This is a genomic window from Sphingomonas sp. PvP056 (assembly GCF_040549155.1).
Lineage (GTDB): Bacteria > Pseudomonadota > Alphaproteobacteria > Sphingomonadales > Sphingomonadaceae > Sphingomonas.
In genome coordinates this window covers 170,402-228,072 of the sequence record NZ_JBEPST010000007.1, presented here as the reverse complement: position 1 = coordinate 228,072, position 57,671 = coordinate 170,402, and the positions used below count along the sequence as shown (strand labels likewise).

The window sequence follows — 57,671 nt, the reverse complement described above, 5'->3', positions numbered from 1 at the left end:
AAGGCCGAGCCGGGCAATTGGCGGAAATACTATCACGAGACCGGCGGAGCGCTCGATCTCCAGCTGCAATACAGCCTGAGCGACCGCATCCGCTATTACTGGCCCGACCCCGCAATCGTCGAAGCGCAGACCAAACTGTTCGACAATCTGCGCGCGCACGCGCCGCCTTTGCCGCTGCTCAGCCAATATCTCCCTGTCGCTTATGCCGCTGTTCGCGCGGGTACAGCCACGTTGGACCCAGTGGATCTCATTGTCGCGCACATCGCCGCGACGCTCGACGCCTATTATGGAGCGTGTAACCCCAATGCCTGAAACCCTTGTTGCGTCTGACCGACCGGCCACCAGCGACGATAGCTGGACGCGGCGCGAAATCCTGCAGCAACCCGCCACACTGCGCGCTACGCAGGCCGTGCTAATCGCGACGCGCGACGCGATCGACGCGTTCCTTGCGCCGCTCCTTGCTAAGGTGGACTTGCGTATCATGCTGTGTGGTGCCGGCACGTCGGCGTTTATCGGCGAGTGTCTCGCGCCGTGGCTGACCGCAACGCTTGGCCGTCCGGTTGAGGCGGTGGCGACCACCGACATCGTTGGTGCGCCACACCTCTATCTGGACCCGAAGCGACCGACGCTGATGGTGTCGTTCGGTCGATCGGGGAACAGCCCGGAGAGCATCGCCGCGGTCGATCTGGCCGACGCGCGCCTGTCGGTCCATCATCTTGTCATCACCTGCAATGCCGAGGGTGCGCTGGCGCAGCGCTCCGGCCCGCACGGCCATGTCGTCCTTTTGCCGGAAGAAACACACGACCGCGCTTTCGCGATGACTTCGAGCTTCAGCGCGATGATGCTGGCGGCGCTGTCGATCTTCACGGGCGTGGATACGATGGATGCGCGAGTAGAGGCGATCGCGACCGCCGTCGCTAACACTTTGACGCAAGCCGATGGCATCGCCGTGGATCTCGCCGCACAGGATTTCGAGCGGGTCGTCTATCTGGGCAGTGGTGTGTTCCAGGGCCTCGCACGCGAAGCCGCGCTCAAACTACTCGAACTGACTGATGGCGCCATTCCGACGGCGTTCGATTCCGCGCTAGGTTTCCGTCATGGTCCGAAGACGATCGTTACTGCTCGAACGCTGGTGGTGGTGTTCGTTTCGAACGATCCGCTGACCCGGCTCTACGATCTCGATATCCTCGCGGAACTGCGCGCGGACGGACGTTGCGGTGCCATCTTCGCGATCTCCGCGCAGGATGGCGGCGGTGACACGCTGCTGGTGGAGGGCGCATCCGCTTTCATCGAACCGGACCTGCTGTTTCCCTACATCATTCCTGCGCAACTGTTCGGTCTGCATTGTTCGCTGCGACAGGGCCGTACGCCCGACCGGCCTAATGCGAGCGGCACGGTCAACCGTGTCGTGCAGGGCGTCCGCATCCATACGCCTGCCGCATGACCTTCTATCTCGGCGTTGATGGCGGCGGCACCAAGACCGAGTTCGTGTGCAGCGATGCGAGCGGTGCGGTCGTAGCGCGGGCTTTGACGGGAACGACCTATCATTTGCAGGTTGGGCTCGACGAGGCAGTCGCCCGGATCGCGCACGGGGTCGACGCAGTATGCGGCCAACTCGCGGTGGCGCCATCGGAACTGCGCTATGCGTTTTTCGGACTGCCGGCTTACGGGGAGGACGCCGCAGTGGATCCGTTGCTGAACGCTGCGTGCGGGCGGATTCTCGGACACGACCGCTACGCCTGCGACAATGACATGGTGTGCGGTTGGGCGGGCTCGCTAGCCTGTGCCGACGGGATCAACCTCGTCGCGGGGACGGGTTCGATCGGCTATGGCGAGCGGCAGGGGCTGTCCGCGCGGGTTGGAGGCTGGGGCGAGATGTTCAGCGATGAGGGCTCGGCCTATTGGATCGCGATCCAAGGTCTCAACGCGTTCACCCGGATGAGCGACGGTCGCCTTGTTGCCGGGCCGCTGCACAGTGCCTTCGTCGCGGCGCTCGATCTCGGCAGCGATCTGGATATTTGCGCACGGGTAATGGGAGAAGGGGGCATGACCCGCGACGCAATCGCTGCGCTTGCGCCGATTGTCGTGCAGGCGGCGGGTGAGGGCGATGGGCACGCCGCCGCCATTCTCAACCGCGCAGGCGAGGAACTGGCACAAATGGCACAGGCGCTACGCTATCGGTTGAAATTCTCGGAAAGCGAAACGGTGTTGCTCTCCTGGTCCGGCGGCGTCTTGACCAAGCAGGATACGGTGCGAAAGTCCTTCCTGCGCGCGCTGGAGCAGCAGTCGCCTTACGAACTGATCGCGCCGCGCCACGAACCGGGCGTAGGAGCAGCACTATACGCAGAGTTGCTCGAGCGATCGCGTGCTACCCGATCGACGCTAAGCACCGAAAACCGCGGTGAACGTCCGGCATTGGGTCTCAATGGCGGCTACCCTACCGAAGCATAGGATCACCAAATCAGGACTAGAGCTGACAACGCAACCAGCCCGAAAATTCCCATGACGATCGTCGGTATCCGCACGTAGCGAGACAGCCATATGATCAGTGCCAACCCACCAATGACGAATACGCCAAAGATGAAAAGAGAGCCTCGAATGCGCTTGCGAGGCCTTGCCCTGCCGCATTGCCGCTACTGTCCCGGCCACCGAAGCTAAATGCTGCCAAGAGGGCAATGCTGCCTATGGCGACTAAGAAAATGATCCGCGTTCGACAATATCGTTTCCACCACGGTCTACGCGGATGCGCCGCCGCAGCATAGAAGCGATTGTCCGTCGGTCGATTGACGGAGAATATGGTACCAAAGTGCGTGTGAAGCGCCTCGGGCTCATAGCTGTTACGGGCTCGGTTACACATCGTAGTAGCCTGCAGCAGTTAGTCTATCGTGTCGATACGAAGTGCGGCGCGGCCTAGGCAGGTGCTGCTCGCGACGCACGGAACCAAGTCGGACCAGTATCGCCGCATTACGGTTCCGGTGTCGCGCAGGCTGTGAAGGTCTCTGGACACAGTCGGATTGTACGCCTTGCATAGCGCGTGCTTGCTAGCGCGCCGACTGGCGCTCTGGTCTTGCACCCTGACTGCCGTGGAAATTGCCAATACCCTCTACCGGTGGCTATCGAAAATGTTAGGCGTCGCTGCGGCTTACAACGGATGCAGCTGTCGTCGTTAGTCTCTCCTCAAATCTCGCATTGGCATGAGACTTGCTCGGGCGGTACCTTCAAGGTGATTAGCGCGTGATGAAAGATGGATACCATCTCGCTGAGCTTGCACCAGTTTTACTGTTGCGGAGACGTATGGAAGACAACCAAACAGGGTGGGGCGTGGTAAGAATTTTACCCTGGCACCTTTTAGGCGTTTATAAAACTTCCGCCGAGGCTCAGGTCCGCTGCCTAGAGGCCGGCAAAGGGTACGAAGTACATTTCGGCGAAGGCAACGTAGCTCGGAACCAGTTTACTTGGTTAGACTCATCGAAAAGATAAACGGTTTCGAGCTGCGGCGGAGCATGCCAGCCATGAAAACGGCAGCTCGATGGTCAGACTTTTAGTCGGTCAGTACGCGTTCTGCCTCGCGCGCAAACCTGCCGAGCTCAGCTACGTTTGGGGCTACAGCTCTGGGTGCTAAATCCACCACGCATAGCGCTCCCAGAGCGTAGCCTGACCGGTTCACAAGAGGGATTCCGGCATAGAAACGAACGTACGGTAAGCCTGCGATCATCGGTAAGGATGACCAGCGTTCGTCTTGCGTCGTATCGAAAATAATAAGAGGTTCTCCAGGACGGAGAATGGCCTGCGCGCAAATTGATGCCGAACGAAGAGTTTCTGTAGCGCCTATGCCAACGCGAGCAGCGATCCACTGACGATCTCGATCGATTATCGAAATTGCTCCGATAGGCGCATCGGCATACGTCGTCGCGCGCTCGACTATGGCTTGTAATGTGCTTTCACGCTCGGCGGTCGTACGTCTGACAGCGTCCACGGCCCGCTGGCGGCGACGTTCAAATTCCGCATCAGGCGAGGAATCTCTAGTATGCTCAAACACGGTCATGATCGTTCGATAGTTGGTTCTCGTACCCTCACGCCGGCACCTCGTTCAATACTTTAACTCTAACAGCCTCGTAGCACTCGATTATGTTGCTTGCGAACCGAAACGGCAAATAGATGCACCCGGTTAAGAGGCGCTGGCACCTACTGCGAATGACCGCCCCTGGGTCTTAGCCGACTCGATTTGCGGGGTGGTTTCGCCCACAACCGGATACTTATGCTAGTCGCCGCACTTCGTAGCTTCGGACATTGGTTCATCCCGGCGTGGACAGTTCCACGGTCTCTCAAGCGAACACGGCTGCGACATCGGGGTCGGCCGGAATAGCGATGTGAGCATCGCAATACCTAGCTATTAGCGATGGGAACGTAATTGGAATACAGGCCGTTAGGGCAGTCGGGGGACCACTTTCATGGACGTCAGCGGACGGCTCACCACACTTACGCGAATAGGGTTCGCTACGCGGGGGATCCTGTACCTCGTAATCGCCTTCCTAATAATCCGGGTCGGTCGCGCGGAGGACCCAACCGGCGCGCTTGAATATGTCGGCGACGGGGCCGGTCACGTGCTGCTGTCGATCATGGCAGTCGGGCTTTGTGGCTACGGCCTCTGGCGGCTAGCCGACGCGGCGTTCGACATCGAAAGGCACGGTACGGATCGCAAAGGAATCGTCGAGCGGATCGGTGCGGGGATCAGCGGGATCGTCCACCTGCTGCTTACCTGGCAGGCCGTAAACCTGATCCGCGGACTAGGCGCAAGGGGTGAAGGCGCGCAGGCGGGCACGCAAGTCGCACTCGATCTGCCCGGCGGCACGCTGCTGGTGATGCTCGGCGCGGTCGCAGTGTTCGGCGTGGGCGTAATTCAACTGGTCAAGGCAATCAAGGGCAGCTTTCTTAAGTATCTCGCCCCGCAAATTGCGTCGCAGTCTTGGGTACAATGGAGCGGTCGGGCCGGTTACGGCGCGCGCGGCATAGTGTTCATGATCTGTAGCTATCTGCTGCTCAAGGCTGGAATGACTGACCAGGCGGGCCAAGCGGGCGGTATGGCACAGGCACTGTCTTGGCTGACCAGTCCAGCGGATATTGTGGTTGGCGTCGGCCTGTTCGGCTTTGGCGTGTTTGGCCTGATCGAGGCGCGCTACCGTCGGTTGCACGACGTAGCGATGGCTGACATGCGTACGATCCTTAAATGAGCTTGGCGGTCGTATCCAGCAAATGAACAGGCGTTTGTTTCTGGGAGGATACGAGGAGCATTGACCGTATTGATGTGGGTCGTCCCCGACGATTGATTGCGGGCGCGTTCGCGAAGGTATTGCTGCGGCAAAAGCGGCAATCGTGCCGGACCGAGGATTAGAATATGCGCGTGCTTCTCATCGGGCTGGGCGACGTCCCTCGCTGATAATCTCAGTGACGTCGAAGCGCTTGTCGCCTTAGCTACGGAACGTGTCGTTCCGCTCATGGTCGGCTTCAACCGACGGTTTGCGCCGGACTATGTCGCCCTGCGAGGCATCGACGCGAACCTCATTATCCTCGAAAAACACCGCTACCGGCAACCCGATGAACCGCAGAATGTCGTCTTTGATGACTTCATCCATGTTGTCGATACGCTGCTGTTCCTGGTCCCAGGGCCGGTCTGCCGACGCAACATCGAAACCCATGTCGTAGACGGCATGCTTCACACGATCATCCTCACGCTGGCAGGCGACGGGTTTACCGCCATAGGCACGATGCATCGTAACAGTGGGCTCGACGAGGAACGCCTGGACCTCATTGGCGGCGGGGCACGTCATACAGTGATGAATCTCGCTGATCGCGTCGACACGGGCGGGACGCAGAGCTTACATCGACGAGGCGACTGGATCTCGGTGGGACAGCAACGCGGCTTTGCGGCGATGTGCGACGACTTCCTGCTTGCGACGCGGGAGGGAAGGCTGGTCGATGCAGATGCCATTCTCTCAACGCATGAAATTTGTGAGGCCATCGTACGTCGTACGGAAACATGAGTTTTCAGACACGTTTTCCGGGATTTGAACGCGTAGGCACATAGCCTGCACCGACAAGGTCGCCCCCCTGCTATGGGCACCAGCGCCCACAACCGGCCCAATGGCGGCATACAAGCCTACCCGAATGAGTGTCCGAAGCTGGGGGGGTGAACGTCTCCTTATAGGTCAGCCCCCCGCAAATGCGGGAAGCGCGGCCGCTAACGTGTCAAGGCGGCTTTAGCCCTCGGTTCGCGCCAAGATACGGATCGCTGCGGGCGGGGTCGGTACCGCGCCGACGTAAAACAGCGCAACCGAAACGAGGCGCCGCACGCTCACGGTGTCCCCGCTAGAGCTTCGCGGATCGGCTCGACCCAAGTGTCGTGATCAATGTCGTAGACGATGAAATCGCCGTCGAATTGCCAATAGGCCCAGGGGAAGGCATGGGCTTCGGCATCGCGCCGGACGATGGCAGTGTAGCGCACGCGGTCCGCCATCGGCGTACCGCTCTTGTCGAAGGCCCCAAATTCGCCGAGCAGTACCGGGCGTTTGTTGGCCTTGCTCCAGGCCGCGACCGTGTCGAGGTCCGCACCAATACGCTGCTCGTCGGCCAAGGTCAGTGGGATGCCGTGGAGATCTTGATTGTCGGTCCACGGCGCACCCTGATGGGTAAAGCGGAACGGCTCGTAATAATGGAAGGTGACCAAAATATTGCGGTCGCTCGCCGGCAGCTTTAGGGAATCCAGCTTGCTTAGGCTGTTCCAGTTGGTCGGCCCGATTACGAGCGTGCGCTGCGGGTTGCTGGCGCGAACGACGGGCAGGATCTGCGCGAGCAAGGCGTTCCAGCGATCCGCGTCGAGCTTGCCGTGCGGCTCGTTCAACAGTTCGAACAAAACGGACCCCGGCGCGGCGCGATAGCGAGCGCCGATCTGTTGCCAGAACGCCGTGAGCTTCGGGGCACAGGCGTCGGGATCGTCCGAGCATTTGTTGAAATCATGTTCGTCGATAATCACCGAAAGGCCGGCGTTGCTCGCCTGCTTGACGACGCGGTCGAGCGTGGCGAGCCATTTGGGGTCGAGCCGATTGGCGGCGTCCATATGGTCGAACGCTTGGAGCACGAGGCGGATGAAGTCGAACCCGCCCTTGCGGATGGTCGCGAAATGGCGCGGCTGGAACCGCGCGCGTGCCGGGTCCTTCCACACGGGATCGTAGCCGAGCACGTTAACGCCGCGGTGCAGGCGCGCGGCAGTGGCGAAGGCGTCACCAGCCGGGGCGGCGCTCCCCGCGACCGGCAACAGTGCGGCGCAACACGCTAAGGCGAGCTTTAGGCTGCGGGAAATCGTCGTCATCTCGTCGCTCCTGGACCGGTATTGCTTCAGGCCGGTGTCACGCGCAAACGGTTGCGGATGGAAGGGGGGCATTGTCGGGAATGGGAAGCCCCTTCGCATGCGCGGTCGCTTCGAGCGTCGCGGTCGGCCCGGGCTGCGACAGATTTCGCGATCCCTCGTAAAAGGGATCGGCCTCCGCCTTGCGCAGGGTGGTGAAGCCGAACCCCATCCGCGCATAGAGGTCGAGCAGCCGCGGCATCATCCGCGCGTCGAACGCGCCGAGATGGAGCAGCAAGACATAGGGAATGTCCCGCCCAAGCGCGGCGCGGGCGAGATCGCGCGAGCGCTGTGCCTGCGCGCGCGCGGCGGCGAGGTAGCTCGTCTCCAGCGCCACAATTGCGGTCGGATCGTGCCGTGCGGTGCAGCGCGCGAAGGCGTCGTTCCAAGCGTAGTCGCCAAAGCTCATCGTGACCGCGGCGATCCGATAGCCGCGCGCGCGCAACCCGGCGCGGACGGTGTCGCGCGCGCGGGGGTGCTGCCCCTCGGCGAGAAAGGGGTAGCGGAACCAGTGCCAGTCACTGCTTCCCGCGACCGCGGCAAGCGGGGGTTCGTTGCGGCGTGCATCGGCGAGGAAGGCGGTCGACCCGACCGTGTCGAGATTGATGTGGCCCGCCGTATGGTTGCCGATCGGGAGCCCGGCCGAACGCCATTCCGCCAGCACTCTGGGGGAGTTCGGGTCACCCGCGCCGAAGCTCGAGTTCATGAAGCCGAACGCGGGCGCATGATGTGCGGCGAGCGCCGCGAGGATCGTTCGGGCGATGACGAGCCGGTCGCCTCCGTTCGGTAACGGGCCGTGCGCGGGCAGGTCATCGAAGGTCAGGGCGATCTGGGAGCGCGCCGGGAACGTCTGCTTCGCAGGAGTTTGGCGTTTCGCTCCTTCCAGCGGCGCGGCGCTGGCCCATTCTGCGACGACCGCCGCCGTCATTCCGGCGGCCAAGACTTTCCACCCGTGCATCATGCGTCCAGCTCCCCGCGGATCTGCCCGGCCACGCTGTTGCGATCGCTGTCGGCATATCGTGTTACCGTTATCCCACCGTACCCTGGGAATCGTGTCAACCCGTGGCGTTATCGATGGAGGCGCTTCCAATTCCTCACGTTTTGTGTTCCCAGGTCGTCAGCGTGCTGTCACGAACCCTTCTGCTTCGCTACTGTTGGAAAGATGTCGGTTCTTCCCCCGCCCGCGACCCAACGCCGCGTTGCCGAACGCGACGCCGTCGATGCCGCGAACTTCGCTCGGGAGGTCGTGACGGCCTATCGACCGGTCGTGCTGCGCGGCCAAATCGCGCACTGGGACTCGGTCGCCGCGGGGGCCGGGGGCGACCGGGCGATGGCGGAATATCTTGCGGGTTTTGCGACTCCGGGGGGGAAGCCGCTCGACGTCATGATTGCCCCGCCAGAGGCGGAGGGGCTCTTCTTTTACGCCGATGATACCTTGACCGGGTTCACCTTCCATCGCCAGCCAGTCCCGATCGGAGCGTTGGTCGCCGAGCTGTTGCGCTTTTCGGAGAGCGCGACCGAACGGCCGCACACGCTCTACGCCAACGCCGCGGCCGCGCCGGAGCATCTGCCGGGCTGGGAGACGGCGAACCCACTTGCGCTCGGGGTCGATGCGCCGGCGCGGTTGTGGATCGGCAATGCTACCCGGATCGCGACGCATTACGACACGTCGATTAACATCGCGTGCGTCGTTACGGGGCGGCGGCGTTTCACGCTGTTTCCGCCCGAGCAACTTGCCAATTTGTATGTCGGGCCGCTCGACCACACGATGGCGGGACCGCCGTCGAGCATGGTCGATCCCGACGCGCCCGACCTGATCCGCTATCCGCGTTTTGCAGACGCGCTCGCGCATGCCGCGGTCGCCGAGCTCGAACCGGGGGATGCGATCTTCATCCCGCCGATCTGGTGGCATCACGTTCGCGCGTTCGACCGGCTCAACGTGCTGGTCAATTACTGGTGGGAGCATCGCTCGAGCGCCGCCTTCCTCGCGTTGGTCCATGCGATCGAGGCGGTGCGCGACTTGCCGGTTGCGGAGAAGACTGCGTGGCGGAGCTGGTACGATCATCTCGTCTTCGCGCCCGATGCGGCGCGGGTGGCGGATCATCTGCCCGAGGCGGCGCGCAGCATCCTTGGGGCCGCAAGCGCGGAGCGGACGGGGAAGATCCGCCAGTTTCTAATCCGGATGTTGCAGCGGTCATAGGACAAACAGCGGAAGACTGCGCTACGAGCGACCAAGGCTCTCCATCAGGGTCACCCGCATCTTTTCAAGCTCGTCGCGGTCGACCTCGCCCAGCGCACCCCGAACGTGCGGTGGCAGATGCGCCGCCGGGTCCCCCCCGGTCTGGAACACGAGATGATCGAACATCGTGCGCCATACCCGGCGCTGGTCTTCCGGCAGTTTGCGCAGCGCAAAGAGCCCGAGCAACAACGCGTCATACGGGTTGGGCATCCCCGGCGGGGCAGGGTCCCACCAGTAATTGCACAGCACGTTGACCGGCGCGAGCGAGGCCACCGCATGCCACCAGTGGAACGGAATGTAGAGTGCGTCGCCCGGGTCGAGCGTCGCTTCGCAAGCATGCGCCATTGCCTCGGCGAAGCGCGGATAAAGGTCGAGATCGGGCACGTCCGGGTCGACCATGCTGACCGGCGTTCCGGCCGGGGTCAGCTCGTATGGGCCCATGTAAAGGTTGGCGACCTGATCGGGCGGAAACAGCGTAAACCGGCGACGCCCTGCAACGACGACCGCAATATTCTCCATCAGGTCATAATGCGTCGCGACGCGGATCGCATTGCCGAGCCACAACCGCGGCACGACCGTGGGATCGACCAGATCGATGCCGTGCGCCGCGGCGAAACCGGGGAGCAGGTCGGGTGCCGGGATCGACTGGACCGCGATCGCATAAGGGCGTTGCACGTCGCGATCGCGGAGCAGCCGGTCGAGCAGCGGATCGAGCGGGGAGCGGCCGCGGGTGAAGTTGAGCGCAGTGAGACCGGGTTCGTAGAAGAAGCGCCCCTCGATCTCGGGCGCTCCGACGATCGCGGCGACCGGCTCGGCATGGCTGAAGGTCTTAAGATAGTCGACCAGCGCCTCGTCCGACTCCCGCGCGGTGCGGACCGCGGGCCAGTCGGCGGCAAGCCCGCGCAGCACCACCGGCTTGGCGGTGGTGCGGATCTCGGCATCGAAGCGCTCCCGGTCGATGCCGTGCAGTTCCGCGATCGGGGCGGGGGTGGCGAGGCTCGTCATGCCTTCGTCACAGCGGCGATCTGCCGCCACCGACATCGAAGGGCGATTCCGCGGTGAAAGAGAAGAAGGGCACGTCGTCCTTCGGCGTGGGCGCTGCGGCAAGCGGCGACGGTGCGGTCCGCCGCAAGAAATCGCCGTGCGTCGGCAGCCGTTGCGCGGTGTCGAGATAGCCGCGCCGCATCTGTTCGAGCGCGACCGCGACCTTCTGCTCGTCGAGCGCATCGGCGGCGGGCTCCCAGCTTTTGGGGACGATCCCCTGGCCGAGGCAGACTGCGACCCAGCTCGGGCTGGTGAACAGGTCGTAGCCCTCGCGGAACAGCCGCCCCTTGCCCGCGAACAGGTCGATCTTGCGTTGCAGGCTGTCGGGAATCTTCATCGTCCTCACCTTGTCCCAGAAAGGCGAATCGTCGCGGCGCGTGGCCTTGTAATGGAGGATGATGAAGTCGCGCACGTCCTCGTACAGATCGTGCATCTGGCGGTTAAATTCGTCGCGCTCGGTCGGGTCGAAGCGCTTGTCGGGGAACAGCGCGAGCAGCCGCTGGATCGCCGCCTGAACGAGATGGATGCTGGTCGATTCAAGTGGTTCGATGAACCCGCTGGACAGGCCCAGTGCAACCACGTTGCGGTTCCAGCACGCGCGGCGTCGCCCTGCGGTGAAGCGCAACCGGCGCGGGTCGGCGAGCGGCTCCGCTTCGAGGCTGGCGAGCAATTGCGCTTCGGCTGCATCGTCGTCGAGATAGTCGCTGCAATAGACGAGGCCGTTCCCCATCCGGTGCTGCAACGGTATCCGCCACTGCCACCCCGCCTGATGCGCGGTCGAGCGGGTGAACGGGTCGGGTTCGCCTGGCCGCGGCAGCGCGCAGGGCACCGCGACCGCGCGGTCGCATGGAAGCCAGTGCGCATAACTTTCGTAGCCGGTGTGAAGCGTCTCCTCGATCAGCAGACCGCGGAAGCCCGAGCAGTCGATAAACAGATCGCCCTCGACCCGCCGCCCGTCTTCGAGCGTCAACGCCTCGACATAGCCGTCGTCCGGACGCTGCGCGACCGTAGCGATCTTGCCCTCAACCCGGACGATCCCCGCCTTTTCGGCATAGTCGCGCAGATGGCGGGCGTAGAGCGAGGCATCGAAATGGAATGCGTAGAACAGCTCGCGCACCGGCGAGCGGGCGTCTTCGTTCGCGCGGCCGAAGGTGCCGTGCTTCGCCGCCATCGCGCTCATCGACCAGGCCGCGATGTCCGCGATCGGGCGTCGCGCCTTCTCGCGCAGCCAGAGCTGGTGGAAATGGATCCCCTGCAAATCGTGCCCATAGGTGCCGAATGGGTGGAAGTACCGCTCGCCGATCGCCCCCCAATTCACGAATTCGATCCCGAGCTTGAACGTCCCCGCAGTCGCGGCGAGGAACGCATTCTCGTCGAGCCCGAGCATCTGGTTGAAATTGATGATCGGCGGGATCGTCGCCTCGCCGACGCCGACCGTGCCGATCTCCTCGGATTCGACCAGTGTCACCTGCGTATAGCCGTTGTTGAGGAAGCGGGCGAAGGCGGAGGCGGCCATCCAGCCGGCGGTGCCCCCGCCGACGATGACGACGCGTCGGATCGAATGCTCGTTCATCGGGTGAGATGTCTCGTCTGGGCCGCACGATAGGCGGCGTGGGTGGGAACATGAGGCAGGGCGGCGGTGATCGCGGCGGTCTGGCGGGCCATCGCCGTGCGTACGGAAGCGGCGGGGATAGTCGACACGAGCGGGTCGACACGGCGCGGCAGGAAGCCCTGGCCGATCAGCACCGCGGCCCAGCTGTCGCGCGCGAACGTCTCTTCCTCATGAAAGGGAAGGCGCCCGCGTTCGGCGAATTGTACGAGTGTATGCGCGAGGCTGGCAGGGGGCGCGGTCGCGGCGAGTGTGCGCCACAGTGGATTGTCGCGCTGTGCGGTGCGGTAATGCATTGCTAGAAAGTCGCGGACGCGTTCGGCTTCGGCGCGCGTCTGGCGATTGAACTCGGCCACCTCGACCGGGGTCGCGATACGGCCCGGAAGTATCGTTATCAGCCGGTCGATCGCGCTTAGCGCGAGGTGGAGGTTACACCATTCGAGCGGCTCGATCTGGGTCGCCGCATCGCCGATCGCGAGGCAATTGCCCAGCCACGGTTGCGGGCGCGTGCCGGAACGAATCCGGATCGGTTCGCCGGGTGTTGCACCCGAGGCGTTGCGCAGGACGCGCGCCGCCTTGCTGTCGCTGATCGCGTTTGCGGCATAAGCAAAGCCTGCCTGTCCGCCGCTTGACCAGTGCCAGCCTGCCTGATGCGCGGTGACGGTGGTGAGTACCGCCGGCTCCGCGTCCGGTTCGGCGAGCAGTACGCGGTCGCAGGGGAGCCACGCGCTCCAGTCGTCGCGCACGGCGTCGATCGAGCCGCGCAGCCTGGCTTCGGGCCCGGTCGCGTCGATGAACAGGTCGGCGGACTGCGCGGAACCGTCGACCAGCCTGATCGCTGCGATGGCTGTGTCGCCATCCAGTGTCACCCCGGCGATCTCGCCCACGATCTCGCGGATGCCGACATGCAGTGCGAATGCACGCAGCATCGCCGCGTGGCGGGGCAGATCGAGCGTCAAGCCGCATTCGTAGTCTGCGAACGGCGAAGTGGCGGTTGGCGGGACGAACCGCCCGGCGCGCGCGAGCGCCGCGGCGGGCGAATGGCTGTCGAACGGTGCCGCGGTGCCGTCCTGTGCCGATCGCACCCAGTGGAGATAAAAGGCGGCCGGTCCGAATGAAGTGCCGTACCGGCCGTAGGCGTGGACATAGTCCGGCAACCCGGCTGCCCAGCCCACAAACAGCGTTCCCAGCCGATAGCCGCTGCCGGTCCTTACGATCCCGTCGGCGACGCCGATCCCTAGATCTTCTTGAAACCCCAGCAGCGAGGGCAGGGTACAGGCGATCCGGTCGGCTAGTGCGTCCGGCGACGGCGTACAGGCGAGAATCGTCACGTCGAGGGACGGCGCGTGGCGTTTCAGCGCGGCGGCGGCGCACCAGGCCGTGATTCCGCCACCCGCCACCACGATCCGTTCGAGCCGCTCGCCGCGCATCAGGCGGCTTGCGGCATCGCGCAATAGCGCTCGATGAAGCTTCGGTGATCCGGGCGGCACGCGACATCGCCCGCAATTTCGGCCCGCAGCGCCTCGACGCTGTCGAGCAACGCGACCGTCGCAACCGTGTCGACGCGCGGATCCCAGCCCTCGGGCACGATCCCCTGGCCGAGATAGACCGCGACCCAGCTCGGGTCGAGAAACACCCCTTCGCGATATTTCACGATCCTCGCGCGCGTGCGCCACAGGTCGAGCTTCTCGGACAGCGTGTCCGGGATCGGCATCGTGCGTACATAGTCCCAGAAGGGGGAATCGCTGCGGGTGGTAGCGTGATAATGGAGGATCAAGAAATCGCGGATCCGGTCATATTCGAGGTCGATCACGCGGTTGAACTCATCGCGATCGGTTGCACTGATGCGGCGTTCCGGAAACAGCTCGATTAGTGCGGTGATCGCCTGCTGGACGAGGTAGATGCTGGTCGATTCAAGCGGCTCTAGGAACCCGCTCGCCAGCCCGATCGCAACGCAATTGCCAACCCAGCTGCGCCGCCGCCGCCCGGCCTTGAACCGCAGCACGCGCGGCGCGGCAAGCGCTTCGCCCTCGACCGCCGTGCCCAGTGCGCGGCGGGCGTCGTCGTCGGACACGAACGCGCTCGCATAGACATAGCCGTTGCCTGTGCGGTGCTGCAGCGGGATGCGCCAGCGCCAGCCCGAGGGCATCGCGATCGCGCTGGTATACGGCGTGACCGCGGTGCGGGTCCGGCACGGCATCGCGACGGCGCGGTCGGTCGGCAGCCAGTGCGACCAGTCGGCGAACGGCTCCTCGAGCGCTGACCCGAGGAGCAGCGAGCGGAACCCCGAGCAATCGACGAACAGGTCACCCTCGATCCGTTCGCCACTGTCGAGGTCGATCGCCTTTATATCCCCGCTCTCGCCATCGCGGTCTACGCTGACGACGGTCCCCTCGGTCCGGCGGGCGCCGGACTCTTGTGCGATCTGGCGCAAATAAGGCGCGAACAGCAGCGCATCGAATTGATAGGCATAGCCATAGGTCCCCGCGAGCGGGCCGCCAGTCGCCGGGTGATCGAACTTGCCGCCGCGCGCCAGCGCACCGGCGTAGGATAGGCTGTCGAGCGCCGGCAACGCTTTCCCCTCGCGCAGCAGCCGTGTCCAATAGTGGTGAAAGTCGACCGTGCCGGTCCCCCGCCCGAAAGTGCCGAACGGATGGATGTAGCTGTCGCCGATCCGGCCCCAGTCGCGAAACTCGATTCCGAGTTTGAAGGTCGCTCGCGTGCGCGCCATGAAGTCGGCTTCGTCGATCCCGAGCCGTTCGTTGAAGGCGCGCATATGCGGGAGCGTCGCTTCGCCGACGCCGACCACGCCGATCGTTTTGGATTCGACCAGGTGAACCGAAGCATGACCGGGCAACAATCGCACAAGGGCCGCCGCGGTCATCCAACCGGCGGTGCCGCCGCCGACCACCACAACCCGTACATCTCCACCCGCCGTCAGCGGCATCGCTACTCTCCATGCGCGCGTCACAAGCGCGCTGCAGCAGGGGTGCTCGTCCATTAACGACGTCGCGTCAACCGCTGCGCGATTGTTTCCACCTCGTGGCAGTTTTGTCACATATTGTGGAACTTACCGTTTGATTCTCACATAATGTTACCGCAAACATAAATCGCGCCAATCGGCAGAATCGATGGCGTTCTCAAGAAAGCAGACGCGAGCACAGCGTCGTTCTAGAAGGGGTCCTGAATGCGCCGATTTGCGCCGAAGACGGATGCTGTCCGTCACCTTGTTCGTTGTCTCCAGAGCGCATCCGCTACGGCTTTATGTGTCGCAATGGCCGGTGCCGCGCAGGCGCAGACTAGCGCTGACGCCGGGCAATCTTTGCCAAGTGGGTCGAACCAGTCTCCGCCGACCGGGGCGGTTGCCGGACAGGGCACGGCTGGCACCGCCGGGACGCCAACTTCGTCTAGTGAAACGTCAAGCGTCGACGGTCAGGCCGCGACTCCTACGAACGCCGCCAAGGACCCTGACGATATCGTCGTGACCGGGATCCGCCAGAGCCTCGCGAACGCGCAGAACATCAAGCGCAACTCCGACACGGTGGTCGACGCGATCACCGCGCAGGACATTGGCGCCTTGCCCGATCGCTCGGTCACCGAAGCACTTCAACGCGTACCCGGCGTGTCGATCAGCCGCTTCGCCGCATCCAACGATCCCGACCATTTCTCGGTCGAAGGGTCGGGCGTGGTCATCCGCGGTCTCAATTTCGTCCGCTCCGAATTCAACGGTCGCGACGCCTTCTCCGCCGGGATCGGCGGCCAGTCGCTCAATTTCTCGGACGTGCCCGCCGAACTGCTCGGCTCGGTCGAGGTGTACAAGAACGTCACCGCCGCCTCGATCGAGGGCGGCCTCGCCGGCACTGTCAACCTCAACACGCGCAAGCCGTTCGACAACAAGGGCTTCCATATCGGCGTCGATAGCCAGGCGAGCTATGGCGATCTGCGCAAGAAATGGACCCCGACCGGGTCGATCCTGATCAGCAACACTTGGGACACCGCGGTGGGCCGGTTCGGACTGCTCGGCGACGTCTCCTATTCGCGCGTCCGCAGCCGCGCCGACGGGTTGCAGATCACCAATTTCCAGGCGCGCGACAATACGCTCGTCACCTATCAGAGCCAGGGCGGCACGACGATCTGTCGCAACCCGCTGCCGGGCAACGCCGACACGACGACCCTGCCCGCCGCGAACGCACCGTGCGGCGCGACATCGGGCGCAGGCGCGGACGGGTTCGCCGATCCGCAGTCGGGCCTGTATGCGCCGCTTGGTGGGCAGTATCGCAGCCAGGAATATGATCGCAAGCGCGACGGCATCGCCATCGCCGCGCAGTTCGAATCGAAGGACCGCCGCTTCCTGCTGACCGGCCAGTACATACGCTCTCACACCACCAACCGGTCGGACGAGCATACGTTCGAGGCCGCGCCCGATCTTTCGGAATACAGCACCTATCCGATCGGCTGCCAGCAGAACAACGCCGGCCCGCTGACCAATCCCGCCGACGCTAATTCGGGCACGGTGCGCGCGCAATGCCCCGTCGGCCAGTTCACCAATTACAAATACGACGCCAACGGCCTGTTCCAGAGCGGCTATATCACCACGCCGGGGACCGGCTATCGCAGCAGCCTCAGCGGCACGCCGCTCGACACGTTCATCCCGACCGGCGGCGCACCGATCTCGCTGGCGCGCGGGCAGTCCTATGAGCAGAGTACGGTCAACGATTACGGCCTCAACGCGCTGCTTCACCCGACCGACCGGCTGCACATCGCGCTCGACGCCGATTACACGGAATCGCGCCATCAGGTCCGCCAGCTCAACATCTTCGGCGAGACCTATGCCGATCAGGAGCTCGACCTCACCGGCAATTTGCCGAGCGTCGTCTCGCACAAGCCGGCGACGCTCGCGGCGTCGTGGGCGGGCCCGGCCAACCCGGCGCTGGCCAATGCGACCGACGCGCAATATTTCGGCGATCCCAACGTCGAATTCTGGCGTGCGGCAATGGACCATTTCGAGGATAGCCGCGGCAAGGAGTTCCAGTTCAAGGGCGACGTCACCTATGACGTCGAGGGGAGCTTCATCGACAAGATCCGGTTCGGCGCGCGCTATGCCGATCGCGACCAGACGGTGAAATATTCGGCGTATAACTGGGGCATGCTCAGCGAGGTGTGGGCCGGTAGCCCGGTCTCGATCAATCAGGTCAACGGCGGCAACGCGAGCTTCCACAGCTTCGACAACTTCTTCCGCGGCGCGACCCCGGGGCCGGCCGGTGCCTATTATTACAACGGCAACATGATCGAGGGGTACGACCAGACCGTCGGATTCATCAACCAGGTCGAGGCCGCCGGTGCGGCCAGTCAGTGTCCGCCCACTGCGGCACCGACAAATCCGCCATGCACGCCGTCGACGCGCTGGTCGCCCGCCGCGCTGCGTGCCGGGGTCGGCGCGGATTCACCGTACCTCCCGAATGAAGTCACGCGCGTGCATCAGCGCGACAGCGCGGCCTATGCAATGGTCTCGTTCAATACCAAGACGCTGGTCCAGGGGCTCGACATCGCGGGCAACGTCGGGGTGCGCTACGTCCATACGGGGATGGACAATTTCGGCGGCAGCATCATCCCGAGCCAGGCAACCCTTGGCATCGCGGACTCCTACCAGAGCCGGTGCGTTCCCGCGGCACCCACGAACCTGCCCGCCGGCTATACGCCCGCGGCACCTGGTGGCGTGTGTCTGCTCGGTGCGGCTGGCTATGGGCGCTTACAGCAATTCGCCGCGCCGAACCCGACGATCGTGCTGGGGCAGGCGTCGAACGACTACACTTACTGGTTGCCGAGTGTGAACCTGAAGGTGGGGCTAACCCCGCAGCTGCTGCTGCGCTTCGCCGGTTCGAAGGTGCTGACGCGGCCCGACACCAATCTGGTCCGCAATTTCCAGCAGATCTCGATCGACGGGAACGGCAACTTCCAGAGCCAGGTCGGCAACCCGTATCTCAAGCCCGCGACAGCATGGCAGTTCGACATCACCGCGGAATGGTATTTCTCGCGCGTCGGGTCGCTGACCGCAGACGTGTTCTACAAGGATATCAGCGGTTTCTTCTATCAGTCGCTGGTCAGCCTGCCGCTCACCAACAACGGCCAGACGTTCGATCTGCTGACGCGCGGCCCGGCCAATTACTCCGGGCACGGCAAGGTCAAGGGCGCGGAAGTCGCCTATCAGCAGACCTTTAACTTCCTGCCCGGTCTGCTCAGCGGGTTTGGCTTCACCGGCAACTATACCTTCATCGAAAGCAACGGGTTGCCCAACTCGTTCTTGAATGGCGGATCGCCGGTCACCAACGTCGCGGCGCAGACCAAGACCGGCAGCTTGCCGCTCGAAGGCCTGTCGAAGCACAACGTCAACGCGACCTTGTTCTACGAAAAGGGCCCGGTCTCGGTTCGCGCGGCGTATAACTGGCGGTCGAAATATCTGCTGACCGCAGCCGACGTGATCTTCCCCTATACGTCAATCTTCCAGGATGCGGCGGGCCAGCTCGATGCTTCGGCGTTCCTCAACCTCAACAAATATGTGAAGATCGGGGTGCAGGGCGTCAATCTCACCAACTCGGTGACCAAGACGCTTCAGGCCTATAGCGGTGATCCGAACACGCTCGCGCCGCGGTCCTATTTCGTCAACGACCGTCGCTTCTCGTTCATCCTGCGCGGCAACTTCTGATTGGCGCGGTCGGGGGGCGACAGGCCCCCTGGCCCACCGTCAGCGGGACGGCGCCCTCGCGAAACGCACCGGCCACCGCCTCGCGCCTGAGTTTGGCCGGGAACTGCGTATCGTACAGCATCGGACGACGCTGCGCGCTGTCCTTGGGCGGCTCGAATTCATCGATCCAGATTCGATGGTTGCACAGCGATCGAATTGCTGAAATACTCGCCAAAGCTCGTCACACGCATATTGATGGGCGCTCCCCAAATGCGGATTGGACTGCCGCGTTCGCAATATGCAGCGGCAGGCCGTCGGCTGATCTCCTCGCGGTCAGCATTGACGCATACGCAGCAGCGCAGTTGATGACGCGGCACACTTGTCCCTCGGGCATCGCCGAATCGTGTTCGTCGTCGGTATTTGGAGACATAGCAAAAGTATGTGACGGCTCGATGGCTATCGCGCAGCGCCTAAGACGAGGAGGCGGCTGGGATAACGATGGTAATATCGAAACTCACCACCCCCAGCGCATAGAGTTGTCGCGGATAGTATTTCGTCTCTTCCCGCGGTGGGCGAACGGTTTGCTATTACGTCGTATGCAGTTTTACCTCACCACATGCGAACGCAGTGCGGTGTAACCGGTGCCTTATGTGGAGGTAAGTAGACCGCGGGCTGCTTTTAGGGAGGGGAAGGGCCATCCACACCGATCCGGTTTGTGACAAGGATGTCATAAAAAAGCATTGTATTAGAGCAAGTTAGTCCTTTAAATCCGACATATTGGCTCTATGTAAGGTTGTCGTCCCTCCAAGACGGCTACTCCAGAAACTTTTGCCCGCGATGATTCATCATCGCGGGCATTTTTGTCGTGCGTTCAGCAGGAACCGATCGTTGCGAAGGCGGAGCAAGGTGTGCCTTTTCGTTCATTTCGCAATGAGCGATGACACTCGTGGGAAGAGATTCATCTGCGCCGCCGGTTGTCATTGAAACGCGGGTAAACTTGTTGCCAACCGGCAGGCTGGGACAAAGTAGCCAGTTTACCCGAACTGTGATCCGCGGAGGTTGATGGCGTCATACTGATCAAGCAACGCGCTTACTTCAGCAACGATCACTTCTTGTTCCGCGCGCACCCGCGCTGACGCTTCCACGGTTGCTACGCCATTCCTGCCATCATGGACTGTGAAGCCGTTGTCGAGAAGCCAGATAGTATCTGCCGCTCGCGACCTCTCACGGCGCAGATGCACAGCCCATTGCTCTATCAGTCCCGCGGGAACCTGTCGTTCAATCTCACCCATGGCACGTGGCTAGCACGTTGATGATTAACGCTCAGCTTAGTTCTTGTGCCACTGCGTTTTTTCGCCGCTTTCAACGTTCCTATTTGTGCTCGCTTAGCAATGTAGCTTGCTCTGCGTTTTGCGGCACGAGTATGTGTATTCCACCCTCGTTCGCGTATCCGGGCACGGGCGATCTCCAGATGTACCGCGATGGGCTGCCGATGGCGGCAAGATTATAGGACCGCGTTGACATGCCCAGAACTATAACCGTCAATACCCTTGTACGTAGAGCTACCGGAGGGTCAGTGATGCTGGGTTTTGACAGTTGCCGAGCTTACTGGCGATGTAGCGTCATTGGCGATCTGTGCATGGCCCCACACCCAGCGGATCGTACACGCCGCGATCTCGGTCGATCTGCTGGTAACGGTTCGATAAGGATAGGTGGTTTTGATGCTGCTTCCGGGGCGGGGGGTTGTAGCCTGTCCCAAAAAGACACGGTTCGTTCGCAACAACAACAGTTGGTTAGTTTTGTTTGATTACGCGTCCGGAGATGGTGCTACTGTCATAGCAATAGCGCAGCCATAGCGCGGGGTTTTCATTCGGAACCTAATGATCCGCCCGCAGCCATTGACCGAGGCGGGTGGATCACATTTCCTTTTTTTCGTTAGATGAAGAATCATAGTACCGCTTGGTAAACCGTCGTGGCAGCGTAGTTCTTTTAAATTAGTTCCAACGTGTCGGACCGATCACGAGAGTTCGTCCTAAATTGTGGGCACGCACCACGGGGTCAGCTTGGGTAGCATGGCAGCCAGCGCGGATCGTCCAGCAACGCATGCGGGTCGTTGAGCAACTCGAACAATCCCGTGTCGGGCGCCTGCCGGTAGGCGAGTAACAAGCGCTCAACGTAAGACTTGCTGTCTAGTGGCGATCCTTGTCCGACGTCTCTCTTAATCAGGTTGTTCGAAAAATCACCAGTGTCACTTTACCGTTCGGGTAAAGTGACACTGGTGATTTTTGTTGGGCCCGATGATTTAGGGGGATTCACAGCGGAATCGACTGTGTTAGATTCCTGCTATGTTCCATCAAGCCGATCTCTTTGACCATATAGTGCAAACGCCGTTCGCTATGCCGCCTCCAGCCGTAGCGCTGCCAGATCTTGTCGAGCGTGTTTCGCAGGTATCGAGGCGTCCCCGATATGCGCTGCTGATCCTTAATCTGATTGCGAAGGGCGCAAGGGAGGATGGCAGTCTCGGACCTTATGTCCAAAGCGAAGCCGACCATGTTCCGGTGCGCGACTGGCTCTGCCGAGCACTGGCGCCGCTGGCCAACCGGGACTGTCGCCGCACGGCTATGATTTCAGCGGTCCGGTCGGAACTCATGGCAAAAGCTGGTGCCTTGAAAAACGCGGCAGATCTGGCTCAGCAGCAGGACGAGGAAATCCAAGCACGCATCCTGCGATCCGGTCGGACAAACGTTAGCCGAGCGGTATCCGATCTTGTGCGCGCTGGATTGCTGCATCGCCATTACCAAGGGTACCGCGTCGATCATCCCAACAGAGGTGCGCAGCGCGAGGCAGTCTATACTATAGCACCGGATGTACGTTTGGCGTTGGCAGGCGATTTCTAGGCGTTATTCGATTGGCGGTGGATAGGACTGATTGATGAAATAACGGCTCACGATAATGTGACGCACCAGCATACCCCATCGATAGAATTTAACATAACATTTATTATCGGTCTTAGCGGGCCACACCTCGTTGCGCTCCGCTACCGTATAGAAGCGTGTTGCTTGCTGAGGCGTCTAACCACTGAGACCAGCTTAGCCATTGCCGGATCTTGAATCGGCTCGGCAAGCCGTAGCTCTCGGCTACGGCCGTCTATTGTCAGGCCCACTGTGTAGGTTCGAGCGTCCGGCCTCGCCGTGTCGTTAGATGCCACGCAGCTAAAAAAGTTTGTCTGATCCGCGAGGCTGGTGATTTCCTGACGCTCAGGGGTAGCGAGATCGTCAAAGGAGACCGTCTGGTCCTTCGCCAACCCGGGAAAATGGGCAAGACCGCCCTCGATCCGCATGCGGGCCTCGCCCGTAACCGTCTCGTCGCATGCCTTGCCCGCCTGCATCAGATCACTCCAACTGCGCTCCAGGCCTCGGTAACTGCGGTCACCTCGGCACTGCCTGAGCCGTGCAAACGCATCGCGACGTCGATGGTGACGCGGGCGAAGCCGGCGAAGTCCGTGTTGGCCCTCGTATTGGGGTCCAGCAACGCGTTGTACCAGATTTGGCCGGCGCGGTCCCATGCATTTCCACCAAGCGCAATCGCCGCAAGATAGAACGCTCGGTTCGGGATGCCGGAGTTGATGTGGACGCCGCCATTGTCCTGATTTGTGCGAACGAAATCGTCCATGTGTCCAGGCTGCGGATCCTTACCGAGCACGGGATCGTCGTAGGCAGTGCCGGGCGCCTTCATCGAGCGCAGACCAACGCCCTTGACCTTTGCGGTCAGAAGCTCCGCGCCGATCAGCCAGTCGGCCTGGTCAGCGGTTTGCCCTAATAGGTGCTGCTTTACGAGGCTGCCAAACACGTCTGAGATGCTCTCGTTGAGCGCTCCCGACTGGTTGAAGTAGGCCAGGCCAGCCTCCTTCTCGGTCATGCCGTGGGTCAGCTCGTGACCGATCACGTCGAGCGAAATGGTGAAGCGGTTGAACAGCTCACCATCGCCGTCGCCGAACACCATCTGGGTGCCGTCCCAGAAGGCGTTGTCATAGTCCTGGTCGTAGTGAACCGTGGCATCGAGCGGCATGCCGGCATCGTCGATCGAGTTGCGCTGATACGCTTCCCAGAACAGCGCGAACGTCGCGCCAAGCCCGTCATAGGCCTCATCGACGGCAATATCGCCGGTGGGGGCGTCGCCCTCGCGCCGCACCACGGTCGCACCCGGTGCCTCGGGCTCACCGCCCGCGTCGCGGATCGTCCGGAGCGGGCTCGGGCTCAGGATGTTGCCCGCCGCGGCGCGACGCCGTGCGACCGCGCCAGTGACAGGTCCAGCGGTGCTGGCTCGGACAAGCCGCATAGTCGGATCAACGAGCAGGCTGCGGATCGCCATTGCACGCAGTTCGGGCGAGCCGTTTTCAGCAATCTGCGACAGGATGTAGGGCGGCAGGATGCAGTGAAGCGAATGACGGTGGGTGGAACTGCACATGGTCGTATCTCCTGGGTGAGTTTGGGTCAGCGGCGGGCGCGGCGTAGGACAAAGGGGACGAGTGCGACCCACATGATGGTGATGAAGGCGAGGACCTGGCCGGTCTGCTCGGGTCCGCCTGGTAGGTAGCCAAACCCGCCGAGAGAGGCCGCGTAGAGCTCGAACGAGATCACCGAGACCCCGATCGCCACCACATCGGCATCTCCCCCTCTTTCCTCCTGCGTTCCGAACCAGCGGAGCACGATGATGAAAAGGGTTATGACGGCGATCAGTATCAGGCGGATGGCGACGTCGCCGGCTGCTATGCCTATCGCCAGTGGGTAGAGTGTCACCGCCTCGACCGGGAACAGCTTTATGAGGCTGGCATAGTAGGGTTCGGACGCCGGCGCTGGATTTGGGCGACGCCCTCCCCTCACCGACGCCGCGAATCCGCTGCGCAGTCGCAGCGTGCCGCGCAAGGCAGGCCTTGCCGATGTGCTGCCCTGCCCGTCCAACGCCGCAATCGCTCGCTGCACGGCTTCGGCATAGCGCAGCACCGTCGCTTCGCTGGGGGCGAGCGCGGTGCCGATCGCCTTGGCCTGTTCGCAGCGGTCGAGAACCGTAGCAAACACCGGCCGATCACCGTCGTCGCCGCTATGCTGAGTGGCAAACCGGTCGCTGGCACTGCCAAGGGCCGTGCGAAGTCCGAAAATGGTGTCGAAGAAGCGCGGTAGGAAGCGCGGATCGACGGTGAACGCCTGCAGCTGGTCGATTAGGAAGTCGGCTGCTTCCATGGCCTGAGTGAAGGTCGTCATCGAAATCCTCCTCAGGCGGGGCTTGCGAGCGAGGCGATCAGGCCAAGCGCGCGAGTGATGCGGTCGATATTGAGGCGGGATGCGGCGCGCCGCTGCGCCGGTGTCAGCCGGGCGGCGAGCGCGTCGCGCAGGCTTGCCTGTGCCTTGGCGGCGAGGTCGATGGCGTCGGTAACCTGTGCAGCGCGGGCCGTTCCGTCCTTCGCGGCCTCACGAGCGGCGAACACACGCCCGGCGAGCTGCTCGCGCTGGTCGGCTGACAAGCTTTTCCGGTTGCGAATGTACGTCCGGAATAGGGCATTGCCGTAGAGGTCGTCAGCGTTGCGCGCCGCTCCCCTGCCCCAGGTCGTGACTTGCGCCGAAAGGGACGCAAGCGCGCGGTCGACAACGGCCCCGCGCTCGACAACGAGAGCACGCACGTCGCGCGTCTGCCGCGCTTCGCGTGCGAGCTCGTCGGCAAAGGCGATCAGCGCGACAAGGCTCTTGCCCTGCTCACTGGCAATCGCCGCGTTGACGTTGGGCAAGTCCGTGCCGGCGACGAAGTTGCTGAAGCGGGCAAGGCGGTCTGCCTGGTCGGCAAAGGCGGTTACCTCTGCCGAGACGTCCGTCTTGGGCGCGTTGAGGATTGCCGCCAGTGCATCGGTATAATCGCTGATTGCAACGATAAGCGCGATGCGCGGTTCTAGCACGGCGCGCGGACTGCTTCCGATGTCAACCTCGAACGCTGTGTAGCCCGGCGATGGGATTTCGCCGGACAGGCACAGCGGCGCTGCCGGGGCCGATGGCGTGATAGGCACCTGAATTCGTAGCGGTGTTGCTGGCAGGCAACTCGGATCGCTCGCGACTAGTGCAGCTGCAGCCTCTCGGCGACGTTGCTCGATCGCATCGAAGTAGCTGGCGGTTGCCGTCACGGCCTCGCGACTTCGGGTTTGCACTGCCCCTGCTGCCTCCAGCCTGAGTGCGTTGGTGGCGCATCCAGTGAGAACCAGTGGAACCAACATCAATGGTAGAACGGCATTGGCGCAGCGGCGCATGGCGGTCTCCTTCAGCCTTCGGACATCATGCCCGTGAACTTCGAATTTCCCTCCCCTTTCTGCGCCTGGGCATGCACGGGGGCCTTGGTCGCTCCGGCAGTCGCTCGTGGCGCCGCAGGGTGGTGATGGCATTGACGATACTAGTGATGAGTGCAGCGATACCCACCAGCATCGGGCCGTCGATCATATCGGTCATGTCTCCCGACTCCATATTGATCCGACGGCCTATGTTCCACCTTTGTTCTTTGTAGGACAGGTTTAAATTCAGTCAGAGCAGAATGTCCTGCGGCCCCGCAATCAGTCGGCGGACCGTCGTGCCGGTTACGGCCTCCTCGTTCGAGAAGCCGTCGAAGAGGGGCAGCTCCCCGAAGTTGAGAGCCGTCAGGCCTGCGATCGCGGCAACGGATCGCCACTACGGCTGTGCGTCGATTCCTCGCGGAAGATGCCGATCCGACAGCCGTTCCACTCTTCGACGAGTATCGCGCCCGCGAGCCAGCTTTCCTGTTCGACCGGCTCGCCGTTGAAGGTCACCGGCAACGGGTAATGTCGTGCGACTTGCCGGATGGCACCTTCCAGCCCGTCGGACCATTCCTGCGGTATCCGCACCGTGATGGCGGTGCCTCGGGCAATGGGATCTTTCGAGACGACGATCGGGCGGCTGCTTTCCCAGGCGCCGGCAGGAATGTGCGTCATCCAGCCCTGCCGTTCGGGCTGCGACCAGGATCGAATGATGACGTCTCGTCCAGCGAGGCTGAAGACCCCCATGCCGGCAGGATCCTCGCTGGTCTTAGTTTCCTCTGACCAGCCGGACCGGCCTAACGTCACGACCGCGGCGGGATCTGCAATGCCGCTGCCATCGTCGACGATGTGGATCAGTCGGTCACCCCCATTGCCGGCTGTGGTGACGGTAACCGAGCTGGCACCGGCGCGACGTGCGTTCTGGAGCAGCTCGCTCAAGACGTCGTGTGCGGATCCGTTGAACAGCCGGCCGACCTTGGCGATGGTTTCGGGTGCAACGCTGGTGGCGATCGTGGCAGGGAGCATGGCGGTGTCCTCAGGCTCGGCGGGGCCATTCCCCGCATCTGCCTGTCACCTCCCCCTCCCTCCTTGAGTCCTGGGCCTCCCCGGTCGGCCTCGGCGGGAGGCCGGTCTCACACACGTCTATTCGTAGTGCGGACGGTTTACGGGAAAGCGCTCAGGCGGCAGCCCGGTAAAGGAGAAGGCACGGAACCGACCTCCGTCGTAGAGAACAGACTCCACGCTGCGCCGGTGTCTCTGGAGACGGTCGAGCAGTCGATTAGCGCGACGCACCGCGGTAATCGCTGCTTCATCGGTGAGGTAGAAGCCGATGGCGCGGACGAAGCGGCCAGAGCTGAAATACCAGCCGCCTTCCTCCGGACCGCCATATTCGCGGTCGACTTCGTAGAATGCCACGATGGAACGCATGGTGATCTTCCTTCAATGAAAGTCGGGTCGACGTCGCTCAGGCGTGGCGGCTTTCGACAGATGCGAAGACGGACCAGAGGTGAGCCTCCGCATCGATGAGGTGATCGAAGCTCTGGCTGGTGTTGCTGACGTCGACGACCCAGCCGGTCCCATGTGTCTGGATAAAGCCGACCGAGTAGACCCGGCCCGCGCTATCCGAAGGTGGGATCGTAGCCAGATCGTGCCCCGCAGCGGCCAAGCTCTGCACATCGCGGCCCGAGACACGCCAATCGTCAAACCTGCTCCCCTCGCTGGAGGCTGTCAGATAATGGCGGGTTGCGACCGACCAGGCCGCGTTGACATGGTGAAGGTCAGTGCCAAGGGCATCAGCATCGCCATTGCCGACGATCGTCGGCGAGCGCGTAGCCTGCCACGCCTCTAGCATGACCATGTTGGCGTCGACGAAATCATGCGACGCACAGACGCCAGGCTCGATCGTCTGGTTTCGCACTCGCATGTCGCGCCACTCGGTGGGATCTAACTGTTCTGCGATGAGGTGAGCGAATGCGCACGCAAGCGTCTCAATTGCGAAATGGCCAAGCGCTTCGGCGTAGTCATCGCCTTCGTAGATGACCGTCAGTTCACCGATCGCGTCACGCCGGCTGAAGGTGAACCTAGCAGCTTCGGGAAATTCGCGCATCGCCGGCAGTTCGTAGTCGACCCAGATCTGTGCGGCCTCGCCCATCGGACCAACGCATGGTCCGAAGCTCGGCGCCGTCTCGTTGCGCCAGCTCATCTCCGACCATTCGGACGGGATCGGCACCATCGTATCGATTGGATAGTCAGGAAAGAACTCTGGCCATGTCGGCATCGCCTCTTGGGTGGCGAAACCGTTGGACAGACATACCAGACCATCGGCGGTGCCAATCCGTCGATATGCCTCGATCGTCTCGGCATCTTCATCGGCGCCGGCAATCAGTTCGGCCAACACGTAAGGCCAAGCCGATACCGGCACGCGGACGTTGAGGAAGCCGTTCCAGGTCGTGTCATCTGTGAAGCCGGGGAACGTCGGCCCCTCCCCAAACGACCACGCGATCGAGCGCATACCGTTGTGCTGCCGCGTATTGTCCAAGGCCTCGGGACCGACGTCGAGGTGCGCCAACGCCCGTGCGAAGGCGGCCTGGTGCTGAAACCGACCCAGCGCCGACAGGACGTCGACATAGGCAGACCGTGCCTCGTCAGTGTGAAACTCGTGATCGGTTGCGTCACGTGCCGAGAGATACTCGCGAGCAAGCGTTACCGGGTCGGTTCGGATCGTCTCGGCAAATGTAGCAATGTAGCGGATGCGCATGGGGAAGGATCCTGTCCGGTCTATTCCGGTCTCCCTTCCCCAACCTCTCTCCTCTTCCTTGCCGCCTAAGTGCGCACCACAGCGGCGCGGGCGCGCTCCTCCTCGACGGTTTCCATAAGCATCACCAGGATCGAAGGCTTGATGTTCTCGGTGAGGGCGCGCGTATCGACGATATGTCGGCCGCCCCCGGTTATCGCGAAGGCGTTGAATGTCGGCATCGGGTCGCCGTTGGCGCTTGGGATCGTGGTGCCACGGTCATGAAACTGGATGTCGACGAACCGTGCCGTCCCGTCAGGGCTATGGGCGCGTGGGCATGCCTCGGCAGAAAGATATTGCCGGTTTTCGGAAACATCTTTCCGGCCGTCAGGCGGCTAAGCACTCCTCCAACACAGGATCCGCAGGGCATGATCGAACTCGTCGTGGCGTCGTCATGCATGCATGTTGCGCCGGTTCGGCAAGTCGGTCTTGGTAGCTGCAGCGCGTTGCGCCGCAGCGTTAGCCCGGTAGGTCTCAATAACTGTCATGGCTGCGCTTATCGCGCAAATGGCGACGCCAGTCCACGGACGTTACCAACGAACGAACGCCTTCCCGCTCCTCCACTACAAATTGACCCAAACACGGAGCTCATAGCTTCCGTGTGCATGATGGCACGTCGACGCTCCTGATGTCGCCCCACGCGCCCTACCCGCCGGGGCGGAGGGCCCGATTTCGGTCACTCAGCCTACTGAAAGCGCTATCCATTCAGCGGCTAGCGCGGGGCAGTGTTACGTTTCGTAGTATCCTTCTATTTCGTCCAACCGGAGCGTGAGCGCTCTGCTGGGCAAATGAACAGTTAATTGCTTCCGTTCGTGTTCGGTGAAACGAGCAGCCTTAACCCGCAGATCACGGATGGCTGCGCGACCGACGACCCTGTCGCCGCCAAGCCAGCCACTGCCAAGCGCAATCTCAGGTTCTAGGATGAGGAGGCCATAAGCGTAAGGTGCGAAATGTTCGATTATGACGATGGTGTCCTTTTGGCCGTGCTCGCGGCTTGCGTTATACTCGAGATCTTTGCTTGGCGAACAGCGGGCCTTTGCCCCTCTAGCGGACATCCGCGACGTGTTTTCAGCTAGCCAACTTCAGACATTCGTTCAGGTGAGTAAGCGACCTTTGGAAGGCTATGCGGTCAGCCGAAAAGGCTTACGTACCTGTGTTGCCGTCCACGTCGCAGGCGCGCCGCGCTGTATGCTACAACCCGGCTGTCTTGCGATCGTCAATATCGATGTTCATGCCTAGCCATCGAACGATCGAACCGTCGCTGTCGCGCAACGGTACCGCATACATCTGCATCCATCGGTACGTGCCATCCCAGCGTTTAAGCCGGTACTGTGCCTCAACCGATTGCTGATCATGGACGGTATCATGCCACTTTCGCACTGTAGCGACCCGGTCGTTGGGGTGGATTGCGGTCACCCAGCCATATCCTTTCCAATCGTCATAGCTCTGGCCGGTGTAAATCCGCCAACTGAGACTGTCCGTTTCGATCAAGCCGTCCGGCGCGGTTTCCCAAGAGGCGACCGCGATCCCGTCAACTAGCAGTCGTGCCCGCTCTTGGGTCCCGTCTCCGCTAACGTTGACGGCGAAGCTCGGGTCGGTCGCGCCGTGCGTCCCAAAGGCAGTAGGGCGCACGACCAGTTTCCGTACAGCGTGCCGTTCGGCCTTCTTCCGGCTAAGCGCTGTATCGGCAGCGATCAGAAGCGCGTCCAGCGTCTGAGTGCGTGTTGCATGTCGGCTCGATCCTATGCTTGCGCCGACCTCGATCGAACGTCCTCCCAAGATATACGGCAGGTTTAAGGAATGTTCGATCCGCGCCGCTAGTTGCTCAACGTCGTTCTCGGAGGTGGTATCAAGCTGCGCCAGCACGAATTCGTCGCCGCCAAGCCGAACGGCAATATCGCCGGGGGAGCAGCACGCCTTCAGCCGCTCACCGACAAGACACAGAAGACGATCGCCCACGTGATGCCCGAACTGATCGTTGACTGGCTTAAACTCGTCTAGGTCAACATAATGGAGCGCAACCCGCCCTGGCCGTACATCCTGGCTGTTCGTGGCAAAGGTATGTGCGAGCGCAAGACGGTTGCCTAGGCCGGTAAGGTGGTCTGTCTGCGCCTGGCGGGCCAGGACCTGCCGCGTCGTAGTTTTAGCACGTTGTGACCGGTAGCGCTGGCGCGCGCTACGTAGCCCCCCCGCAAGAAGCGCGAGCAGGCACACTGAGGACAGAAGCGCGTTTATGTTTTCGCGCAGCAAGAGGATGCAAGTCGGTGGGATGACCGAAAGAGCCAAGCTCCAGCCGACGATGCACGGACGCATAGCGACGGTGGATGCAGCGCCGGCGGCATAGCCGACTACCAGAATGCCGATCGGCATCTGCCATTCCGCAGGCGGAAGCATGTAGGCCCGCGCGGCGAAGGCCCCGAAGACCGCTGCGAACCCGCAATAGCTGAGGGCGAACTGACGTTCAAACCGCCGCGCGCTGTCCGGCGACATTTCCGCACGGTCACAGATCCTTCGTCCGTAGAACAACACAACCAGCCGTGCTGCGCTTACAATCCCGCCAGTCGCAACCAGCGCCGCCAACGCATGGTCGGACGACGCCCGCACGCTCAGTGAGCCGACGATTATGAACAAGATCGTCATCACTACCGCCGGCATCCGCGTCCCGCACAGGCTCGAAACGAGTTCCACATACGTCCCCTCGGGGAGGTCGCGAACGGGCGGGCGATCGGTGGTTGTCACAGCTCTATACGGTAGGAGAACAAGATTAAGGGTTTGCCATCGTCCGATTTGATGCCCAGGCCAGTCGGCGAACAAGGCTCTTGGCGGATGTCTGCTTTCGACCGGGTATACCTGGAACCGGACACTCGCGGCCCTATCTGCGCTCTCCAGATACAGCCGTTCGTTAATTTTTCTGTTGCAATGCCGCGCGATTCAGGCTCGTGCCGGAAGGCAGAGACTGGATAATGGCTGTCGCGGGCCCGTCGAGAAAATTCTGTTACAAGAACCAGCCGCCATCCACGAAACTGGCGGCACCGGCGACAAATATAGCCGCGCGATCGGGATCTGGTGCAAATGATCGTAAACTTGTTCTCATACACATGCCAACCCGCGAGAGCAAGCGCTCGGACGGTTGTCCTGCGGCATGAAGATAGCCCAATTCACAGTTCAATTGGTGACCGTTCCTTTCCTAGCAGTCAGCCCCCCTCATTAAGGCGCGCGCCTTGATACATAGACGATCGGGCATGCCCTTGATTGGTCGAATGGCGGTAAGTAAAGTTGTCGTAGCGATGCAAGCCAGGTCATCTTGCCACGACGGGTTACCAACCGGTGCCACAGCGATTCATTTAATAGATTTTGTCTAAAAACCATGAACCCTATGGTTTGTTATAAATTAAGTCGTTTGAAAACACTCTCCGGTAATACTCTAATAATCGTCATGATAGCTCGCCACACCGGCCTGACATAGATAACATTCTTACGTGCCCTAGCTGCACGCACAATCGCATCAGCGACTTCTTCAGGATCCGCTGTAATAGGCGCTGGCAATTTCATGTCCTTCGTCATCGCTGTGCGAACAAACCCGGGCTTTACCGTTAAAACATGTACGCCACTGTGCGTCAGACTTGCTCTTAGTCCGGACAAGAAAGCAGTTAGCCCGGCCTTAGCTGCTCCATAAATATAATTGGAGGCTCGACCGCGGTCTCCCGCGACGGAGCTTACGCCGATGATCGTCCCGTTGCCTCGGCTCTCCATGGCTGCTGCAAACGCCAACAGAAGACGTGCGGGGGCGACATAGTTGGTCTGCATTACAACGTCAGCGACATCCGGACGGGCAACGGAGTCGCTCTGTGTTCCGAGCAGCCCTGCCATCATCACGACCGTATCCGGTAACAGGGGTAGCCTCTTTACCAGGCCTTCGGGTACTGGGGCCAAAAGGTTGAATTCAATCAGAACGACCGATATGGCGTAGCGCAAAATCAGGTCGCTTCTTAAGGGCTCCAGCGTGGAGACATTCCGTGCAGCTAAAATCAAATTAGCGCCGATTGCGCCATAAGTGTGTGCCAGCGCTTGAGCGATGTCAGAACGCGCTCCAACGATTAGGACGGTCGCAGCAGATTTGTTGCTATTCATAATTCGAGTCTCCGGGAAAGGTGGGACTCGACCTGGCCTTTGAGACCATAGCGCAACCGTACCTCGCGAAACTGCTCGAGCAACGGATATCCCGCTGCAATCGTGTCAGGCGCGGCACGTGAGTCCTTTGCAAGGTAGAGCCGACCGTTGTGCTCGAGCACGATCTTGTCCAATCGGTCCAGCAGATCGAGGTTTGCCTGTGTTACAGGGAAGTCCATTGCAAGGGTGTACCCTTCAAACGGAAAAGACAGGTAACCGAACGAACTCGGCCCCATGCGCTTGAGAACCGACAGAAACGACGCCTCTCCGTACTTGGCGATCTCTCTGAGTAGACGCGCAATTCCGTCTCGACTTTCCGTTAACGGCAAGACACACTGATATTGCATAAACCCTCGACGACCATAAACGCGGTTCCAGTCGAGCAGGGCGTCGAGCGGATAGAAGTACCGATAGACGTCGATCGCGTTAGTTCCGGACCGCTGGGCGCGACGGTAAACACCATTCATCAGCCGCATCGATGTGCGCGATAATGCCAATGCAGGGAAATCAAAGGGAATTCGTTTCGGGTTCGGGGGCGGGACCTGCAACGGATCGCCCCTCCCAGAAGGCCAATCTTCCCGCCCTGCGTGCGAGCCGACGAACACGACCGAACGTCCGACGGCATCTCCTGTCGCTAGGCCGTCGATCCAAGCCACAGAGTAGGGCTGTTTCAGTTCGGCCTCGAAGATGGCGAATGCTTCGTCCAAGTTTGCCGCTGGTTTTGTTTCCTGTCGTATCATACCCGTCTGAACTGGCTGCAGACGGAAAGATGCACGCAGGATCGTGCCCGTGAGCCCCATTCCACCGCACGTCGCAGCGAACAAATCTGGCATCAGGGTCGGCGAACATCGGATAATGTCGCCCGTCGGCAGCATCAGGTCGAGCCAAAGCAGGTGATTGCAGAAGGAGCCGACTTGATGATGGTTCTTGCCATGCACGTCGGCCGCGATCAGACCGCCAACGGTGACAAACCTTGTGCCTGGGGAAACCAGCGGGAACCAACCACGTGGCAAGAAGACGCTGATGATGTCTGCCAGCAGCACGCCAGCTTCACATGTTAAAACGCCATCTTCTGAATGGAATGCCAACATTCGGTTCAACCGCACCGTTGCCAACACTCCGGACGCATTAAGCGCGGCATCCCCGTAAGCGCGTCCGTTGCCCCTTGTGATTAGCGGCTTACTGCCATCATATACCGTAGCCGCCTCGGAATCATCACGGGGAACATTTTGCCGACAATCAATGATTGGATATCTCGCCCACCCCGAAAGAGGCACCGTACTGGTATCTACTCGGGTCAAACCGCCACTCCCGCCACGATAAGGATACAAAAGCCCGTAAGCAGGCTGACCCGGTCGGTGCACGCAAAGATTACCGGATCCTCGTGCAATTCGCCACGGTTCGACAGTATGAGAACGCGGCTAATCCAATAAAGAAACAACGGCTGAATTAGCCAAAGTATTGAGACGTTTGCATAAAGCCGCGTCACCTCCGGGCTCGCAATGTAAAGAGCAAGAACCATGCTGGTGGCGTAGCCCGCCGCAGCACCGAGTGCCAGCATTACAGGAAGGTCGCTCGTACGATATCCCCGCCCGACCGTCGCCGAATGTCCAGCTTTCTGCTGCAGCACCAGTTCCGAACACCGTTTTACCGTTGCCAAACTCATGAAGAGAAAGAGGCAGATCATCAGGAGCCACTGAGATTGCGCGCCGCCAGCTGCCTCCAAGCCCGCCATCACGCGAATGGTATATAGGCCGCCTAGCGTGATAACGTCGATAAACAGCTTGCGCTTTAGCACGAGCGAATAGGTGATCGTCGCCACGAGGTAGAGCACGAGCAACGCGACGAAATTCCATGGGAGTAGCATCGACAGGACGCCAGCCCCCACAAACAAGGCTCCACCCAATAGCACGCCGTATTTGATAGGTACGTCGCCCGCTGCAAACGGTCGACGACGCTTGCGATGATGGACACGGTCACTTGGGAGGTCGAGAAGATCGTTAAGAATGTAAGCGCTCGACGCTGCCATGCAGAAGCATACGAACGCCAAAACAGTCGACAAAATAGGCTGAAACGCAAAATTGTGGCCGCTGATCAGCGGGAGGAATAGGAGAACGTTCTTGGCCCATTGGTGTGGCCGCATCGCCCGCACCAGATGACGCGGCTCTACCCGACTGCGCGCAATGACCTCAGCGTCAGGAAACCGTTGATAAACTGACCGTTCAAATGAGCTGCTGTGGCAAACCGCGATTGCCAGACGTGCCTGTGCCCACACCGGAAAGTCGACAGGCTGATCGCCAATATAGTCAAACCCATTGATGCCGAATGCTTCGATCAGCGCGTTTGCTTTGTGGACTCCCGCCAGATTGACATCTCTGCTTGTCGCAAACACACCAGCGATGCCGCCGATGCGGGCTGCAAGCCGCTCTACCAGCCCCATGTCGCTTGCAGACGCAAGGTACACGGCACGCCCCTGCTGCCGAGCGGCGGCGATCGCTGCGAGAGTTTCGGAGCGCAGTGGTAACGCCGAAACGTCGAGCTCAACTGCGCGAGCCAATTCACGTTTTAGAGTTGGTCGGCCATGGGCCAGCCATCCGAACAGGCGCAGCAATTGCAATGGTTGGGACGCTGCGAACTGCATAGCAGTCTCGTATAACAGGTCTGTCTTGATGAGCGTTCCGTCGACATCGACTACTAGCGGAAGGGTTGGTGGCATTTCATGTGCAGACATCATGCCTGCCCCACGTGTGCTGCCATTTCACGTCCCAGCCGAACGCTTTCGGAAATTCCTCGGTCTTCCGGATAATAGAAGCACGTATCGGCAATCTGTAGTCCTGCAATCGGCGTCTGAATCGGGGGGATCTTAGCGGCGAAACCCGGTTCGCAAATTGGCTGAGCGTGTTTCAAGCGAGCGACGCGAGCATCGATGCGGTCCTCCGGCGTCAACTCCGGATTGATCTTGCAAAGAGCCGCGAATGCCTCGTCAAGCAACCGTTCGTCTGTCCAAGCCCACTTTTCGTTCGAAATCGGCATATAGTATGGCACAAAAACGATTGTATTGTCGAATAGCCGGAGGTTTGAAAATTCAATGATCCCAGGGATGGGTATCGTATCGTCAGTGATATTGACCCAGAAATGCGGCGTTACGGACTTCCGCAATTTGAAAATCAGGCAACATACCCCGATGTTTTTTATCGCATCGTAACGGGCCAGCCATTCTACGGGCAAATCTGGCACCATGCTCGAGATAAGCGGCGTTGGAACGGTCGAAATGACCGCATCGGCTGGAAAAACTCCCTTCACAGTTTCGACCCCCACAGTGCGCCCGTTATCAACGAGAACACGCGAGACCGCCGCACCGCAGACGACCTTACTGCCAAGCGCCTCAGTCTGTTGGACCAGCGCGTCGACTAACGTTTCCGTTCCCCCCTCAAGATAACCAAGCTTCTCTGCAAAGATGGACGAACGTGATCGGCCGATGCGCTTAATACGGGTCCAGATCCACGCAGCCGAAACGTCGTCAGCATATTCATAGAATTTGAGACGAAAGAGAGGTTCCCATAGCTTTTGATAGGTCTCTCGCCCGGCCCAGCGTTCGATCCACGTCCGGGCCGACTGAGTCTCTAATGCGTCCCAATGATCCCGTTTCGTCGAGGTAAAGGCAAACAGACCGTAACGTAGCTTTGCCATCAAACTCAAACGAGGATAGGTCAGTAAGCTGACAGGATCCCCCCACCGGTATAGCTTACCCCCCTCAAACTGTCCCATACTGGTACGACGCCATTGCAGCTTTTCCGCTATACCGAGCTCTTTCAAGAGTTCGAACGTGGGGTGGTCGGGGGTACAGATGAAGTGATAGTATCGCTCGATCGATACGCCGCCAAAATCAAAATGCGCCGCCATACCCCCGGCGACCTGTCCTGCCTCTACGACAGTAACTTGATGACCCGCTCGGGCAGCGTGATAAGCAGCGGATAAACCCATTGCTCCTGCCCCAATCACGACAACTCTCGCCATGTACGCTACCCTCGTTTACTGCCTCGCGTTATCAGCGGGACTCAAAATTGGTAATACTTCACTTTGAAGGACATCACACGAATGTCGGCACAAAACCTGACCCCATCGGCACCAACCGCTCTTTACGAATTTGGAAGATTCATTCTTACCGGTGTGACAGCGACTATTGGAAACATGTCCGTTGTTTACGGCTTGGGATACCTTATCGAATATAGGCTAGCGCTCATTGCAGGGCTGATCGTGGGGTTCGTGATATCGTTCGCTATGGGAAAGTTGTTTGCATTTAAGTCGTCCTCTGTCAGTTCGACACCACGTGAGTTCGGTCGCTTCATTCTGGTCTACACGTTTGGCGCCACATTATACTGGTTCGCCGCTAGTTTCGTCGGTCTGCATGTCGCAACGAGGTTTTTCTCGCCACGTCTGGCCGAGATCGTAGGTGTATTAACGGGCGCTTCCTTGATGGTAATAACAAGCTATTTTGGACATCGATGGTTTACGTTCGCACATGCTAACAGTCGCTAAACATCGGACGACATTCGCCACCGAGGATTGCGTTCGCGACGATGGTCTGAGACGTTGGACGGATGCCCACGGAAAGCGATAAACGTGCGCCACTTGGGGTCGCACGCATCGGCACTTCTTAGTTCCGTACCCTCCTTACCCCAGATAAGTGCCGCGACGCGTTCGACAAAACGATTGGGGGCGAATACGGTGGTTGGCTTCATCGCGAAGAGGGCCGCCAGAACCACTAAGCGACCCCATGCAACCAAATTGCCTGACGCGGTCCGGTTCGCTGGACCAACGGTCGCCACTGCGAAGAGCCAGCCGTTCACGGTAGCGAACATCAACCAACGGCCGTAATCGATCGCGAGCAGAGAGATGAACCCGAGCGGGAGAAACACGGCCAAGCCATATTTCACGAGATTGACCCGCTGGATGGCTAGCAGCCAAGCATACATGGCGGCGATGACGATCGTGCACCCGAGATAGAAGGGAGTCGCAGCGCGGCCCAGCGACTGGCACCACGAGGTTATGATACTGCGAGTCCCCGTGGTCGTCATGTACGCCGCAAGGTCACGGAGAAGCGACGGCGGCTGACTGTGCAGAATTGCCTGAGCGACGTCGCGTGGCCTAACGGTAGTAAAAATGTCCTGGGCGATCAGAATGGCAACACAGCCAATAGCGAACAAGACTGCAACACGCAGCAACCGACTTCGGGATCGATTGACGTGCGGGACCAGCAAGAGCGCTATCATCAACGGAAGCCCGAAGATCGCCGCGCTCTCATGGGCAAGAGATCCGACCAAAACTAAGGCGACGGCAACCACATCATTTCGTCTAAGCAACCCTACGACCGCCCATGCAAGACAGCCGCTGGTGAACATGTCTGTTCGACCTAGATCACTGCCCCAGCCCCAAAACAACTGCGGAGAAACAAAAAGAACGGCAGCCATCCAGAACGCGCACCGACGGTTTTCCGTCAATATAGCTCGTAGCAGCAGAGCCATTGGAATCGCTAGCCATACTGCCGACAGGAAATGAAAAACAATAAGTTGATGCACACAGTTGCTTAGAGACGACTGATGCAGAGCTGACAGGATCGTTCCGCCTAACCCTCGTCGAATGAACCCATGCTGTTGATAATTAATTGCGAGGACGCCAAGGTTGTACGCCGCATTGGCGGCACCAAGTGCGGTGTCATTGAAGGTCTGGCAAGATTGTGGTCCGTTTAGGACAGCTGCCTTGATGGACTTTCGACACGCGAGAACCGGCAGTCCTACGATAAGGCCAGCGGCCAGCACGCCGGTTAAAGCTGCATTTGGTCGCTGACGAGATGATATAGGAAGCGCGTTCATTGTCCCGACATATTCCGCGCGTCACGGTCATGGAGCCAACGGTAGAAAGGATCGTGAAACGGATCCTCCCCAATCGCTAGGATCCGCGGCGGCGGTCGCAACCCGGGCGTTCCAGCCGCCACCCAATCATCGAAGGCGCCGTGGTACTCTGCCCAATGCTTAGGGCCAGCCACTCGATCATAGGGAATTCCGCTAGCGACCGCCTCGTCTGCCGCGTCCCAGACACGTTGTTGCGCATCAAAGTTTTGCCGGGTTAGGCCTAGAACACCGAAAAGCAGCAACAGCGACCATGCGATTGTGGTGGCAGACCATTTCCAAGACGGCCCCTCGCGTAATATTGAAGCGACTATTAACAGCAGGAATGGTAGCAAGGCGACTACGTAGGTATCATTCAGTTGAACGTATATGAACACCAATCCGAACATCGTGACCCCAGTTCCCGCGATTAACAACGTACCTGCATCAGGCCGGTGCTCTGGAAGCAGTCTTTGGGCCGAAAATAATAAGAATGCTAACGGGGCAATTGCTACATACCCGGCAAGATCGAGCAGACGCTGCAGACTGTGGCTCGCCCATGGCTGAGAGGGAATAACCCAGATTATGCCAAGCGCCGGCCATACTGGGCCGGAAACGATGCCCTGACGGACTGTCAGCGTAGAATTGAGCGAAAGCCCTATTCCGGCGTATATCATGAGAAGTATGGTAAGGAATGCGGCACGCGTGCGAACTTGAGGCGAACTGTTCTGAAATCGAAAAACCCCAGCACCGACAACGAGCGGCATCAAAGGAAGCAAGTAAAGCGCAGAATATTGTACCCACACCGCACTCCGCCAGATTGCCTCTTTAGCGAGGGCATGGATCGGCTGAGTAAGCAAAACGTGTTGTTCGGCCAGACGGTAGGCTTGGGTTACGTTGGGTTCCCCAGCCCCCATCCACAGTTGCCAACCTGCAAGAAGGCTAGGCAGTCCAGTCGCAAGTAAGAACGTGGCCAACGACGGTCGGTGGGTCCGCGACGACAGGGCAACCGCTATCACCCAACCCGCGAGAAGCGCAATCCCAAACTGCCGTGTTCCAATCGATCCAGCAGCGGCGACTGACCCTGCTAAAATGTATAACGATCGGCGCTGCGCGAGGCCGGCTTTATACAACGCGAGGGACAGGGTGAGCCAAGCAAGAAACTGTATGTCTGACATGAATGTGAACGATAATATTGCGGCTACCGGACTGGCAAACAGTGCCAACGCTAAGACCATGGCATCCGCCGGGCGACATCCACATGCTTCCGCCAAACGACGGAACGACAATAGCAATACGATCAGAAAAATAAGCGTCGTAAGCCGAAGGAGAGTAAGGGAGTAGCCGAAAACCTTCGCTAATCCGGCCGCGACCCCAATCTGCACTGGCATGTTTGCTGCTGACCATTGGTCGAGTTGATACCGCCCCGTTGTCAGCAGATTTTCAACAGAACGGGCGTAGGCCCACCCATCGTCCCAAGTAAGAAGTTCGCGCAGCGGATTGACAATGAGTGCTGCCGCCAATACTATTCCTAAAAGAAATACGTCGCGAGCCGCGAGCTTGCCCGCGATCATCGTCGCACCCCCTGCTCGCGCTGCAACTGAACCTCAGCGGTCTGGATATAGCGTTCCCATCCTGGATCGCAGGTGTCCATCCACACCCTGAGAGAGACTGGGTCACCTAAACTAGCACTTAGAGCAATACGATCAAGCATCGGGTTGATGTTATTGTGCTTTGTTGTTCCCATAAAAAGCAGGATTGTAAGGATTACCGAGCCTTGCGCGATCACGCCGTTACGCAACGAATCACCTTCTGGTTTCCGCAACAAATAAAAAGCCGAGATCAGCCAACCACACAAAACGCTTAGTTTAAGCCAACGCCCCGTGTCGTTGGCAATCAGCATCATAAATACTGCTGGTACGCACATCACGATAAAGGCGGTAGTCGGACGGCGGCGTAATGGTAATATTAGTGCGTATCCAATCAACACTGCAAGACAGCTAGCGAACTGAAGCCAATAAGCTTTATTCATTTCAAAGTTATAACATATAGCGGTCTTGAGAGCGTCTGGGCCCGCGACTGCCATATATATTGCTATGTCCCGATATAGCCGATGAACGGGATCGTCGGTTAACACTGGTGTTTCGCGAAGCATGTGATTGGCGAGAGTAAGGTTGGATACTCCGAACCCCATTTGCAGAAAAATAATTGAAGCGATTCCTGCTGCCGCGATGCCAGTCAGCCGCGTCACTTGTTGACGGTTAAGTACTCCAGCACGCCAGTCCTCCGCCAGCATCGCAGCTAGCAGTGGAAGTCCAAACACCACGGCAGTCTCGTGAACCAGCAATCCGCAAAGGATAGCACTGACCGCTAGCATCCGTCTCTGGTCAACCCATGCCACGACGGCGATGGCTAACCACCCAGCCACGAACAGGTCGGTTCTACTCAGGTCACGTGCCCAACCAAAAAACGTTTGTGGCGATAGTGCCAGAACGGCAGCAAAGTAGATCGCTTGCCTAGCGTTCAGAGCAACGGCTACTCGCTTTAGCAATGAAAGGATTGGCACCATGAACCATGTAACAGAAAAAGCAATAAACAGAATTATACTGTTATTCCAGTTACCTGACAGCGCCTTCGCTATCGTTCCGCCAAGGCCGCGGCGCACAAACCCATCGCTGTAGAAGTTCGCTGCGAGTACCGTGCGACTATAAATCTCGGCGTCGGCTATATAGCTCAACGCACCGCGCAAGCCGTGAGACCTAATCACGTCGATATAAGGACGAACCAATAGGCAAAGGGTTACGCCCAAAAAGGTGATTGGGATGACCCGGCTCCACCGGTAACCACTGCTACCGTCGCACGATTGCTCTTGCCGCCCCCCCGTTTCCCCCACGACAATCCCCCCAACCGTTTTGATAACAACAAAACGTGTTGAACCGTCTATCGTGGTTCAAGCAATCAATATACCTCTTCCAAACGTTCGAAGGCGGACTGATTGTCCCAGATTGGTATTCCGTAGGCGGCAACCCCACACCTACAGGCGTGGTTTTAGTTTAGGCATAATCCATTGCTAAGTTCTCCATTTTTTATAAGTCTTCTCAGTCAACCTGCCGTGGTAACGGCAGCTGTTTTTATTCTGACGTTCGCCGAATCCCTGGCTTTGGTCGGAGCGGCAGTTCCTGCTACCCCCATGCTTCTGCTCCTCGGCGGCTTATTAGCGGCGGGTACAATCAGCCCATATGCGGTGATTCCCCCCGCCCTCGTAGGGGCTATCAGTGGGTATTGGGTTTCTTGGATCCTCGGTCGAAGGTATCGCAGTCGAATTTATAGCATGAAGTTTTTCGCGCGCCGACGTCGTAGCGTAGCTCGGGTACGCATTCTGACGCGCAGTTATGGTGGGCTCATTCTGGTCGTCGGCCGCTACGTTCTAGGTCCCCTGCAGAGTACCGTGCCGCTTGTTGCCGGAGCGGCAGGAATGGCCCCGTCACGCTTTCACCGCTGGAACGTATTATCCGGCGTACTTTGGGTGCCCATTGTGCTGGCTCCTGGATATCTGTCGGGGAAAGGACTCATCGCCGGTCAATTTGCTAGTGTACTGCCGTGGTTCGCCGCGCTGCTGATTGCAATAAGTCTCATTGGGGCGGTACTGCCTATTATGTTCGACGTGTTTCGTCGGGCGACGAGTGCCTGAACATGCTCCCGTAACTTTTTAGATACAGCGAGAAGGATCATCGACGCACTACCCTATCAATTTCAAAGAAATTGCTATTAAAGAATGCTCCCGTGCCTTCCGCGTGGCTGCAGCGGTAGCACTATCGGGTCCCTAGACTTTTTGCGCAATTTTCACACTCTGTTTGAGACGCCGGGGTGGCGTTAGAGCAGTGTCGACAACGGCCACCCGCCCTAAGAGGGGGAGTCGGCTCCTCTCTCCTGCGTAGCCCAGTCCAACTAATAAGCTTACAAACGAAGGCTGCTATCATTGCCCCTACCCTCTTCGTGCAACGCAAAATTGGCTTCTCGTCAAATTCTTGATCGATCAGGCCTACGAGCCTGAGGACGTACTTTATTCAGTGCGTGGTATACAAAATGATAGCGTTAAAACTCCAAGTTTGCGCCTAGCGCATCTTTTGGCGCACCTCGCAGAATGTGGCGTACACCAAGCGTTCGACCATATGAACACCGCCAACCGGCTCGATCCTAAGTGGCTCGCCACCCTCGACCGCGTCGTCACGCATGCGAGCGACGCGGGACTTTCAGTAATTATCGACGAACATGACGCTAACGCATGCTCGGACGATCCCAACGCCTGTGACCTAAAGCTCACGGCATTCTGGCAACAGATCGGCGCGCGCTATCGCGCCGCCCCGACGTCCGTTCTTTTCGAACTGTTAAACGAGCCGCACGGCAACCTCGACGCGGACCGCGAGAACGCGTTGCTATTGCAAATTCCGCCCGTCGTCCGCGCCACCACCCCTCACCGCACGCTGGTGATCAGACCGGCCAACTGGAACAGCCTCAGCAAAATTGGACACCCTGAAGCTGTCGTCGAGCGACCGTAATATTCTCGTCATCTTCCGTTATTACGAGCCATTCCGGTTTACCCATCAGGGTGCGCCGTGGACTGACAATTGCGATCTGCACGGCATCCCTCTGACTCGGCCGCCGAGAGGCGTATTGGTGCGGACCTCAACACGGTCGCCGCCTGGAGCACGGCAACAAACGCCCGGTCTTGCTTGGCGAATTCGGGGCCTTCGACAAAAGCGGTACGCCGATGGCGGACTGCGTGCGCTACACTGCAACCGTCCGGCGTGATGCCGAGGCACATGGCCTTCCCTGGGCCTCTTGGCAATTCGATGGCGATTTCATCGTCTACGACATTGATCACGACACTGGGTCGAGCCGATACGCCAAGCGCTAGCGGGGACACCATGAGCGTGCGGCGGCTCGTTCCGGTCGCGCTGCCGCCCGTCGCAGCATCGGTGCCGACCCTGCCCGCAACGGACGCTTATTAGCCGAGGCGATGTTCGCGCATTCTATCTTTACTGCGTCGCTGACGGCCATCGTGTTCACCAAGACTTGGCCCTGATGATAAGCAACCCAGAGCGACGCGATTGGCCCCTGCCCCACCACTTTAACGAACGTCCGTTTACGATGATCTCCGGCCAAAAGCGGACGGCCGTTCTCCACCCCCGTTGTCGTTCCAAACGTCCCAACCTGGTGGAGGGCGGACCGGCTGCTATGCAACTATCAAACGCTCGAAGCGGACGTTACGGCTAGAGGCTCGACGGCGCGTCCCGCCGTCTACTATCGAGACGATGCCCGTTATCAGCTGGCGCAAAGTGACGCAATGAACTTTGCCGCGTTGGTTGATCCTCCGGCCAATCGATGTTGCCCAACTAGCTACCCGCGCACATTTTGCAGCGTCTGTACGAGGAGTAGCAACTGTCGTGGCTAGCAACTGTCAAAGGTAGCTGCCGCACCAAGTAGTTCGAGATCCGTGCGGTTTATTAAGGACACGGGTACCTCAGCCAGCTGACGGCGATGCGCATCCTTATTCTCGAGCCGGTGACGAAATACCGTTAATTCCAATTTTCGCTGAAGTGCCCTGCCGACCGCTCCCGTGATGTAGACGCCGTCCCATGCTCCGAAGGCAAGAACCATATCCCCGACAAAACTGCCAAAATAGCCTGCCACCATATCACCGACCGCATCCGCCGTTGCATCACGGCCAAACCCTTTCGTAACCTCCTCTGGCTTCGCCATTGTCCGTCCAATCGGCGAAAGCGCGGTGTAGGCGGCCACAAGACCTGGTGCGCTGACGAGTGTTTCTGCGCTGACCGGTCCTTTTATTCGTACCGCTGCAAAAAACTTCTCTTCTTCAGGCGTGCTGGGTGCAAAAGTGATATGTCCTGCCTCGCTTTGAACAGGAGCGAGTACGCCGTTCGGGGTAGTGATCAAAGCTGCGACGCCGAGACCAGTTCCTAGGCTTACCAATAAGTACCTTCCCCCCGCTTCCACGGGTCGCCAACGGTGCTTGCCGATTGACGACAGTGCATCGCTAGGAAGCAGTATCAAAGCCATTGCGACTGCGGCCGCTTCGTTGAGCGCTATAGGGCGCGCGCGCAAAACAGCCTCTACTCCGGAAAGCGAGATGTACCAACGGCTACCTGTAAGGTTGACAATGTCACCGCGTGTCATTCCAGCTACTGCTAAAACGCTCGGGAGAGCCTGGCCTCTAACTCCTACCACTTCCACGTAGTCCAAAAGCGCGCCTGTAAAAGAATTGTGGGTGACGTTTGAATAGGTGCGTATCTCACGCGGGTCGTTGCCGTAGCGCCCGCCAGAAAGAGCGAAACGAACGGAGTGACGACCAATGTCGGCAAGCAGACCGACCTGCGTATTATCCACCCTAACTCTCCTGCTTCCCGCCTCCATCCGACGGGTTAGCCGGTACCGCTACCAGAAATAGTATTAAGTTACCTACCTAAAAGACATTTGGCGTTATCTTTTGTAGGTGCGACACCAATAGTTTTCATATCGAGGTTTTTGACGCCTAGGGTCAGGACCCATTGATGTGAGAGGCGCGATCTGATTCAGGCTCTGCGAGGAGACTGGCGATGAACGACCTGTACTGGCTGACCGACGAGCAGATGGCGCGGCTTGAGCCGTATTTTCCCAAGAGCCTCGGCAAGCCCCGGGTTGATGATCGGCGGGTGTTGAGCGGCATCGTCTTCGTAAACCGCAACGGGCTGCGTTGGTGCGATGCGCCCAGGGAGTACGGACCGCCCAAGACCCTCTACAACCGGTGGAAGCGGTGGGGCGAGAGGGGCGTGTTCCTGCGCATGATGGAAGGACTGGCCGCTGCGAGCGCCACGCCCAAGATGATCACGATCGACGCGACCTATCTCAAGGCACACCGCACGGCATCGAGCCTGCGGGTTAAAAAGGGGATCTTGGGCGGCTCATTGGTCGCACCAAGGGCGGCATGAACACGAAGCTCCACGCCGTCACCGACGCAAACGGTCGCCCACTGAGCTTCTTCATGACCGCTGGCCAGGTCAGCGATTACACTGGCGCTGCAGCGCTGCTCGACGATCTGCCCAAGGCGCAGTGGATGCTTGCCGACCGCGGGTACGATGCAGACTGGTACAGGGACGCTCTTCAGGCAAAGGGCATAATGCCCTGCATTCCGGGACGGAAATCCCGAAACGTGCCCATCACATACGACAAGCGCCGCTACCGAAGCCGCAATTGCATCGAGATCATGTTTGGCCGGCTGAAGGACTGGCGCCGCGTCGCCACCCGCTACGATCGATGCCCGACTGTCTTCTTCTCCACCATCGCGCTCGCCGCAACCGTCATATTCTGGCTGTGATCAACGAGTCCTGAGCCTAAGCCTCCACGTCTTGCCACAGCCGAAGGTGACAGCCTGTTCCTTCAAAAGATCATGAGTGTTCGTTTAACCACAAGTTGTTCATGATGGCATCGGCTGATGCCGAAGGGGAGAGCTAAATTTATAGGCAACGAATTGGTAGTGTAACAACCCATCGTATCTTGGCAGCGCCCTCCTGTTAGGCCAAGAGTTTCTGGCTAAAAGGACCCAGTTGCGGTCATTCAAGGAACTAGGTGCATTATCCAGAAGCGGACGTTCGTTCATCGGCCATGCGAGCGGTTTTAAGGTCCACAGTGCCGTTCAATTTCGTCCAGCCGAAGTGTGATCGCCCTGCTAGGCAGATGGATGGTTAGCCTCTGCCGTTCCTGTTCGTTGAAACGAGCGGCCTTGATCAGCAGGTCACGGATGGCTGCGCGACCGACGACCCTGTCACCCCCGAGCCATCCAGTACCTAGGGAGATCTCAGGTGCTAGAATGAGGAGGCCATAAGCGTCAGGGGAAAAATGCTCGATTATGACGGTGGTGCCCTCTTCCGCACTGATCTCAGCTTCCTTCTAAACTGAGGATCTTGGTTTGGCGACCGGCGGCCATGTGGACCCACAACCGGTCATTCCGGATGCCCTACCCGCTTCCCAGCTTCTGCCATTCGTTCAGTTCGCAATTGGGAGCATACTTAGCCGAGCTGGCCGACCGGTTGTCCGGCATTCGGAGGAAAGCGGACATTCGCGCGATCGCAAAATCCGGGTCCGCTAGGGTCAAAAGCGGACCCGTGCCGGACAGATCAGGCAGGGAAATGAATTCCGCATAGTTTGTTGCCGTCTGGGTCGCGAAAATAGGCAAGTTCGACTGTCCCCAGCGATGCCGTATTACGCGGGCCGGGCGGGGCTTCGATCGAGGTGCCACCGTTGGTGACCGCGGTATCATGAAGCTGCTTCACTTGTTCAAGCGAGTTGCACGAAAAGGCGACGGTGCTGCCGTTGGCGACGCTTGCCGGTTCGTCGTTAATCGGCTGGCTGACGATGAAATTGGTTCCGTTGCCATTATTATAGATCAGCCGTGTATGGCCGCTGTCGGCAATGTTCCGCGTCCCTTCGCCTGCCCCCAAAGTGGCGAGCACCGTGTCGTAGAAGCGCTTCGACCGTTCAATATCGTTCGATCCGACCATTGTGTGAAAAAGCATGCGGGCTCTCCTTGCGGCTGATCGACTTCCGATCGCCACTAGCCTTCTCACCTAACCGGCCGTTAGGACGCGGTCACCCCCGGGTCGTCGAAATGTCCGCGATTGGGCGAGGGCAGCCGCCTTGTCCTTCCGCCGAGGAGACCCATTTGTGGACGTTTGCGAGCTATTCCCGGCTGCCCAACTTCAGCCGTTCGTTCATATCGCAGCGAACACAGCAACGGGGACTGGCTTCCGCCCCCGGTAGGCCGTTCTCTTAAAGAAGGGCGGGATCAAGATTATTTCCGATCGCTTTCCCGGCTGACCTCATTCTCCTATGGCTCTCGAATGAATGTAGCGGGCTTTGACCTGAATCTGCTAAAGGCGTTCGATGCCCTGTATGCGGAGCGCCACGTAACACGTGCTGGCCAGCGCATCGGCCTAAGCCAATCTGCCATGAGCGGTGCACTCACCAGATTGCGCGAGGTGTTCGACGATGAATTGTTCGTACGGTCGCCAACGGGGATGCTGCCGACACCGCGGGCTGATGATATAGCAGGCCCGATCTCATCTTCGCTCCAGCTCATGCAATCGGTCTTGCAAGATGATGGCTTCGATCCTGCGTTAGCCGATCACATCGTGACGATCGCAATGACTGACTACGCTGCCTTTGTCCTATTGCCTCCCCTGCTGGCACGGCTGGCGGTTGAGGCGCCTCGTCTTGAGCTGCGGATCCGCGGCATTTTCGGCAAGGATGAAGTCGTCGACCTCCTCGACAGTGGCGAGGCAAGCCTTGCACTCAGCGTCCCCGTCGACACTTCGGCACGCATTATGACACGCCTGCTCCTTCGGGAAGGCTTTGCCTGCATTGCGCGCCCCGGCCATCCAGCCTTTGCAAAAGATGCCGACATCGAGACGTTCGCGGCGGCCCCCCATCTCCTGGTATCGCCGGAGGGGGACCGCACAGGGGTGGTGGACCGTAAGCTCGCCGTGCTCGGGCTGACGCGCCGCGTCGTGCTAAGCCTGCCGCAGTTCCTGGTTGCCCCGTTCGTCGTCGCCGAGACCGATCTCATCGCTACGCTCGCTTCGCGGGTCGCCAAGCGGTTCGCTGCGGCCAGTTTGGGCATCGTCGTCCATGAGCCACCGATCGCGGTGTCCGACTTTTCGCTAGCGATGATGTGGCATCGTCGGGTGGATGATCACCCGGCCACGGTATGGCTGCGCGACTGTATTGCCCGGATCGCAGCGTCGGCCTGACGTCATCGACCAAACCGATCATACCGTATCACTTCTCGTGATTTCACGCAGGCCCACCGTTCCGCTCTAGTTCTTGGCATAGAGCTAATGAGGTGCTGACATGCGTGTTTTGGTAACGGGGGCTACGGGATTGATCGGTGGTGCGGTCGCACGTCGATTGGCCACGGCGGGGCACGACGTCGTCGGGCTAGCGCGTTCAGAGGCAAGCGCGGCCAAGCTGAATGGCATGGCCTATCAGGCAGCCTATGGTGATCTGGAGGATGCAGATAGCATCGTCAACGCGGTCCACAGCGTCGACGCCGTCGTTCACGCCGCATCGCCGAACGACCAGAATAGTGCGGCCTATGATCAGGTCGCAGTTCGAGCGATCCTCGATGCGTTGCGCGGCACGACCAAGCGCTTTTTGTATACGAGCGGCTGCTTCTTGTACGGTGCCACCGGCGATACGGCCGCGACCGAGCACAGCCCATTGCATCCACTCGAGATGGTGCGCTTCCGCCAGAGGCTCGAGGCTGAAATTCTCGAAGCTGCTGCAGGTGGCGTGCACGGCATCATTCTCCGTCCTGCCTGGGTGTATGGCAATCATGCTTGGACCACGATGATGATGTTCAGCTCAGCCCAGGAGCATGGGGCTGCGCGCTACGTCGGCAACGGCCAGAATCGTTGGACGTGCATCCATGCCGACGATCTAGCGGACCTTTATCTGCTCGCGCTCGAGAAGGCGCCTGCCGCATCGATCTACAACGGGGCTCACGGCGCCGCTATTCCGCTGATCGAAATTGCACGGGCCGCCAGCGAGGGAGCAGGTGCCGGGGGCCAGTTAGCGGAATGGCCACTGGAGGAAGCTCGGCAGGTGCTAGGAAGCTTCGCGGATGCGATCGCATGCGATCAGGTAGTCTCCGGCCAACGCGCCGTGCTCGAGCTTGGTTGGCGCCCGTCGCGGCATTCGATCGTCGATGAACTACGCTCCTATGCGCAGCCTCCAGCGTGACCGCAGATCGTTTCAAGTTCTGAAAGGACGAACGATACCATGGTTTCCAACCGGATTTCATGCTCCAGCTCGCCTCCGTACTCCTTGGTGTTCGAACTTCTGGTTCTAAGGCCTAGGCGCGGACAGCAAGCTGCGAGGTTGCTTCCCGGCCCTGCGTGGCGAATGACCGGTGATACGCTTGAAAGCAGCCCCGAATGCGCTCTCCGATTCATAACCTACCGAAGCCGCAACGGCAGGCAGCGACATGCCGGTGCTAATTAGAAGTTCTGACGCCAGCATCATGCGCCAGCGGGTCAGATAGGCCATTGGCGTTGCGCCAGTGACCCTCTCAAAGTGCGAGGCGAAGCTTGATCGCGACATTCCCGCCGCCCGGGCCATGTCGCCAATCGACCAATGACGTGCGACGTCGTTATGCACCGCGGCCATGGCATGCCGTAAATTGGGATGAGCAAGCGCTGCTAACCAGCCACTGGTAGACTGACCGCTTTTCAGATGTTCACGTAGAGCCTCGACCAGTAGTGCTTGAGCAAGATGGCCCGCCAGAAGAGCACTGCCTGGCTGAGGATCGCTCAATTCGATCATCAGACGTCGCATCCCGGTCAGTAATGCCTCTCGGCCTGCACCAGGACCGACGTGGATCATCGCTGGAATGGCGTCGAGCAGCGTTTTGGCTTGGACCCCGCCAAGCCCAAAAAAGCCGCCTAGCCCGCGACATTCGCCACCTCCGTTCAGGACGACGATCTGCCCGGCCCGTACACTTGTCATCAGAGCAAACGCATCAACCGGTATTGCCGCGTCGGAGGATTGGAGCACCGCTCCCCCTACCGTCATCAGCGCCACGTCGCCGGCGACTAGCGATATTGGCGCGGACGTGCCCGCGACCTGCAATTGGCAGGCCCCCGTCTCGATACCGAAACAGCGGATCCCTTGCGCGGGCTCAAAGGCGAGTGCCCAATCCCCCGCCGCGTCCAACCCGCGAAAGCCATAACCAGTCGGTTTCATCAACGTCAGAATATCAGAAAGTGGATCCATGATTTGGACGATCACAATGAATGAGGGGACGGATGAGCATGGTCGGTCCAGCGCCTCATGCCTAGACGGTGTCGAAATACGAGGCCTGTAGCATGATCGATCCCAATCCGCCGTCCTGGCCCCGACCGCGAACGGAAAGGCCGCGACCACGGTCTTCTCTAGTGCGACGCGTGTCTTGGGCGTTCATGGCGATGCTGAGTAGCGCTGTGGCGCTTGTTTCCTATCGCTATCTCGCAAAGGCGGGACCCGTTCCAGTGACAATCGCAGCCAATGCTTATGTGAACCCATGGCTTGTGATCCACGCGACCGGGGCCGCAACTGCACTCTTTGTTGGACCATGGCAGTTTCTGCCTGTGTTTCGTACGCGCCAGACAGCCGCTCACCGGATGTGCGGGCAAATCTACGTCGCCGGGTGCGTCACGGGGGGGACCGCTGCGCTAGTGCTTGCGACCGGCGTCTCCACAGGACCTATCGCCGGCACCGGTTTCAGCTTGCTGGGTATCGCTTGGATTGCAGCCACCATATTTGCGGTCCGGGAGATCCTAGCACAACGAGTGTCGTCGCATCGGCGCTGGATGATCCGCTCGTTTGCACTGACGTTATCGGCAGTAACGCTGCGACTCTACCTGCCGGCTAGCTTTCAACTCGGGCTCGACCCGATCCTGTCCTATCGCGTGATTTCCTGGGCATGCTGGCTGCCCAACATGGTCCTGGCAGAGCTGTACCTAACCTTCAGCAATGCCGACGCAATTCCTTGCACAACAAATAGGAGTAATCTGCATGCGGGTCTTCATCACTGGCGCAACGGGTTTCCTAGGACCTGCGATTGCGAATGACCTCATTAAGCGCGGTTACCAAGTTGTGGGCCTCGCTAGATCTCAAGCCTCCGCTGAAATGCTGCAAGCGAACGGTGTCCAACCTCTCATTGGCAGCCTTACCAACCTTTCGGTTCTGCGGCAGGGCGCCGAGGCGGCCGACGGCGTAATCCATCTGGCATACAGTTTCTCGCCGGGTGACATGCCGCGTACACGTATGCTCAGTGCCGTTTTTGGTGGCTGGCCTGGTGGCATCATGGGACGAATGATGAAGGCCATTACAGCGACCAACGACGCGGCCCTCAATGCCCTGGCGAGCGCGCTCGGTGGTTCTGAGCGCCCCTTGGTGACCGCCTTCGCCACGATGGGCATAGCTGGTGCTTCGGGGGCATCGGCACGGGGCATTGCCATTGAAACCGACTGCCCAAACGCAGCGTCTCCTGGCTACGTCCGCTCTGTCAGTGAAGCTCTCGTGGAGCATTGGGCGTCCCGCAAAGTGCGAGCCTCGATCGTCAGATTGGCGCCCGCAGTACACGGGACGGGCGACAAGGGCCTAATCCCCCAACTCGCCCTGGCAGCGCGCAAACACGGCGAGGTTATTTATGTCGGCGAGGGCGCCAATCACTGGAGCGGCGTCCATATCAATGACGCCGTCTCGCTGTTCAGGCTGGCGCTCGAAAAGGGAAAGTTTGGGGGCGTCTACCACGGCGTAGGTAACGACGTGCTCACCTATCGCGAGATTGCCGAGGTCATAAGCCAGCGATTGGGCCTGCCTCTACGCTCGGGAACGCAGGTCGACGCCACACGCCAGCTTGGCTTTACGGCGCCGTTCGTCTCGGTTGACAACCCAGTGAGCAGCGCGCTCACCCAAGCTGAACTTGGCTGGGCACCGGCTGGCCTCTCCCTGATCGATGACCTAAAAAGTCCGGCATACTTCGGCAGCTGATAGTCGCGCAGGCGCTGTAGCTCATGATCAGGACGGCGGTGCGGCACCAACGGCAACCAACCGGGATCCATCAAGGAAAGATTGGGCCCCCTGCAGTTGCGGACACTCAAGAACGGCTATTCAAACCGTCCTGGCCGCCTCCCAAAACCAAACCTTCGTTAAGGAGCGTAGATCGTCAATTGCTGATGATGACGCGTAACAGCTTTCGCTAACGGTCACGACGCGAGCGATGGTGCTACCAACCTCGCCCGCGCCACCGTCGTCATTTGGGTTCAAGCGCCGAACGCGCCGTCGATCGTATGCATCCCACCGGTAACGAAGCCCGCCTCCGGCCCCGCCAACCATGCAACCATCCCCGCGACTTCTTCCGGCCGTCCGTGGCGCTTGATCGCCATGAAGCTGTGCATCAGATCCTTCATTGGACCGTTTTCAGGGTTGGCATCGGTGTCGATCGGCCCTGGTTGCACGATGTTGATCGTGATGCCGCGTGGCCCGAAATCGCGGGCAAGCCCTCGCGCCATCCCTTGCAGCGCAGATTTGCTGAGCGCGTAGGACGCCATGCCGGGCACCGGCATCCGATCACCGTTGACGGAGCCGATGACGATGATCCGTCCGCCATCGGGCATCTGCCGCGCCGCTTCGACGGAGGCGTGATAGGGCGCGTGGACATTCACGCGGAACAGCCGATCGATTTCGTCCGGGTCCTGATCGAGCGCATCGCCGAAGATTGCGAACCCGGAATTCACGACCAAAATGTCGAGCGGCCCGCTGTCCCGCACGCGCGCGATCACCGCGTCGCGGTCAGCGCTGTCGGTTTGCACCGCTTTGCCCCCGGTCTCTGCCGCAAGCCGCTCCGCGGCCGCTAGAGACCCCGCATAGGTAAAGATTACGGATGCACCTTCCGCGGCAAAGCGCCGGACGATCGCTGCGCCGATACCGCGACTACCCCCCAGTACAAGAACGGACTTTGCTTGAAACGGGGCCATGATGTGCATCCTTGAGAATTAATGTATGGCTCGCTACATAAATGCTCGATTAGACTCGTCAAGGTGTTTTGTAATGATGACTACAGATAAATCCCGGGCACGGGGTCGGCCCCGACGCTTCGATCCCGAAGAAGCAATTGGTACCGCGCAGCAGCTTTTCCATGCGCATGGCTATGACGCGGTCAGCGTCTCGGACATCACCACCGCGCTTGGGATAAACCCACCAAGTTTTTACGCCGCCTTCGGCAGCAAGGCCGGTCTCTACGCCCGCGTACTCGATCGTTATAACGCGACCAGCGCCATTCCCTTCGCCAATCTGCTGCGGGACGACCGGCCCGTGGGCGCCTGCCTCGCAGCGGTGCTCGAGGAGGCCGCCCGCTATTATACCGCCGACCCAATGGCGAGCGGATGCATGGTGGTGGAGGGCATCCGCGCGAAGGATGGCGACGCGCGCGAAGCTGCCTGTGAGATCAGCCTTGCCGCCGAAGCCGTGATTCGCGACTATATCGCTGCCCGCCATCCGGAAGATGCCCGGCGCCTGACCGACTTCGTCAGCACGACCATGTCGGGACTCTCCGCCAAGGCGCGCAATGGGCATGGGCTGGATCAGCTTCTTGCAACTGCACGTATTGCAGGCTTGGCTCTCGCACAGGTTTTCCCGGCTGCAGATTACGCTAGCGATCCCGTTTGATGCTCAGATGACCCACAACACGACATTCAGCGGTCGTTCGCGCTCCCCAACTTCGGACACCCATTCATATGCGCCTGACGCCTCGACCAGCGATGGCGAAATTGGCAAAGAGTGGGACAAAGCGGCCGTTCCCGCTGATCAGCTCGGTCGTCCGGTCCTGACAGAACCCGACCTTCATCAGTGTAGCTCTCACGCTCCTAAAAGAGAAGGCCGGGGCTGATAGCTGACAGGCAGGTTTGAGGACGACTCGAGATAGTCGTCACCCAATTGCAATAGTTCCGTGACAGCCTTGCCGAACTTAATCGGAAGGCCGGCTTTCTCGACAACCCGCTCGCCGTTCTTCCAAAGCGGTTTGAGTTGGCCTACAACATCAGGGCCCGTCGTAGAATAAGGAAGACTTTAAAAGCGAAGTCACTCGCTTGCGCATGAGGTTGAACTGATCGGCCGGTCACAGGATCAGGGATCACGCACCTTCCTGACCTGAAGATAGCCGGCTTGGGTCAACGACCCAAAACAGCGCGCTATGACCTGATCAAATTGCCTCCCCGTTAAAGATTGAGGCGCAGCTTCGTCCGGAACCCCGGGATCTTCGATTGAACGACTTGCGTAGTTCAGATTTCTGGAAAGGTATGGTCTGGATTCTTATCCACGCAAGCCAACACTGCAGAGTCGCGATAGTCCGGCAGTTCCTTGGCTGCGGTGCCCATCAAACCAGCGTGCCGCAGATAACGGTATCCGGCTCGACCTCCGGGGATCATGTTAAGGCGCCTGGCATCCTTCCAATGCCCTCGCACCAGCGCCTCTTCCGACGTGTATAGCGCGTCCACGTCGGTCGTGACGGCCATCACCTTGTGGTGGATATAAGTGACACGCTTAGCTTCCAACTCCTCTCTCAGCTTACGGTGGAACAGCAAGTTGCTGCCCTTGCGCATTGCTCGCCGATGCTCTGCCCAACGCGTCTTCCAGCTGCGCGTCGTGATGCCGACGTAGAAGTAGCCGTCGACTGGATACGACCCGCCGTCGCCTAAGATGTGCTGGTAGAGCACGAACGATTTTTTAGGCCAGCCGGATGGAAATAGGAGCAAGTGAGCGGGGGCCGAGAACAGCAAGCTAGGCTCGCCGATGGCGGACGAAGGCATCTTGATATCGAACCGTCGGGCGGCATCCAGGAACGCCGGATCCGCGACCCAATCGATCCTGATGACCGGTGAGACGATGAGTTCGTCGGCCTCCGGCAGTCTACCGGATCGATAGCCTTCGCTTCCAACAGATACGTATCGATGTCCGGGGCGCATCTTCTTCTGCGGGGCGACGAAGCTGGGGCCATTCCGCATGACCACCATGTGGAAGTCGGGTATCGCCTGCCCAGCCTTCACGCGGATCACACCACTAGGCTCCCGCGCGCTACTCAACCAGTGCGCGCCATAGTCCGTCTTGCACCAAGCCCGAAGCCGCCGCTCGACCTGGCTGCGCAGCTTGTGCATCGGCGTTGGCGTCAGATGCTCCCACCAAGCCTTGTCGATCGTGATCTGTGCATCTGCGCCGGCCGACTTTGTTTTCACTCCGCGAATTGCTCCGTCGGTGCGGCGGCCATCGCGTTCTCGGCGGGAGTTGCGTCACCGTCGTCGTCAGCGACGCGCATCATCATGCGAAAGTGCGCACCCTGGCCGGTCTTTTCAAACACCTGCTCGAACACGCGCAGATACCCCTCCACCGCGTTCTCATCGATGGCGATGTAGATGTCGTCGTGGGCGCTGTGGGAGCCGTCGTTAATCCAGGAGAACAGCGATGCGCAGATCTGGGAATCGCGTCCCTCGAACTTCGCAACGACCTCGTCCTGCTTGAGACCGCCCAGCACGATAAGGTAGTTCTCGACGATCCTGCGCATCGTGTTCTGGATCGTCAGGTTCGCTCGGTTAGGATTTCGAACCTCCTCCCACAACAGTTCGTAGGAGGTCTTCACTGGATTCTGCTCGTAGCGATGGAGCGACGAGACGTTGTCGCGCTTACGGACTATCCAGAAGGTCTCGAAGGCGCGCACGCCTGTGAGTGGTCGACGACGGTCGTAACTGACCTCCTTGTGGAAGTAGATGTTGTGCGTGAGCACAAACACCTGCTTGATGTTTCCACGGTCATCCGAGGTGTCGGAAATCACCTTTCGGATCAGCGCGCTGACGATGAACAGCACGTCGGCATCGAGACTGGACACCGGATCGTCGAACACGACGATTCGTTCGGCCGTGGTGTTGGTGCTTGATGTGCTGCCGGCCAAGCGATGGTAGAAATACAGGAATGTGATGAACGAGCGCTCACCCTCGCTAAGCGTGCGGGCGGCGTCGGTGCCGTCGAGCCGCACGATCCGGTACATGTCGTTGCGTTCGCCCGCGACCTCAAGGTTGAAGTTCGAGAACCCGAATGAGGCAAGGATGCGGTTAATGTTGTCGACCGTAGGCCGGACGCTGGTGATTGATTCTTCGATCTGCCTGCGTTCCCGGTCCTTCTCAGTCCTGCGCGCCGCCTTGTCGATGATGCTTGTCTGGAGGCCTGTGATCGTGCGTTGAATGCCGGTGGTGGCCGTCGTGAAGGTGTCGAGGTCGGTCCGGCGCTCCTCCACGACAAACCGCCAGACTTCTGCGATCAGCGCGCGCTTCGCGTTGCCAAGATCACGAATGGTCTCGTTATATCGCTCAGCCGCCTCGTTGGCCGCCGTCATCATCGCGGATATCACAGCTGACAGTGTAGACGTCGGCTCTAGCTCAACCACATTGCTAGGTTCGCGCTGCTTGGCATCGATACGGCTCTGGTTCAGCGCCAGCACCGCCTTCAATGCAGTGTAGTGTTCTTCGAGGATCGAAGTGTCGATGAACCTGCTCGGAGCAGACAGCATTGCATCGATCCGCGCGCAGACCGTATCGACGGCTGCCGCGTAGTCGCGCTTAAGGCCCGCAATCTCCTCCACGTCCCTCAGATAGTGCTCGTCGAAGAACTCGTTCAGGTCCCCGGTCAGGTCAGGCGGCGTGGGCTGCTGGCAGAAGGGGCATTTCCCGGCCGCTGCGTCGAGGTATCCCACGCCCTGCTTGACCCAGTCGCTGTTTCCGAGTCGGTGGATTAACTCGGCCACGACAACGTCGTCGCGACCGACCACTTGGCGGGCCAAGATCGCCGCTCCATCGAATGCCGCCAGTCGATCGAAGGAGATCGCGGAGATCGACGCCTCCACTGGTGCGGCCAACTGGAAGACCGTCTCGGCTTGGGCAGTTAGCTCTTCGAGCGTCTTTAGATCGACGCCCTCGACAGCCGCCTCCCGCAACACCTTGTCGCAGAAGGCCGCTCGACCACCTCGGTGGCCCGTGAATGCAGCCTCGAATTTGTCTTTGTGGTCCTGCTGGGACTTCCAGCAGGCGTGCTCCAGCGCAGTCCGTGCCGCAGCGAGTTCTCCCTGGCGTCCGCTATTGCCGTCGTCGCCTTGGAGCTGCACTCGAAGTCCGGCCAGCTGGCGGTCGAGGGCCTCGATCTCCTGCGACAGGCGCGTGATGTCGGCAGCAGCTTGCGTTGACTCTTCACCCAGCGTGAAAATGCCGGGCATCTGCTCGCCGAAATTGTGCTCGGCGAAGTCCCTGTTGTAGACGAGCGCCTCAAGCGTGCGCCCGTTCGCCCATGTCACTGTGAAACCGGCACGGGACGCGGCGTCGTTCACGGCCCGCGAGATCGTTGTCTTCCCGCAACCGTTGTGGCCGAATAGATAGTTGATCTTTTTCAGATCCGTCAGCCGCTCGCCGCCGGCCGGATAGGTCGCTTCGCCGGCGATCTCAATTACTGTAATCAAGCCTCTTCCCCCCAATTTTCCCCTATCGAAGACTGTATCTCAATCCTGCGATCGTCGCCATAAAATCGGGTAAGTTTTGACTGCTTTGGACTCTTCGCGTCGCAGACCTTGGTCACCGGTTGAGTGACCGACAACACGCGAGCTTTCGCAAAATTGTCGTGATCATTCGGCGGCGTCGCGCCGAGCGGATGACTGCTTCTTGCGGAAGCTGCCGTTCAAAAACAAAATCTATAACGACGCATTTTGGTCTCCTGCCGCCGGACGATAGTAGGACATTCCCGACGGTCGCTCGCAATATGTCGAAAGGCACCTTCTGTCAGAACCCGACGTTCAAAGTTTGCCTGACCGACATCGCAGAGAGACAGCTTCGCGCGGATCTCGTATCGCTTCCTGCATTTTCACGGCAGCGAGACACAACTTTGCATAGCAGCACCATAGTC

General features: G+C 60.0%; 48 protein-coding genes (2 of these 48 running past the window's edge). 19 read left to right on the top strand and 29 right to left on the bottom strand.

All coding sequences use genetic code 11. The features are described from left to right. The 3 genes in view from ABIC17_RS16790 to ABIC17_RS16780 are tightly spaced (each overlapping or abutting the next) and all read left to right on the top strand, a layout consistent with a single transcriptional unit that may run on beyond the window. Positions 1 to 312 carry the final stretch of a D-tagatose-bisphosphate aldolase, class II, non-catalytic subunit gene (locus ABIC17_RS16790; RefSeq protein ID WP_354283737.1) on the top strand. The gene continues 972 nt to the left of window position 1, outside the view, so 312 of the gene's 1,284 nt are visible here — the last part of the coding sequence; the start codon falls outside the window, past its left edge; its stop codon occupies positions 310 to 312. Continuing rightward, entirely contained in the window at positions 305 to 1,444 is a 1,140-nt protein-coding gene (locus ABIC17_RS16785; protein ID WP_354283735.1) for an SIS domain-containing protein, read from the top strand. The genes ABIC17_RS16790 and ABIC17_RS16785 overlap by 8 nt, the downstream gene beginning before the upstream one ends. After that, positions 1,441 to 2,451 (top strand): N-acetylglucosamine kinase, encoded by a 1,011-nt coding sequence (locus ABIC17_RS16780; RefSeq protein WP_354283733.1) that lies wholly within the window; start codon positions 1,441 to 1,443, stop codon positions 2,449 to 2,451. The genes ABIC17_RS16785 and ABIC17_RS16780 overlap by 4 nt, the downstream gene beginning before the upstream one ends. A gap of 1,090 nt (positions 2,452 to 3,541) precedes the next feature. Here ABIC17_RS16780 and ABIC17_RS16775 read toward each other — a convergent pair. After that, the gene (locus ABIC17_RS16775; protein WP_354283730.1) at positions 3,542 to 4,045 is read right to left on the bottom strand and encodes a GAF domain-containing protein; all 504 of its coding nucleotides are present in this window, start codon (positions 4,043 to 4,045) and stop codon (positions 3,542 to 3,544) included. Positions 4,046 to 4,451: 406 nt separating this feature from the next. Here ABIC17_RS16775 and ABIC17_RS16770 point away from each other — a divergent pair, with 406 nt between their 5' ends. Both ABIC17_RS16770 and ABIC17_RS16765 read left to right on the top strand, forming a co-directional pair. Continuing rightward, on the top strand, positions 4,452 to 5,231 hold the full coding sequence (locus ABIC17_RS16770) for a DUF1206 domain-containing protein (RefSeq protein WP_354283728.1): 780 nt from the start codon (positions 4,452 to 4,454) through the stop codon (positions 5,229 to 5,231). 264 nt (positions 5,232 to 5,495) lie between these two features. Continuing rightward, the gene (locus tag ABIC17_RS16765) at positions 5,496 to 6,041 is read left to right on the top strand and encodes a Gfo/Idh/MocA family oxidoreductase (protein WP_354283726.1); all 546 of its coding nucleotides are present in this window, start codon (positions 5,496 to 5,498) and stop codon (positions 6,039 to 6,041) included. Positions 6,042 to 6,352: 311 nt separating this feature from the next. Here the strand turns inward: ABIC17_RS16765 and ABIC17_RS16760 are convergent, their stop codons facing one another. Continuing rightward, complete coding sequence (locus ABIC17_RS16760) at positions 6,353 to 7,366, bottom strand: glycoside hydrolase family 5 protein (RefSeq protein ID WP_354283724.1); 1,014 nt, start codon at positions 7,364 to 7,366, stop codon at positions 6,353 to 6,355. A 37-nt stretch (positions 7,367 to 7,403) separates the two neighbouring features. After that, positions 7,404 to 8,363: a polysaccharide deacetylase family protein gene (locus ABIC17_RS16755; protein WP_354283722.1), complete on the bottom strand. Its 960-nt coding sequence runs from the start codon at positions 8,361 to 8,363 to the stop codon at positions 7,404 to 7,406. A gap of 201 nt (positions 8,364 to 8,564) precedes the next feature. Between ABIC17_RS16755 and ABIC17_RS16750 the strand changes: the two genes are divergently transcribed. Then, entirely contained in the window at positions 8,565 to 9,602 is a 1,038-nt protein-coding gene (locus tag ABIC17_RS16750) for a cupin-like domain-containing protein (protein WP_354283720.1), read from the top strand. Positions 9,603 to 9,623: 21 nt separating this feature from the next. Here the strand turns inward: ABIC17_RS16750 and ABIC17_RS16745 are convergent, their stop codons facing one another. From ABIC17_RS16745 to ABIC17_RS16730, 4 genes are read right to left on the bottom strand one after another with little or no spacing between them, the layout of a single operon-like run. After that, positions 9,624 to 10,646, bottom strand: a complete 1,023-nt coding sequence (locus ABIC17_RS16745) for a cupin-like domain-containing protein (RefSeq protein ID WP_354283718.1) — start codon at positions 10,644 to 10,646, stop codon at positions 9,624 to 9,626. Positions 10,647 to 10,653: 7 nt separating this feature from the next. Continuing rightward, positions 10,654 to 12,258, bottom strand: a complete 1,605-nt coding sequence (locus ABIC17_RS16740) for a tryptophan halogenase family protein (protein ID WP_354283716.1) — start codon at positions 12,256 to 12,258, stop codon at positions 10,654 to 10,656. Then, entirely contained in the window at positions 12,255 to 13,748 is a 1,494-nt protein-coding gene (locus ABIC17_RS16735; protein WP_354283714.1) for a tryptophan 7-halogenase, read from the bottom strand. Before ABIC17_RS16735 ends, ABIC17_RS16740 begins: the two co-directional genes overlap by 4 nt. Next, a complete protein-coding gene (locus ABIC17_RS16730; protein WP_354283712.1) occupies positions 13,724 to 15,241 on the bottom strand; it encodes a tryptophan halogenase family protein in 1,518 nt (505 codons plus the stop codon). Before ABIC17_RS16730 ends, ABIC17_RS16735 begins: the two co-directional genes overlap by 25 nt. Before the next feature lie 327 nt (positions 15,242 to 15,568). Between ABIC17_RS16730 and ABIC17_RS16725 the strand changes: the two genes are divergently transcribed. Both ABIC17_RS16725 and ABIC17_RS16720 read left to right on the top strand, forming a co-directional pair. Then, a complete protein-coding gene (locus tag ABIC17_RS16725) occupies positions 15,569 to 18,997 on the top strand; it encodes a TonB-dependent receptor (RefSeq protein WP_354283710.1) in 3,429 nt (1,142 codons plus the stop codon). 2,324 nt (positions 18,998 to 21,321) lie between these two features. Next, positions 21,322 to 21,873, top strand: coding sequence for a hypothetical protein (locus ABIC17_RS16720; protein WP_354283708.1), 552 nt, complete (start codon positions 21,322 to 21,324; stop codon positions 21,871 to 21,873). Positions 21,874 to 22,013: 140 nt separating this feature from the next. On the opposite strand, the gene ABIC17_RS16715 is transcribed toward ABIC17_RS16720, so the two are convergent. The 13 genes from ABIC17_RS16715 to ABIC17_RS16655 form a co-directional block, all read right to left on the bottom strand. Next, positions 22,014 to 22,316 carry a protealysin inhibitor emfourin gene (locus tag ABIC17_RS16715; RefSeq protein ID WP_354283864.1) on the bottom strand — a complete coding sequence of 101 codons (303 nt, stop codon included), beginning with the start codon at positions 22,314 to 22,316 and terminating at the stop codon, positions 22,014 to 22,016. A 47-nt stretch (positions 22,317 to 22,363) separates the two neighbouring features. After that, positions 22,364 to 23,347 carry a M4 family metallopeptidase gene (locus ABIC17_RS16710; protein ID WP_354283706.1) on the bottom strand — a complete coding sequence of 328 codons (984 nt, stop codon included), beginning with the start codon at positions 23,345 to 23,347 and terminating at the stop codon, positions 22,364 to 22,366. Between the two features lie 122 nt (positions 23,348 to 23,469). Then, complete coding sequence (locus tag ABIC17_RS16705; protein ID WP_354283699.1) at positions 23,470 to 24,237, bottom strand: hypothetical protein; 768 nt, start codon at positions 24,235 to 24,237, stop codon at positions 23,470 to 23,472. A gap of 11 nt (positions 24,238 to 24,248) precedes the next feature. Then, positions 24,249 to 25,268, bottom strand: coding sequence for a hypothetical protein (locus tag ABIC17_RS16700; RefSeq protein ID WP_354283697.1), 1,020 nt, complete (start codon positions 25,266 to 25,268; stop codon positions 24,249 to 24,251). A 381-nt stretch (positions 25,269 to 25,649) separates the two neighbouring features. Further along, positions 25,650 to 26,312, bottom strand: coding sequence for an ATP-binding protein (locus tag ABIC17_RS16695; RefSeq protein WP_354283695.1), 663 nt, complete (start codon positions 26,310 to 26,312; stop codon positions 25,650 to 25,652). 117 nt (positions 26,313 to 26,429) lie between these two features. Continuing rightward, complete coding sequence (locus ABIC17_RS16690) at positions 26,430 to 26,714, bottom strand: hypothetical protein (protein WP_354283693.1); 285 nt, start codon at positions 26,712 to 26,714, stop codon at positions 26,430 to 26,432. 37 nt (positions 26,715 to 26,751) lie between these two features. After that, positions 26,752 to 28,044 carry a hypothetical protein gene (locus ABIC17_RS16685; RefSeq protein WP_354283691.1) on the bottom strand — a complete coding sequence of 431 codons (1,293 nt, stop codon included), beginning with the start codon at positions 28,042 to 28,044 and terminating at the stop codon, positions 26,752 to 26,754. A 65-nt stretch (positions 28,045 to 28,109) separates the two neighbouring features. Further along, on the bottom strand, positions 28,110 to 28,262 hold the full coding sequence (locus ABIC17_RS16680) for a hypothetical protein (RefSeq protein WP_354283689.1): 153 nt from the start codon (positions 28,260 to 28,262) through the stop codon (positions 28,110 to 28,112). Between the two features lie 1,009 nt (positions 28,263 to 29,271). Further along, positions 29,272 to 30,720, bottom strand: a complete 1,449-nt coding sequence (locus tag ABIC17_RS16675; RefSeq protein WP_354283687.1) for a diguanylate cyclase domain-containing protein — start codon at positions 30,718 to 30,720, stop codon at positions 29,272 to 29,274. Between the two features lie 744 nt (positions 30,721 to 31,464). After that, positions 31,465 to 32,211 (bottom strand): SDR family oxidoreductase, encoded by a 747-nt coding sequence (locus ABIC17_RS16670; protein ID WP_354283685.1) that lies wholly within the window; start codon positions 32,209 to 32,211, stop codon positions 31,465 to 31,467. Continuing rightward, positions 32,208 to 33,527 (bottom strand): FAD-binding protein, encoded by a 1,320-nt coding sequence (locus tag ABIC17_RS16665; RefSeq protein WP_354283862.1) that lies wholly within the window; start codon positions 33,525 to 33,527, stop codon positions 32,208 to 32,210. The genes ABIC17_RS16670 and ABIC17_RS16665 overlap by 4 nt, the downstream gene beginning before the upstream one ends. A gap of 20 nt (positions 33,528 to 33,547) precedes the next feature. After that, positions 33,548 to 34,984, bottom strand: a complete 1,437-nt coding sequence (locus tag ABIC17_RS16660; protein ID WP_354283683.1) for a UbiA family prenyltransferase — start codon at positions 34,982 to 34,984, stop codon at positions 33,548 to 33,550. After that, entirely contained in the window at positions 34,981 to 36,267 is a 1,287-nt protein-coding gene (locus ABIC17_RS16655) for an NAD(P)/FAD-dependent oxidoreductase (protein ID WP_354283681.1), read from the bottom strand. Before ABIC17_RS16655 ends, ABIC17_RS16660 begins: the two co-directional genes overlap by 4 nt. An 81-nt stretch (positions 36,268 to 36,348) precedes the next feature. Between ABIC17_RS16655 and ABIC17_RS16650 the strand changes: the two genes are divergently transcribed. Beyond that, positions 36,349 to 36,789 (top strand): GtrA family protein, encoded by a 441-nt coding sequence (locus ABIC17_RS16650; protein WP_354283679.1) that lies wholly within the window; start codon positions 36,349 to 36,351, stop codon positions 36,787 to 36,789. Here ABIC17_RS16650 and ABIC17_RS16645 read toward each other — a convergent pair. Genes ABIC17_RS16645 through ABIC17_RS16635 form a run of 3 tightly spaced genes read right to left on the bottom strand, consistent with a single transcriptional unit; the run spans position 36,786 to position 40,875 of the window. Continuing rightward, positions 36,786 to 38,123 carry a hypothetical protein gene (locus tag ABIC17_RS16645; RefSeq protein WP_354283677.1) on the bottom strand — a complete coding sequence of 446 codons (1,338 nt, stop codon included), beginning with the start codon at positions 38,121 to 38,123 and terminating at the stop codon, positions 36,786 to 36,788. The two genes, ABIC17_RS16650 and ABIC17_RS16645, sit on opposite strands and share 4 nt — an antisense overlap. Then, the gene (locus ABIC17_RS16640; protein ID WP_354283675.1) at positions 38,120 to 39,712 is read right to left on the bottom strand and encodes a glycosyltransferase family protein; all 1,593 of its coding nucleotides are present in this window, start codon (positions 39,710 to 39,712) and stop codon (positions 38,120 to 38,122) included. Before ABIC17_RS16640 ends, ABIC17_RS16645 begins: the two co-directional genes overlap by 4 nt. Then, positions 39,709 to 40,875 carry a hypothetical protein gene (locus tag ABIC17_RS16635; protein ID WP_354283673.1) on the bottom strand — a complete coding sequence of 389 codons (1,167 nt, stop codon included), beginning with the start codon at positions 40,873 to 40,875 and terminating at the stop codon, positions 39,709 to 39,711. The genes ABIC17_RS16640 and ABIC17_RS16635 overlap by 4 nt, the downstream gene beginning before the upstream one ends. 375 nt (positions 40,876 to 41,250) lie before the next feature. Here ABIC17_RS16635 and ABIC17_RS16630 point away from each other — a divergent pair, with 375 nt between their 5' ends. The 3 genes from ABIC17_RS16630 (at position 41,251) to ABIC17_RS16620 (ending at position 43,056) form a co-directional block, all read left to right on the top strand. Continuing rightward, positions 41,251 to 41,829: a DedA family protein gene (locus ABIC17_RS16630; protein ID WP_354283671.1), complete on the top strand. Its 579-nt coding sequence runs from the start codon at positions 41,251 to 41,253 to the stop codon at positions 41,827 to 41,829. Positions 41,830 to 42,310: 481 nt separating this feature from the next. Beyond that, positions 42,311 to 42,697: a glycoside hydrolase family 5 protein gene (locus ABIC17_RS16625; RefSeq protein WP_354283669.1), complete on the top strand. Its 387-nt coding sequence runs from the start codon at positions 42,311 to 42,313 to the stop codon at positions 42,695 to 42,697. 224 nt (positions 42,698 to 42,921) lie between these two features. Continuing rightward, positions 42,922 to 43,056 (top strand): hypothetical protein, encoded by a 135-nt coding sequence (locus ABIC17_RS16620; RefSeq protein WP_354283667.1) that lies wholly within the window; start codon positions 42,922 to 42,924, stop codon positions 43,054 to 43,056. A gap of 533 nt (positions 43,057 to 43,589) precedes the next feature. Here the strand turns inward: ABIC17_RS16620 and ABIC17_RS16615 are convergent. Next, complete coding sequence (locus tag ABIC17_RS16615) at positions 43,590 to 44,546, bottom strand: glucokinase (protein ID WP_354283665.1); 957 nt, start codon at positions 44,544 to 44,546, stop codon at positions 43,590 to 43,592. A 209-nt stretch (positions 44,547 to 44,755) separates the two neighbouring features. On the opposite strand from ABIC17_RS16615, the gene ABIC17_RS16610 reads away from it, so the two are divergent. Beyond that, a protein-coding gene (locus tag ABIC17_RS16610; RefSeq protein WP_354283663.1) for an IS5 family transposase occupies positions 44,756 to 45,513 on the top strand; the annotation gives its coding sequence in 2 pieces (ribosomal slippage) (positions 44,756 to 45,089 and positions 45,089 to 45,513; 759 coding nt in all). 799 nt (positions 45,514 to 46,312) lie between these two features. Here ABIC17_RS16610 and ABIC17_RS16605 read toward each other — a convergent pair. Continuing rightward, positions 46,313 to 46,711 carry a VOC family protein gene (locus tag ABIC17_RS16605; protein WP_354283661.1) on the bottom strand — a complete coding sequence of 133 codons (399 nt, stop codon included), beginning with the start codon at positions 46,709 to 46,711 and terminating at the stop codon, positions 46,313 to 46,315. Positions 46,712 to 47,035: 324 nt separating this feature from the next. On the opposite strand from ABIC17_RS16605, the gene ABIC17_RS16600 reads away from it, so the two are divergent. Further along, entirely contained in the window at positions 47,036 to 47,944 is a 909-nt protein-coding gene (locus tag ABIC17_RS16600) for a LysR family transcriptional regulator (protein ID WP_130327342.1), read from the top strand. Between the two features lie 100 nt (positions 47,945 to 48,044). Further along, on the top strand, positions 48,045 to 48,935 hold the full coding sequence (locus tag ABIC17_RS16595) for an NAD-dependent epimerase/dehydratase family protein (RefSeq protein ID WP_354283659.1): 891 nt from the start codon (positions 48,045 to 48,047) through the stop codon (positions 48,933 to 48,935). 105 nt (positions 48,936 to 49,040) lie between these two features. Here ABIC17_RS16595 and ABIC17_RS16590 read toward each other — a convergent pair whose 3' ends face one another. Continuing rightward, the gene (locus ABIC17_RS16590; RefSeq protein ID WP_354283657.1) at positions 49,041 to 49,982 is read right to left on the bottom strand and encodes an AraC family transcriptional regulator; all 942 of its coding nucleotides are present in this window, start codon (positions 49,980 to 49,982) and stop codon (positions 49,041 to 49,043) included. Positions 49,983 to 50,059: 77 nt separating this feature from the next. Here ABIC17_RS16590 and ABIC17_RS16585 point away from each other — a divergent pair, with 77 nt between their 5' ends. Then, the gene (locus ABIC17_RS16585; RefSeq protein ID WP_354283655.1) at positions 50,060 to 50,803 is read left to right on the top strand and encodes a DUF2306 domain-containing protein; all 744 of its coding nucleotides are present in this window, start codon (positions 50,060 to 50,062) and stop codon (positions 50,801 to 50,803) included. Beyond that, positions 50,748 to 51,728 carry an SDR family oxidoreductase gene (locus ABIC17_RS16580; protein WP_354283653.1) on the top strand — a complete coding sequence of 327 codons (981 nt, stop codon included), beginning with the start codon at positions 50,748 to 50,750 and terminating at the stop codon, positions 51,726 to 51,728. The genes ABIC17_RS16585 and ABIC17_RS16580 overlap by 56 nt, the downstream gene beginning before the upstream one ends. Before the next feature lie 272 nt (positions 51,729 to 52,000). Here ABIC17_RS16580 and bdcA read toward each other — a convergent pair whose 3' ends face one another. Continuing rightward, positions 52,001 to 52,714, bottom strand: a complete 714-nt coding sequence (gene bdcA, locus ABIC17_RS16575) for an SDR family oxidoreductase (RefSeq protein ID WP_354283651.1) — start codon at positions 52,712 to 52,714, stop codon at positions 52,001 to 52,003. Positions 52,715 to 52,787: 73 nt separating this feature from the next. Here bdcA and ABIC17_RS16570 point away from each other — a divergent pair, with 73 nt between their 5' ends. Continuing rightward, a complete protein-coding gene (locus ABIC17_RS16570; RefSeq protein WP_242140830.1) occupies positions 52,788 to 53,405 on the top strand; it encodes a TetR/AcrR family transcriptional regulator in 618 nt (205 codons plus the stop codon). Between the two features lie 611 nt (positions 53,406 to 54,016). Here the strand turns inward: ABIC17_RS16570 and ABIC17_RS16565 are convergent. Both ABIC17_RS16565 and ABIC17_RS16560 read right to left on the bottom strand, forming a co-directional pair. Further along, positions 54,017 to 54,967, bottom strand: a complete 951-nt coding sequence (locus tag ABIC17_RS16565) for a GIY-YIG nuclease family protein (RefSeq protein WP_354283648.1) — start codon at positions 54,965 to 54,967, stop codon at positions 54,017 to 54,019. Next, positions 54,964 to 57,231 (bottom strand): AAA family ATPase, encoded by a 2,268-nt coding sequence (locus ABIC17_RS16560; protein ID WP_354283646.1) that lies wholly within the window; start codon positions 57,229 to 57,231, stop codon positions 54,964 to 54,966. Before ABIC17_RS16560 ends, ABIC17_RS16565 begins: the two co-directional genes overlap by 4 nt. Before the next feature lie 296 nt (positions 57,232 to 57,527). On the opposite strand from ABIC17_RS16560, the gene ABIC17_RS16555 reads away from it, so the two are divergent. Then, a protein-coding gene (locus ABIC17_RS16555; RefSeq protein WP_354283644.1) for a hypothetical protein crosses the window boundary here: on the top strand, positions 57,528 to 57,671 show its beginning. The gene runs 759 nt beyond the window's last position; only the first 144 of its 903 coding nucleotides appear in the window; the start codon lies at positions 57,528 to 57,530; its stop codon lies off the right edge, out of view.

Coding starts and splice junctions, on each gene's coding strand:
- ABIC17_RS16785 (WP_354283735.1), top strand. CDS start 305: ATGCCTGAAACCCTTGTTGCGTCTGACCGACCGGCCACCAGCGACGAT.
- ABIC17_RS16780 (WP_354283733.1), top strand. CDS start 1,441: ATGACCTTCTATCTCGGCGTTGATGGCGGCGGCACCAAGACCGAGTTC.
- ABIC17_RS16775 (WP_354283730.1), bottom strand. CDS start 4,045: ATGACCGTGTTTGAGCATACTAGAGATTCCTCGCCTGATGCGGAATTT.
- ABIC17_RS16770 (WP_354283728.1), top strand. CDS start 4,452: ATGGACGTCAGCGGACGGCTCACCACACTTACGCGAATAGGGTTCGCT.
- ABIC17_RS16765 (WP_354283726.1), top strand. CDS start 5,496: ATGGTCGGCTTCAACCGACGGTTTGCGCCGGACTATGTCGCCCTGCGA.
- ABIC17_RS16760 (WP_354283724.1), bottom strand. CDS start 7,366: ATGACGACGATTTCCCGCAGCCTAAAGCTCGCCTTAGCGTGTTGCGCC.
- ABIC17_RS16755 (WP_354283722.1), bottom strand. CDS start 8,363: ATGATGCACGGGTGGAAAGTCTTGGCCGCCGGAATGACGGCGGCGGTC.
- ABIC17_RS16750 (WP_354283720.1), top strand. CDS start 8,565: ATGTCGGTTCTTCCCCCGCCCGCGACCCAACGCCGCGTTGCCGAACGC.
- ABIC17_RS16745 (WP_354283718.1), bottom strand. CDS start 10,646: ATGACGAGCCTCGCCACCCCCGCCCCGATCGCGGAACTGCACGGCATC.
- ABIC17_RS16740 (WP_354283716.1), bottom strand. CDS start 12,258: ATGAACGAGCATTCGATCCGACGCGTCGTCATCGTCGGCGGGGGCACC.
- ABIC17_RS16730 (WP_354283712.1), bottom strand. CDS start 15,241: ATGCCGCTGACGGCGGGTGGAGATGTACGGGTTGTGGTGGTCGGCGGC.
- ABIC17_RS16725 (WP_354283710.1), top strand. CDS start 15,569: ATGGCCGGTGCCGCGCAGGCGCAGACTAGCGCTGACGCCGGGCAATCT.
- ABIC17_RS16720 (WP_354283708.1), top strand. CDS start 21,322: ATGTTCCATCAAGCCGATCTCTTTGACCATATAGTGCAAACGCCGTTC.
- ABIC17_RS16715 (WP_354283864.1), bottom strand. CDS start 22,316: ATGCGGATCGAGGGCGGTCTTGCCCATTTTCCCGGGTTGGCGAAGGAC.
- ABIC17_RS16710 (WP_354283706.1), bottom strand. CDS start 23,347: ATGGCGATCCGCAGCCTGCTCGTTGATCCGACTATGCGGCTTGTCCGA.
- ABIC17_RS16705 (WP_354283699.1), bottom strand. CDS start 24,237: ATGACGACCTTCACTCAGGCCATGGAAGCAGCCGACTTCCTAATCGAC.
- ABIC17_RS16700 (WP_354283697.1), bottom strand. CDS start 25,268: ATGCGCCGCTGCGCCAATGCCGTTCTACCATTGATGTTGGTTCCACTG.
- ABIC17_RS16695 (WP_354283695.1), bottom strand. CDS start 26,312: ATGCTCCCTGCCACGATCGCCACCAGCGTTGCACCCGAAACCATCGCC.
- ABIC17_RS16690 (WP_354283693.1), bottom strand. CDS start 26,714: ATGCGTTCCATCGTGGCATTCTACGAAGTCGACCGCGAATATGGCGGT.
- ABIC17_RS16685 (WP_354283691.1), bottom strand. CDS start 28,044: ATGCGCATCCGCTACATTGCTACATTTGCCGAGACGATCCGAACCGAC.
- ABIC17_RS16680 (WP_354283689.1), bottom strand. CDS start 28,262: ATGCCGACATTCAACGCCTTCGCGATAACCGGGGGCGGCCGACATATC.
- ABIC17_RS16675 (WP_354283687.1), bottom strand. CDS start 30,720: ATGACGATCTTGTTCATAATCGTCGGCTCACTGAGCGTGCGGGCGTCG.
- ABIC17_RS16670 (WP_354283685.1), bottom strand. CDS start 32,211: ATGAATAGCAACAAATCTGCTGCGACCGTCCTAATCGTTGGAGCGCGT.
- ABIC17_RS16660 (WP_354283683.1), bottom strand. CDS start 34,984: ATGATGTCTGCACATGAAATGCCACCAACCCTTCCGCTAGTAGTCGAT.
- ABIC17_RS16655 (WP_354283681.1), bottom strand. CDS start 36,267: ATGGCGAGAGTTGTCGTGATTGGGGCAGGAGCAATGGGTTTATCCGCT.
- ABIC17_RS16650 (WP_354283679.1), top strand. CDS start 36,349: ATGTCGGCACAAAACCTGACCCCATCGGCACCAACCGCTCTTTACGAA.
- ABIC17_RS16645 (WP_354283677.1), bottom strand. CDS start 38,123: ATGAACGCGCTTCCTATATCATCTCGTCAGCGACCAAATGCAGCTTTA.
- ABIC17_RS16640 (WP_354283675.1), bottom strand. CDS start 39,712: ATGATCGCGGGCAAGCTCGCGGCTCGCGACGTATTTCTTTTAGGAATA.
- ABIC17_RS16625 (WP_354283669.1), top strand. CDS start 42,311: ATGAACACCGCCAACCGGCTCGATCCTAAGTGGCTCGCCACCCTCGAC.
- ABIC17_RS16605 (WP_354283661.1), bottom strand. CDS start 46,711: ATGCTTTTTCACACAATGGTCGGATCGAACGATATTGAACGGTCGAAG.
- ABIC17_RS16600 (WP_130327342.1), top strand. CDS start 47,036: ATGAATGTAGCGGGCTTTGACCTGAATCTGCTAAAGGCGTTCGATGCC.
- ABIC17_RS16595 (WP_354283659.1), top strand. CDS start 48,045: ATGCGTGTTTTGGTAACGGGGGCTACGGGATTGATCGGTGGTGCGGTC.
- ABIC17_RS16585 (WP_354283655.1), top strand. CDS start 50,060: ATGATCGATCCCAATCCGCCGTCCTGGCCCCGACCGCGAACGGAAAGG.
- ABIC17_RS16580 (WP_354283653.1), top strand. CDS start 50,748: ATGCGGGTCTTCATCACTGGCGCAACGGGTTTCCTAGGACCTGCGATT.
- bdcA (WP_354283651.1), bottom strand. CDS start 52,714: ATGGCCCCGTTTCAAGCAAAGTCCGTTCTTGTACTGGGGGGTAGTCGC.
- ABIC17_RS16570 (WP_242140830.1), top strand. CDS start 52,788: ATGATGACTACAGATAAATCCCGGGCACGGGGTCGGCCCCGACGCTTC.